Raw genomic sequence first — 52,402 nt, 5'->3', positions numbered from 1 at the left:
ACTCCCCCCCCCCCCCTCCCCCCCCCCCCTCCCCCCCCCCCCCCGCCCCCAGAAAAACCCCCCCCCCCCCCCCCCCCCCCCCCCCCCCTCCGGTGTGTGCGGTACCGGGAGCGGCTCAGTCCAGGTAGTCGCGCAGCACCTGCGAACGCGACGGGTGGCGCAGCTTCGACATGGTCTTCGACTCGATCTGGCGGATGCGCTCACGGGTGACCCCGTACACACGGCCGATCTCGTCCAGCGTCTTCGGCTGGCCGTCGTTGAGGCCGTAGCGCATGGAGACCACGCCGGCCTCACGCTCGGAGAGCGTGCCCAGGATCGACTGCAGCTGCTCCTGGAGGAAGGTGAAGGACACGGCGTCGGCCGGGACGACCGCCTCGGAGTCCTCGATGAGGTCACCGAACTCGCTGTCGCCCTCCTCGCCCAGCGGGGTGTGCAGGGAGATCGGCTCGCGGCCGTACTTCTGGACCTCGATGACCTTCTCGGGGGTCATGTCGAGTTCCTTGCCCAGCTCCTCCGGGGTGGGCTCGCGGCCCAGGTCCTGGAGCATCTGGCGCTGCACACGGGCGAGCTTGTTGATGATCTCGACCATGTGGACGGGGATGCGGATGGTGCGCGACTGGTCGGCCATGGCGCGCGTGATCGCCTGCCGGATCCACCAGGTCGCGTACGTGGAGAACTTGAAGCCCTTGGTGTAGTCGAACTTCTCCACCGCGCGGATCAGACCGACGTTGCCCTCCTGGATCAGGTCAAGGAAGAGCATGCCGCGGCCGGTGTAGCGCTTGGCCAGCGAGACCACGAGGCGGAGGTTGGCCTCCAGCAGGTGGTTCTTGGCACGGCGGCCGTCCTCGACGAGGATCTCCAGCTCGCGCTTGAAGGCGGGCTTGTGGTCCTCCTCCTCTTCGAGCTTGTACTCGGAGAACAGACCCGCCTCGATGCGCTTGGCGAGCTCGACCTCCTGCTCGGCGTTGAGGAGCGGCACCTTGCCGATCAGCTTCAGGTAGTCCTTGACCGGGTCGGCGGTGGCACCGGCCACCATGACCGTCTGCGCCGGGGCGTCGTCCTCGTCGTCGTCGGACAGCACGAAGCCCTGGCCGGCCGCCTTGGGCGCCTCCTCCTCGGTGTCGTCGGCGAGGTCCTCGACGGCCCAGTCCTCACCCTCGACGACCGGGGTCTCGGCGTCGTCGGCGTCCTTGGCGCCGGCCTTCTTCGAGGCGGCGGTCTTCTTGGTGGCCGTGGCCTTCTTGGCGGCGGTCTTCTTGACCGCGCGCTTCTTGGGCTCGGCGGCGGCCTCGGCCGACACCTCCTGCGAAGCGGCGGCCGACGGAGCGGATATCGCCGCGGCGGCGGCCGGGGCGGGAGCGGTGGCGGAGGCCTTGCGCGCGCCGATGGGACGCGGTGCGGCGACCGCCTTCTTCGTCACGGTGCGGGCCGGGGCGGCGGCTGCCTTGCGGGGCTTCTTGGCAGCAGCCTTGGTGGCGGGGGCGGCGCTGACGTGGAGGGCGACACCCTCCTCGTCCAGGACCTGGTTCAGGCTGCGCAGGACCCGCTTCCACTGGTCCACCGGGATGCGGCCGGCCTCGAAGGCCTGGCGGACATCGTCACCGTTGATGTGACCCTGCTCGCGGCCGCGCTCGACGAGCGCGACCAGGGCCTCGGATTCGGCGATCTCCGGAGGGAACGTACGGGACGGGCTGAGCGACACAAGGAGCCTCTCGTTGCGAACAGATAAGGAGTGGGCGGGACATCATCGCGCGGACTCGGGAAACAGACCGAAGCGGGTCTGTATTCCGGGGCCGCGCGAGGACACCTGTCGGTTCATCGCCTGCCCGAGTCGATTCGTTACGCGCTGAATTGAGTGACCTGCGCCACGCTGTGCCCGCGCAACCGATCCGGCGGGGATCCGTCGGCCCTCCCGGTCACCCCTTCTTGCGGGCTTCGATGAGGAAACGGGCGGTGTGCGCGACGAACGGACCTTCGCATTCGATCCGTTCGTGGAGCTCGCGCAGCCGCTCCCGGTACTGCCCGACCGTGAAGCCGGGCACCATCCAGATCACCTTCCGCAGGAAGTAGATCACGGCCCCGATGTCGTGGAACTCCGTCCGCAGCCGCTCGGAGCGCAGGTCGACCACTTCCAGACCCGCCCTCTCGGCGTCGGCGGCCGCGTCGTCGGGATGGCGGGCGCGGCGGACCTCCTCCGGCTGCGGGCCGAGGAAGTACTCGACGAGCTCGAAGACGCTGGCCGGACCCACCTGCTGCGAGAGGTAGGTACCACCCGGCACCAGCACCCGGGCGATCTCGTCCCACCAGACGGTCACCGGGTGCCGGCTGACGACCAGCTCGAAGGCCTCGTCACCGAAGGGCAGCGGCGGCTCGTCGGTGTCCGCCACCACCACCGCGCCCAGCGGGTGCAGCAGCCGGGTCGCCTTCCGGAGGTTCGGCGGCCAGGACTCCGTGGCCGCCGTCAGCGGGGGCAGCGGGCCCGCTCCGGCGAGGACCTCGCCCCCGCCGGTCTGGATGTCCAGGACGGAGCCGACCTGTCCCAGGCGCTCGCCCAGCAGGCGCTGGTAGCCCCAGGAGGGCCGCTGCTCGGTGGCCCGGCCGTCGAGCCAGGAGAAGTCCCAGCCGTCGACCGAGACGGACCCGGCCTCGGCGACGAGATGGTCGAACGTGCGCTTCATGTCCCGATCGTCCCAGGTCGGCCCCCGCTCTTCCACCGGATATGTCGACTACAGTGGGCACCGGGCCGTGACTGGCGTTCGGGTGGATCACCACCGGGGAGCGGCCCGGTGTGGGCCCTCGGGGCCGTACGCCGTCTGCCGCGCGCCTGGGCGAACCGCGATCCGCAGCGACGTTCAGGAGACCCCGTGACGACTGCCCCCACCTCCACCGCCCAGCTCATGGACGGCACCGCCCTCGCCCGCCGCGTCTCGGAGCGGACCGCCGCCCTCGCGGCGAAGATCACCGAGCGCACCGGTACCGCTCCCTGCCTGGCCACCGTCCTCGTCGGCGAGGACCCCGCGTCCGTCACCTACGTACGGATGAAGCAGAACCGTTGCGCCAAGGCCGGGATCACCTCCCGCCACGTGGAGCTGCCGGCCGCGACCACCACCGAGGAGCTCGTCGCCACGATCACCGCCCTCTCCGAGGACCCGGAGATCAGCGGCATCCTGCTCCAGCACCCCGTCCCGCACCACATCGACGAGCGCGCCGCCTTCGAGGCCATCGCCCCCGGCAAGGACGTCGACGGTGTGACGATGCACTCCTTCGCCGCCATGGGCTTCGGCCTGCCCGGCTTCGTCTCCTGCACCCCCGGCGGCATCATGCGCCTGCTGGAGGAGTACGGGGTGGACCTCACCGGGAAGCACGCCGTCGTCGTCGGCCGCAGCGCGATCCTGGGCAAGCCCGCCGGGATGCTGCTGCTGGAGAAGAACGCCACCGTCACCTACTGCCACTCCCGCACCCGCGACCTGTCCTCGATCGTGCGCCAGGCGGACGTCCTGGTCGCCGCGGTCGGCAAGGCCGAGTTCATCCGCGGCGAGGACATCAAGCCCGGCGCGGTCGTCCTCGACGCCGGGTACAACGAGGGCAACATCGGAGACGTCCACTTCGAGTCGGCCGCCGCCCGCGCCTCCCTGATCACCCCGGTGCCCGGCGGCGTCGGCCCGATGACCATCGCGGTGCTGCTGGAGCAGACCGTCCGGGCCGCCGCGGCCCAGGCCGGACTGGACCTCGCGGACCTCTGAGGCGATCATCTTGTGGCGCGGCCCCGCGTGACGGCCGCGCCACGAGCATGGGGGGACCCGGATGGACCTGTTCGCACCGCTGGACCTTCCCGGCGGCACCACCCTCCCCAACCGTCTCGCCAAGGCCGCCATGGAGGAGAGCTTCGCCGCCCAGCCCGGCCAGCTCCCCGACGCCCGCCTGGAGCGGCTGTACGCCCGCTGGGCGCGGGGCGGCGCCGGACTGGTCATCACCGGCAACGTGATGGTCGACCGGCGGGCCCTGACCTCGCCGGGCACCGTCGTCCTCGACGAGCGCTCCCCGCTGGAGCCCTTCCGCCGCTGGGCCGACGCCGCGACGTCCGGCGACGCCCGGGTCTGGATGCAGATCAACCACCCCGGCCGCCAGGTCGGCTCCGACATGCCCGGCACCGCATGGGCCCCCTCCGCCGTCCCCATCCGCCTCGGCAGGCACACCAAGCGCTTCGCCCACCCCACCGCCATGACCGAGGCCGACATCGGCGCGACGATCGCCCGCTTCGCCCTCACCGCCCGGCGGGCCGAGGAGGCGGGCTTCCACGGGGTGCAGATCCACGCCGCGCACGGCTACCTGCTCAGCCAGTTCCTCTCCCCGCTCGTCAACCGGCGCACCGACCGCTGGGGCGGCAGCCTCGACAACCGCGTACGGATGCTCACGGAGACCGTCGGCGCCGTCCGCGCCGGCGTCTCGACGGGCTTCGCGATCGGGGTGAAGCTGAACGCCGCCGACTTCCAGCGCGGGGGCTTCGACACCGAGGAGGCCGCCCACGTCATCGCGGCCCTCGACGGCCTCGGCGTCGACCTGGTCGAGCTCTCCGGCGGGACCGTCGAGAGCCCCGCCAGCATGGGCCACACCACGGACCAGCGGATCCTGGAACGGGAGGCCTACTTCCTCTCCCTCGCGGAACACCTGCTGGGGACGGCGGCCGTGCCGCTGATGCTGACCGGCGGCATCACCCGCCGCGCCACGGCCGAGATGGCCCTGGCCCGGGGCGTCGCCGTCGTCGGCATGGCCTCCGCCCTCGCCCTGTGCCCCGACCTGCCCCGGCGCTGGCGCGCGGGCGAGGACGCGCGGGTGGACGTGCCCCGGCTCGCATGGCGCGACCGGAGCCTGGCGGCCGCCGGCACGCTGGCCCTCGTACGCTTCCAGCTGGACCGGCTGGCCCACGGGCTCGAACCCCGCGCACGGGTCTCCCCCCGCTGGATCCTCACCGCGGACAACCTCCGGCACCGGCGCAGGGTCCGCGCGTACGGGGCTTGGCTCTCGCGCGAGCCGGCGTGCGGCACGCCGCGGGGGACGGCCTAGCCGAGCGTCCCCCGGCGGGCCGCCTCCACGATCGGGGAGCCGCGGAACTCCCGGGCCAGTGCGGCCAGGGGCTGGCCGTCGAGGCGGTACGGGGCGGGTTCCGCGGAGCCCGTACCGGGGTCGCCCGCCCGCTCGGCGGCGGCCCGTGCCCGGCAGGCGGCGGCGAGCATGGCCGCGTCCGCTACCACGGAGGCTTCCGCCTCCGTCAGGCCCCGGCGGCGCGCGGCCCCGTAGGCGGCCGACCGTACGGCGGGGTCGAACCAGCTCGCGAGGGCCAGCAGCCCGTCGTCGATCACCGACTCCCGGTGGATCAGCCGGATCCCGACCGGCGACCACCAGGTCAGCGGGACCGGCGTCACGCCGCGGTGCGCGAACCCGCGCAGGGCCCTCCACAGCGGGCGCAGCCGCCGGTACTGGCTGAAGTCCCGCCAGACGGCCGAACCGCCGGCCATCGGGACGATGAACCCGGTGCCCACCAGCAGCGCCGCCGCCGAGGCGAGCGGCGGGGCCACGTACGTGGACAGGCCGTCCCAGTCGTGGCCCGCCCAGCGGGCGCCCACCGCCGCCCACTTCGCGACGAGGTACCCGAGGTCCAGCACCCCGCCCAGCGTGAGCAGCGCCAGCCCGGTCCGCAGCGGCCGCAGCGCGCGATCGACCCGCAGCATCCACTTCAGGCACAGCACGCTCAGCGCGGCGCTGCCGGCGGTGTGCGCCAGCAGGTAGCAGACGATCATCTCGCGCAGCCACGGGGTGTTCGCGTAGTACGTGTCCAGGTCCCGCAGCCGCTCCACGGGCGCGTCCCCGATCACGAACAGGGCCGCGATCAGCACGGTGACCGCGCCGAACACCCCGACCGTCGCCCAGGTCGCGCGCCGCAGCTCCGCCGCCGGACCTCCCGCCCAGTGCAGGATCAGCACGATGGAGGCACCCGAGAAGGCGGTCAGTACGCCGTACACCAGCGGGGCGGCGAAGTTGACGACGCCGGTGATCCGGTTGACCGCCGCGAGGGACGGCGGGGCCGCCAGGAAGGTGAGCAGGCAGCCGGCCACCAGCAGCGCGCACACGGCCCGCATCAGCGGCTGGTCCCAGCCCCGGCGCAGGGCCGGGGCCTTGATCAGCAGGGCCAGCACCATCACCGTCCCCGCCAGGTAGAGGGGCAGGCCGTCCTTCACCGCGAGCGGCCGGGGGTCCCGGTACCGGCGGCCGGCACGCAAGCGGGGGCGGGGGCGGCGGCACGGCCGCGGGGGGAAGCGGGGGGCATGCGCGGTGCTTTCCTTCGGAGTGTGCGGCGAGGGCGGAGCCGGTGGGGCTCCGGGCGTCGACCGGACGCGGTCAACGGCCCCAGCCGAGGGAGGACTTGATGCGTTCGATCTCCTCGGAGGAGGGCTGCTGCCGGGGCGGGGGCAGGAAGGGCTTCAGGATCTTGCCGAGGTGCAGGCCGAAGGTCTCGGCCCGGATCTCGGCCGGGTCCTCCCGGTCGGCGCGGGCGGCCGCCTGACGGACCACCGAGTCCAGTGCGGAGTCCGGGCGCAGCAGGTCCGTGAGGCTGCCGCGGGGGCCCGTCAGGCGGGCGGCCACCGCCATGCCGGGGCCGTGGCCGTCGCAGGCGCCCTCCTCGATGTGCCACAGCTCGTGGCAGGCGATGACCAGCTGGTGCTCGGGCCGGGTGCGGGCCTCCACGACGACCAGGTCGCGTTCCTCCAGCTCCAGCCACAGCCCGCTGGCCGTTTCCGGCGGGAACGGGGCGAAGCGGAAGTCCACCGGCCGGCCGCCGCGACGGCGCCGCCCGAAGGCCGCGCACAGGCCCCCGATGATCTCGGCGACCCCGGCGGGGGCCGTGAGCCGGGCTTCCGCCAGCAGGTCGGCGCCGAGCTTCCGCATGCTCCGTGTGGTCCTCATGGCGCTTCCCCCTCGGCGGTACGGTCGGGCGCACGGCCCGCGGCTCCGGCCCGGGACCACCGGTCAGGCCTGCCGGCACCGCCGCGCGGCGGGCCCGGCACCGCCCGCCGGGTCGGTCGGCGGCTCGCACCGGGAGGTTCTCCGTTGGGCGGCGAGGCGTTCGGCCCGGTGGCTCGGTGCGGTGAAGCCTAACCGCCTGCCCCGCCCCCAACCACCGCGTCCCCCGCACTCGCCGCCGGCACGGCCCGCGTTCCGCGCGGGCGAGGCGCGGGCGAGGCGCGGGTGAGGCGCGGGTGAGGCGCGGACACTGCCATGACCCCGGAGGTAATCGACCCCGGCCGGGCCCGGCGGCACAGTGGGGTCATCGGGTTCCGGGGCCGCGCACTCGGCTCCGGGACCCGTCCCCACCAGCACGTCCGACCCCCGATGGAGGCTGATCCGCCATGTCCGCGACCCTGCTCGGCAGCATCGCCCGCACCACCGTCCCGCAGACCATGCTGCGCCGCTTCCTCGCCCTCGACGCGGTCGTCACCACCGGCAACGGCCTTGCCTACGCCGTCTTCCCGGCCCCGCTCGGCCGGCTCCTCGGCGTCGGCCAGAGCACCCTCCTCGGACTCGGCCTCTTCCTCACCGCCTTCGGCGCCGGAGTCGCCTGGCTGGCCTCGCGCCGCCGTCCGCCGGTCTTCCCGGTGAAGTTCGTCATCGAGGCCAACTACGTCTGGGCCGCGCTCAGTCTGGTCTCGCTCGCCGCCTGGTTCTCGCCGACCGCGGCCGGCGCGGTGTGGATCCCGGCGCAGGCGCTCACCGTCGCCTCCTTCGCGCTCCTCCAGCAGCTGGCGCTGCGCTCGGCCGGCTCAGGGGCCCAGTGAGCGCAGGTACTTCACCGTCGCCGGGTCGGCCGGGAGGAAGGTCTCGATCGCCAGCTCGGCGACGGTCACGTCCATCGGCGTGTTGAAGGTCGCGATCGAGGACACGAAGGACAGCAGGTGTCCGTCGTGCTCGATCACCATCGGGAGCGCGATGTACGGGACGTGCTCGTCCGGTTCACCGCCGCCCGGGCGTTCCGGCACGGGGTAGGCGGACACCTCCTCGTACAGCGCGCGCAGCGGCGCGGAGCGGGCCAGCGCGATCTGCCGCTCCATCTGCGCCAGCAGGTGCGCGCGCCACTGCCCGAGGTTGTGGATCCGCGGGGCGAGGCCCTCCGGGTGGAGGGTGATCCGCATGGCGTTCAGCGGCGGGGTCAGCAGGTGTTCCGGCAGCCCGTCCAGGAGCATTCCGATGCCCCGGTTGGCGGCCACCACGTCGTACACGGCGTCGACGACCAGCGCCGGGTAGGGCTCGTAACCGGTCAGCAGCCGCTGGACGCCCTCGCGCAGGGTGTCCATGGCGGGGTCGTCGAGCGCGGTGTGCGGGTAGTGCGGGGCGTAACCCGCGGCGAGCAGCAGCGCGTTGCGTTCCCGCACGGGTACGTCGAGCCGCTCGGCGAGCCGCAGCACCATCTCCTCGCTCGGCCGGGACCGCCCGGTCTCGATGAAGCTGATGTGACGGGACGAGGAGCCGGCGCGGCCCGCCAGCTCCAGCTGGCTGACCCCGCGCCGCTCCCGCCATGTCCGCAGCAGGGCGCCGAGCGTGGGCGTGGTGGAGGCGGTGATGCTCATGACCACGACGGTAACCCGGCCGGCGCCGCTCCGGTCAGCCCAGGTCGAAGACGTTCCGCAGGCCGAGACGGTAGCGCCACAGGTCGTGCCGTTTCGCGGACTCCAGCTCCGGGGGCCGGTAGCGGGGGATGACCGCGCACCGTGCGGCCGTCGAACCGTCCCGGTCCAGCAGGGCGTTGACGGCGGCACGGGCCGAGGCGTTCGCGCCCTCCATCGTCGCCAGGTCGATGTCGACGGCCACGTAGTCGCCGCTGAGGAAGAAGTTGGGGACGCGGGTGTCCGCGCTCGGCCGGTCGTGGAAGGTGCCGGTCGGGTGGATCAGCAGCTCGTCCTGGTTGGTGGGTCGCGGGGTGCCAAGGCCGTCCACGCCCGGGTCCAGGAACCACGAGTGCAGGGTGCGGTCGGCCAGCAGGGTCCGCCCGGTGTCGTTGAGGGAGGCCTTCAGCTGTGCCCACACCTCGCGGGCCACCTCCTCCCGGGTGCACTGCTTGGCCGTCTTCCCGTACAGGATCCCGGGCTTGTCCCACTCGGAGATGTCCACCGACAGGCAGTCCACGGCCGTGCCGTCGCCGTAGTCGGCCGGGAAGTCGCGGGCCGGCCAGTGCGCGGCCTGCTGGATCGCCGTCAACGACCAGGGCGAGTCGACGCAGTTGAAGTGTCCGTGGACCAGCGGGGCGCGCTCGGTCAGGTAGAACTGGATGCCGGTCATCCAGTCGGTCCGCAGCCGGTCGCAGCGCCCCAGCATCGGGTCGGCGGCCCGCAGCGCCGCGCTCCAGGTGCGGCGGGCGTGCTCCACGGGCAGGGCGCTGACGTAGTGGTCGGCGGTGACGGTCCGCCGGGCCCCGTCGGGGTCCAGGACCGCGACCCCGCTCACGCGGCCGTCCCCGTACCGGACCTCCTGGACGGTCCAGCCGATCCGGAACTCCACGCCGAGGGAGCGCAGGTGCCGCTCCCAGGGGTCGATCCACGCCTCGTTGGTGGGGAGGTTCAGGATCCGGTCCGGCGGGCCGTCCGCGCCGCGGCCGAGCGCGTTGCAGACGAAGGCCTCCCCGAGGGTGCCGACGGTTCGGGTCGAGGCCTCCTCGGCCTTGGTGGCGACGATGTTGCGGGTGATGCCGACGGCCAGGATGCGCTGGTACTCGGCCGACATCCGCGCGGCCCGGGTGAACTCCCACCACGGGGTGCGCTCCCACACCTCGTCGCGGCGCTCGTCACAGCTGGTGAGGAAGACCAGCACCCGGTTGACGAAGTACGCCGTCTCGTGCGCGGGCAGCCGTACCAGGGACTCCAGGATGCCGGTCAGGGCGCGCCGCAGCTCCTCCGGCGTCAGCTCGGCGGGGGAGTGGCCGGGCCAGGGGATGGGCGCGCGCAGGTCCTCGCGTCCGGCGGCCCGGGCGAACATCATCTCGGGCGGGGCCACCAGGTTGTCCCACACGCCGTTGGCGTTGCCGGGGAAGGGGATCCGCCGCATGGTGTCCGGGAGGTTGTGGTAGATCCCCGGGATGAAGCGGAAGCCGTGCTCGGCCGGCAGGGGCCTGCGGCCGCCCCGGGCGCTGCCGGGCACGTCCATGCTGCGGGCCTTGCCGCCCAGGGCCCGGCGCTCGTACACCGTGACGGCGTAGCCGCGTTCCGCCAGCTCGTGCGCGGCCGTCAGCCCGGCCACCCCGCCCCCGAGGACGGCGACCGCCCGCCGGTGCGCCGCCGGCGGGCCGGGGGCCGCGGCGGCCGGTGCCGCGAGGGCCCCCAGGGCCGGGAGGGTGCCCGCGGCGGCCGCCGCGCCCGCGATGAACGTGCGCCTGGAGCTCCCCGTGCCCTCCGCACCCTCCGTGCCGTCCGTGCCCTCCGTGTTGCTCACGCCGTCCGTACCGGCCATGCCCCGCCTCCTTGTTACCGGTGGTAATGCTTGGTCCGGCGCTGGAGCATAGGGCGGCCGGCCGGGGCGCGGAAGCGTGAGGAAGCACCCGGGCGCACTATGGCGGGAAAGGTTCACCACGGCGCGCGTCGTGGAAAACTGACCGCACATCACAGGAGAACGGCCAGGACGACCGGGAAGGGGACAGCGGATGCCGAGCGAGCCGCTTTCGCAGAAGGAGATCGAGGACCGGCTCCGGGAACTCCCCGGATGGACCTACGAGGACGACCGGATCGAGCGCACGTACCGCGTGGGCACGCACCGGGCCGCGACCGCCTTCGTCGTCCACATCGCCGTGGTCCAGGACGAGCTGAACCACCACTCCGAGCTCACCCTCGGCTACAACACCGTCCGCCTCTCCGTGAACAGTCACGACGCCGGAGGCGTGGTCACGGAGAAGGACTTCGGCCTCGCCGAACGGGTCGAGGCCCTCGCCCCGGCCCACGGCGCCGGCTGACGCCGCCCCACGCCCCGGCGCGCGTCAGACGGGTTCCAGCCGCCACCACTGGGAGGGCGAGTCGGTGTCCTCGCCCTGCCGGGTCCGGCCCTCGCCGTCGGCCTCCAGCGGCAGCCCGCTGATGCACGCGATCAGGGACACCACCCCCGGATCGTCCAGGTGCTCCTCCACGAGCCACTCCTGCGCGCCGAAGGCGTTGGCGCGCCACACCTGTACGCGGGCTCCGCTCTCGGTCGAGGCGTTCGCCACGTCCAGGCGCCGGCCGTTGTCCTCGCTCACCACGTGGAAGACCCCGCCGCCGCTGTGCACGGCGGAGATCCGCCACCGGCGGGCCGCCGCCGGGGCGGGCGGCCCGTCGGGGCCCACCCGTACCCGGGAGGCGCCCTCGAGCTGGAGCACCAGCCCGCTGTCCACGTTGCGGATCCGGTAGATCCCGTCCGGAAGGTTCACGCGCGCCTCAGTTGTCGAAGACGGCCGGATCCGGCCCGATCCGGTGCCCGTCCGCCGCCAGCGCGTCCAGCGCCGCCAGGTCGTCGGCGTCCAGCTCGAAGCCGAAGACGTCCAGGTTCTCGCGGATCCGGGACGGGGTCACCGACTTCGGGATCACGACGTTGCCCAGCTGGAGGTGCCAGCGCAGCACCACCTGCGCGGCGCTGCGGCCGTGCCGGGAGGCGACCGAGGCCACCGCCGGGAGACCGAGGAGCTCCTTGCCCTGGCCGAGCGGGGACCATGCCTCGGTGGCGATGCCCAGGGAGGCGTGCAGGGCGCGCAGGGCGGCCTGCGGGAACAGCGGGTGCAGCTCGATCTGGTTCACCGCCGGTACCAGCGGGCTCTCGGCGCGCAGCCGCTCCAGGTCCTCCGCACGGAAGTTCGACACGCCGACCGCCCGGGCCCGGCCGCTCGCCGCGATCTCCTCGAAGGTCTTCCAGATGGTCACGAAGTCGTCGCGCATCGGGCGCGGCCAGTGGATCAGGTACAGGTCGACGTGGTCCAGGCGCAGCTTGCCGAGCGAGTCGTCGAAGGCGCGCAGCGTCTCGTCCCGGCCCCACCGGTGCCGGGAGCTGTTCCACAGCTTGGTGGTGACGAACAGTTCCTCGCGCGGGATCCCCGAGGCGGCGAGGGCCTTGCCGGTGCCCCGCTCGTTGCCGTAAGCCGCCGCCGTGTCGACGCTGCGGTAGCCGGCCTCCAGCGCGGTGGCGACGGCCTTCTGGGCCTCGGAGTCCGGCACCTGCCAGACGCCGTAGCCGAGCTGGGGCATGGATGTGCCGTTGTTGAGCCGGACGGCGGGCACCTGGTTCACGTCGGTCGTTCCCTCGGGTCGGTGGAGCGGTGCGGTGCGGCCGCGCCGTGCCACGGCGTACGCCGGGCGGCAACAGGCCCCGCGCCCAGCCTATTCCCGCCGCCCGTCCGCCACGCCCGGGGCGCGGCGGACCCGAGGGAGCGGCGGGTGGCGTGCCGGTGCCGGGGAGGGGAGCGACGGCGGGATCCGGGCGCGCGCCCCTGTGCCGTCCCCGGGTGCGCCTGCCGCACTGTGCGTCAGATCCCTTTGCGGGACGGTTCCCGTGACGGGTACAGGGCGGCGACCTCCCGCGCGTACGCCTTCTCGATGGCCCTCCGCTTCAGCTTCAGCGAAGGCGTCAGCAGCCCGCGCTCCTCCGTGAACTGCTCGGCCAGCACCCGGAAGGCGCGGATCCCCTCCGCCTGCGAGACCAGGGTGTTCGCGGCCACCACCGCCCGCCGGACCTCCGCCGTCAGATCCGGGTCGTCCGCCACCTGCGCGGCCGTCCGCTGGGGGAGCTTGCGCAGGGACAGCCAGTGCGCGACCCCCTCCATGTCCAGGGTCACCAGAGCGGCGACGAACGGCCGGTCGTTGCCCACCAGCACGCACTGCGACACCAGCGGATGCGAACGCACCCGCTCCTCCAGGGCCGCCGGCGCCACGCTCTTGCCGTTGGAGGTCACCAGGATCTCCTTCTTGCGCCCCGTGATGATCAGGTACCCGTCCTCATCCAGCCGGCCCAGGTCCCCGGTCGCCAGCCAGCCGCCGCGCAGCACCTCCGCCGTGGACCGCGGATCGCCCAGGTACCCCGAGAAGACGTGACCGCCGCGCAGCCACACCTCCCCGTCGTCGGCGATGTGGACCGTACTGCCCGGGATCGGCGGGCCCACCGTCCCGTACTTGACGGCCCCCGGAGGATTGGCCGTCGCGGCCGCGCAGGACTCCGTCAGCCCGTACCCCTCGAACACCGTGATCCCGGCCCCGTCGAAGAACAGCCCCAGCCGCCGCGGCATCGCCGAACCGCCCGACATCGCGTACCGCATCCTGCCCCCGAGTGCCTCGCGGAGCTTTCCGTACACCAGCCTCTCGAAGACCTGGTGCTCCATCCGCAACGCCGCCGAAGGCCCCGGGCCGCTCCCGAACGCCTTCCGCTCCCGCGCCCGCGCGTACCGCACGGCCGTCTCCACCGCCCGGTCGAAGGGCCCCCCGCGGCCCTCCGCCTCCGCCGTACGCCGCGCCGCCGCGAAGATCTTCTCGAAGACGTACGGAACCCCCAGCACGAAGGTCGGCCGGAAGGCGGCGAGATCCGGCAGGAGTTCGGCGGCGGCCACCGCCGGCTGGTGCCCCAGCTTCACCCCGGCCCGTACGGCGGCCACCTCCACCATCCGCCCGAACACGTGCGCCAGCGGCAGGAAGAGCAGCGTCGACGGCTGCCGCCCGTCCGGCCCGGCCCGGAAGACCGGCTCCCACCGCTCCACCAGCGTGTCGGCCTCGTACATGAAGTTGCCGTGGGTGAGCACACAGCCCTTCGGCCGGCCCGTGGTCCCCGAGGTGTAGATGACCGTCGCGACGGCGTCCGGGGTCACCGCCCCGCGGTGCCGGTGCACCACGTCCTCGGCCACCCCCCGGCCGGCCGCCACCAGCTCGTCCACCGCCCCCGCGTCCAGCTGCCACAGCAGCCGCAGCCCCGGCAGCCGCTCGATCACCGACCCGACCGTCATCGCCTGGTCCTCGTTCTCCACCAGACAGGCCGTGCACGCGGAGTCGTACAGGATCCAGTGCACCTGCTCCGCCGACGACGTCGGGTACACGGGCACCGGCTGCGCCCCGATCGCCCACAGCGCGAAGTCGAACAGCGTCCACTCGTAGCGGGTACGGGACATCACGGCCACCCGGTCACCGAAGCGGACCCCCTGCGCCAGCAGCCCCTTGGCGAGCGCCAGGACCTCCCCGGCCAGCCGGCGGGCGGTCACGTCCCGCCAGACCCCGCCCGCCTTGCGCCCGAGCACCACATGGTCCGGGTCCCGCCCGGCACGCTGGAAGACGGTGTCGGCCAGACCTCCGGCCGGCGCGCCGGTGACCAGGGGTGGGACGGTGAACTCGCGCACGTTCCGCTCCTCTGCGTGCAGGGCGCCGAGACGCTACCGCACCCGCCCCCGTGCCCGGCACCCCCGAGGAAACCTCCACGAGATCCCCCCGCCGCCGCATCCCCCGCCACCTGCGGCGCGGTCACCGGTACGTCCCCCGGACGGGTGATCCGGGCCGGCCCGCCCGTCCCGCACCCCCCCGGGGGGAGAGGGCCCCCGCCCCGCGGGAGGAGGGCGCCCCCGTCCGCGCGGCCGCCCCGCATCCGGAGCCCGGCCCGGACGGCCGTTACGCCGGCCGGCTCAGGCGGTCACCGCCCGCGAGCACCGCCGCCGCGAGCGCATCCGCCGCCGGCGACGGGCGCCGCCCCTGGAGCAGGGCGAACTCCACCGGTCCCAGCTCCGGCAGCCCGCCCACCCGCACCAGCCCCGGCGGGATCAGCCCCCGGGTGTGCGCCATCACCCCCAGACCGGCACGGGCCGCCGCGATCAGGCCGCTGAGGCTGCCGCTCGTACAGGCGATCCGCCAGGCCCGCCCGTCCCGCTCCAGCACCTCCAGGGCCCGCGCCCGGGTGATCCCGGGCGGCGGGAACACGATCAGCGGCACCGGGCGCTCCGGGTCCACCCGCAGCCCCTCGGCCCCGATCCACACCATCCGGTCCCGCCACACCAGCCGCCCCCGCTCGTCCCCCGGCCCGCGCCGCTTCGCCAGCACCAGGTCCAGGCGCCCCGCGTCCAGCCGCTCGTGCAGCGTCCCCGACAGCTCGACCGACAGCTCCAGGTCCACCTCCGGATGCTCGTGCCGGAAGCCCTCGAGGATCTCCGGCAGCCGGGTCAGCACGAAGTCCTCCGACGCCCCGAACCGCAGCCGTCCGCGCAGCCGGGTCCCCGTGAAGAAGGCCGCCGCCCGCTCGTGCGCCTCCAGGATGGTCCGCGCGAAGCCCAGCAGCGCCTCGCCGTCCTCCGTCAGGCCGACGCTGTGCGTGTCCCGCACGAAGAGCGGGCGCCCCGTGGCCTCCTCCAGCCGCCGCACGTGCTGGCTGACCGTGGACTGGCGCACCCCCAGCCGGGCCGCCGCCTGCGTGAAGCTCAGCGTCTGGGCCACCGTGAGGAAGGTGCGCAGCTGGACCGGGTCGTACATGGGCCCCAGCCTATTGCGTTCCGTGATGACAGTCAGAGCGGTGTGCGTGTTTCCCGATGACCGCCGAGCCGCCACGATGGGGCGTAGCCCCCGTTCCGCCCCCGCACGACAGCGAGTGAGCACCCCATGCGACGCCCCCGCCTCCCCGCCTGGCTGCCCCTGGACCCGTACGTACTGGCCCTGCTCGCCACCGTGGGCCTCGCCGCGCTGCTCCCCGCCCGGGGCACCGGCGCCGCCCTCGCCGGCGGCGCCTCCACCGCCGCCGTGGCCCTGCTGTTCTTCCTCTACGGAGCCCGCCTCTCCACCCGCGAGGCCCTCGACGGCCTGCGCCACTGGCGGCTCCACCTCACCGTCCTGGCCTGCACCTTCGTCCTCTTCCCGCTGCTCGGCCTGGCCGCCCGCCTCCTCGTGCCCGGCCTGCTCACCCAGCCGCTCCACAACGGCCTGCTCTTCCTCTGCCTGGTCCCCTCGACCATCCAGTCCTCCATCGCCTTCACCTCGATCGCCCGGGGCAACGTCCCCGCCGCGATCTGCGCCGGCTCCTTCTCCTCCCTCGCCGGCATCCTCCTCACCCCGCTGCTCGCCGCCGCCCTCCTCGGCAAGGACGCGGGCGGCTTCTCCCCCGACTCCCTCCTGCGGATCGCCCTCCAGCTGCTGCTGCCCTTCCTCCTCGGCCAGGGCCTGCGCCGCTGGGTCGGCGGCTTCCTGGTCCGCAACAAGAAGGTGCTCGGCTACGTCGACCGGGGCTCCATCCTGCTCGTCGTCTACGCGGCCTTCAGCGCGGGCGTGACCGCCGGGGTCTGGCAGCGGGTCGGCCTCCCGCGCCTCGGTGCGCTGATCGCCGTGGAGGCCGTACTCCTCGCCGTCATGCTCCTCGCCACCTGGTACGGGGCTCCCCGCCTCGGCTTCGGCCGCGCCGACCGCGTCGCCATCCAGTTCGCCGGGTCGAACAAGAGCCTCGCCGCCGGACTCCCCATGGCCAGCGTCCTGTTCGGTGCGCAGGCCTCCCTCGCGGTGCTGCCGCTGATGCTGTTCCACCAGATGCAGCTGATGGTCTGCGCCGTCCTGGCCCGCCGCCGCGCCCGGGACCCCGAGGCGGTCCACCAGGACCAACCCGGCGCTCGACGTGTGGTGGAGGTCTCGCCCGAGGTCCAACCCCCCGCCGGGCAGGGCCGGTAACGTGCGTCGGTGACCTGGATACGCCCGCTCGCCGCCACCGCCCCGCGCCCGTGCACCCTCGTGGTCTGCCGCGGCTGCTGCTGCGGCGACCCCCGCAAGAACCCCGGCTCCGACCACGCCGGACAGCTCGCCCGGCTGCGGGAGGCCGCCGCCGCGTCCGGCGGGCGCCTCGCGGTCCGTACGAGCGACTGCCTCGGGCCCTGCGCCCAGGCCAACGTGATCGTGGTCCAGCCCACGACGGAGGCCCGCCGCCGCGGCGCGCGGGCCGTGTGGTTCGGCTGGGCCCTGGACGACACCGCGACGGACGAGATCATCGCCTGGGCCGCGTCCGGCGGCCCAGGCAGCACCCCGCTCCCGGCCACCCTCGACCTGCACCGCATCGACCCTCCGGAGCCGAAGCCGGCCGCCGCCCCGCGCAGGGGCCGGCGCCGCGGGGCGGCGCCGCCCCCGGACGGTGCTCCTCAGCCGAGACGCACGTCGTCGACGGTCCAGTACCAGTTGTTGCTGCCGCTGTAGCGGAAACGGACCTGGACGTCGGTGGCGCCCGCCGGGACCTGGAGGGCGAGGGACTCCGCCCTGGCGACGGCGTCGGCGGTGTACGTCTTCACCACCGCCGGGGCGCCGCCGTCGTACGAGACGAGGACCTGGGCGGTCTGGCCGGCCTCGTGGCGGTAGTGCGTCCGGAAGTTCAGAGTGCGCGTGGTGCCGCCGGCGACCGCCCACTTGGGGGTGATGAGGGTGGAGTCGAAGGTGCCGGTGTGGGCCTTGTCGTCCCACTCGTCGGAGTCGGCGACGGCGAACACGTCGCGGGAGCGGACGTTCAGCTCGCGCCACTGGTCGCGCTGCGCCTGGCTCCAGAACTCGTCGGTGGCGAAGGCCCACCCGGCCCACTCGGTGACTCCGCCCGTGCCCATCCTCGAGTTGTCGACGGACCAGCCGGCGGGCGGGGTGTGGGTGAAGCCCTTGGTGGCGGCGGGGATCCCGGTCTCGTCGACGCGGGCCTGGAGGTTCGGGCGCAGCGTGTCGAAGGGGTCGCTGTCGGGGCTGTCCAGCGGTACGCCGTCGAGGGCGGCCGTGGCGACGCCGACCTGGGCGAGTGCGATCGCGGCGACGTCGGTGAGGCGCACGTCCTCGCGTACCGAGCCGGCCGGGATGCCCGGGCCCTTGGCGATGACGAAGGTGCCGCGCTCCTGGATGGTGGAGCCGCCGTGGCCGCCGCCGTCGGTGTGGCCGTGGTCGGTGGTGACCAGGATCTTCCAGTTCTCCTGGGCGTAGGAGGGGCGGGCCTTGACGGCGGTGAGGAGCCGGCCGACCAGCGCGTCGACGCGGCTGATGGCGTCGAGGTACTGCTGGCTCGCGGCACCGTAGGAGTGGCCGGCGGAGTCGACCTGGCCGAGGTAGACGAAGGCGGCGTCCGGGTTCTGGTCGCGGAGTTCGGCGGCGGCCGCGGCGGCGATCTTCGGGTCCTCGTTGCCGTAGCCGTCGCGGTCGCCCTTGAGGGAGAGCCGCTTGTCGACCTTGGCGGAGAAGATCGGGCCGTTCTGGTCGGTGGAGGTGATGGGCTCCCAGTCGGCGGCCGCGTAGGTGTTGAGGGAGGGCTTGGCGTTCTCGGCACGGGTCAGGAAGTCGGGGTACGCGCCGTAGTTCTTGCCGGTGAAGGAGTTGTCCCTCACCCCGTGCTTGTCGGGCCAGACGCCGGTGGCGATGGTGGACCAGCCGGGGCCGGAGGAGGTGGCGGCCATCGGGTTCGCGTACAGGGTGCTGCGGGCGGTGAGCCCTTCGGCCATCAGGCCGTTGAGGTGGGGGGCGTTGGCGGCCTTGACGCGGTCGAGGACCACGCCGTCGAGGCCGATGACGAGGACCTTGTCGGTGGTGGCCGACGCCGCCGCGGGGGCGGAGGCGGCCGCCTTGGCCGCGGCCTCGGCCGCCGCCCTGGCCGGGTCGGTGGGGCTGGGGGTGGCGGCGGCCGTGGTGCCGAGGCCGAGGGTGGTGGCGATCAGGGCCGTGGCGGTGGTGGCGGCCACGGCGAGGGTGCGTCCGGACAGGACAGTGGACACGTGCTCCTCCAGGAGCGTCGGGGAAGGCGCGGTGGACCGAGCGGGATGCGTGCGGACGTGCGGGACCTGCCTGACCTGGGGGACCTGTGAGATCTTCGGGGCCGGCGGGGACCTGCGGAGGGTCCGGACCGGAGGGAGTGCCCCTCGGTCCAGACCCGTTATGCGCAGGAGACTATTGCGGCCGTGGGTGGCCGCGGGGTTAAAGCTCAGCTTCCGGTCGCGGACTTCCACGCGTCGACGTGGGCGGTGAGGTTCTTGTCGATGTCGGCCCAGTCCGGCTGGAAGACCTCGACTCCGGTCATGAGCTTGGTGAGTTCGATGGCGTTGGCGTCGGTCGGCTTGATGTCGGAGCGCGCCGGGAAGCCGCCGCCGATCTCGCTGACCTGCTTCTGCGCCTCCTCGCCGAGCATGAAGTCGAGGAGCTTCCTGCCGTTGTCGGCGTGCGGGGCCTTGGCGAGCAGGCCGGCGGCGTAGGGCAGGGCGAAGGTGGTGGGCTTGCCGCCGTCCTTGGCGGGGAACCAGATGCCGAGGTTGGGCATGGACTTGGACTGGGCGAAGTTCATCTGGACGTCGCCGTTGGCGACGAGCAGTTCGCCCTTGTCGGTCTTCGGCGCGAGCTTGCTGGTGGAGGAGGAGGGGCCGACGTTGTTGGCCTGGAGCTTCTTGAGGTACTCCATCGCCGGTTCCCTGCCGCCGAAGTCGTGCATCGACTTGATGAGGACGGCCGTGCCGTCGCCCGCGACGCCGGGGGTGGAGTACTGGAGCTTGCCCTTGTACTTGGCGTCGAGCAGTTCCTCCCAGGTCCTGGGGGCCTGGCCGAGCTCCTTCTTGTTGTAGACGAAGCCGAAGTAGTTGTTGACGACGGAGGTCCACGTGCCGTCGGCGGCCTTGTCGGCCCCGTTGACCTTGTCGGAGCCCTGGGGGGCGTACGCCTGGAGCAGTCCCTTGCCGTCGGCCTGCTGGATGAAGGGGGGCAGCGTGATCAGCACGTCGGCCTGGGTGTTGGTCTTCTCGCGGACGGCGCGCTGCACCATCTCGCCGGAGCCGCCCTCGACGTACTTGACCTCGATGCCGGTCTTCCTGGTGAACTCGGCGAAGACCTTGTCGTACCAGCCGTCGCCCTTGTCGCCCTTGAGGCCGTCGGCGCTGTAGACGGTGACCACCTTCTCGCCGCCGCCCTCGCCGGCGCCGGGGCCGTCGGCCGTGGTGGAGGCGCCGCAGGCGGTGAGGGAGGAGGCGAGGGCGAGGCTGCCGGTGAGGGCGGTGGCGGCACGGAGGACGATCTTGCCGGTCATGGAACTTCCTTACGGGGAAAAGGGAGTCTGCGGGGACGGAAGGAGCCGGAGGGGGGTCAGCGGTACGAGGCGCGGGTGCGGACGCGGGAGACGGCCAGCAGCACCAGCAGGGTGGCGGCCATCAGGACCACGGCCACGGCGGAGCCGCCGAAGAGCGAACCGCGGTCGGTGGCGGTGAAGATCCGGACCGGGAGGGGCATCCAGTCCGGCGGGTAGAGCATCATCGTGGCGCTCAGCTCGCCCATGGACAGGGCGAAGCAGAGTCCCGCGGCCGCGGTGAGGGAAGGCAGCAGGAGCGGGAGGCGGACCCGCCACAGCACGTAGCCGGGACGGGCGCCGAGGGAGGCCGCCGCCTGCTCGTACGCGGGGTCGAGACGGACGATGGCGGCGGAAACCGACTGATAGGCGAACGCGGTGACCAGAACCGTGTGCGCCAGGACGACGATGGAGCCGGTGCCGTTGAGGAGGACGGGCGGCCGGCTGAAGGCGACGAGCACGGCGAGGCCGACGACCACGGACGGCACGGCGACCGGCAGTACGAACAGGGCGTCAAGGCACCGCTTCCCGCGCCTGCCGAGGGACGCGGCGGCGAGCGCGGCCCAGGTGCCGACGGTGAGCGCGAGCAGGCTCGCGGCCAGGGCGGTGACCAGGGAGGTGGTCAGGGCCTGGAGGGACTCCCCGCGGACGGCGGCGGCGTAGTTCTCGGTGGTCGGGCCCGAGGGGAAGGCGCCGGACCAGTGGGTGGCGAAGGAGGCGGCCACCACCACGAGGAGCGGCAGCGCGAAGAGGGGCAGGAACAGGACGCCGAACAGGCCCCAGGCGGCCCAGCGGCCGCCCTTGCTATGCACCAGCACGCTTGCCCACCACCCGGTAGAGGCCGAACAGGCCGACGGATATCGCGATGTTGACGACGGCGACCACGCAGGCGGCCGGGTAGTCGGATTCGAGGATCGCCTTGCCGTAGACGAGCATCGGCAGCGTCGTGACGTCCTTGGCGCCGGTGAACAGGACGATCCCGAACTCGTTGAGGCACATGACCAGGACCAGGCTGCCGCCGGCCGCCAGGGCGGGCAGCGCCTCGGGGAGGATCACCTGCCGGACGATCCGGGCGGGGCCGGCGCCGAGGCCCGCGGCGACCTCCAGCTGGGCGGTGTCCAGCTGGGAGAAGGCGGCGAGCAGCGGGCGCATCACGAACGGGGTGAAGTACGTGATCTCGGCGAGGAGGACGCCCCACGGGGTGGTGAGGAAGTGGAAGGGGCCGTCGGCGACGCCGAGGACGTCGGTCCAGACGCCGTTGGCCATGCCCACCGTGCCGTAGATGAAGAGCAGGGCGAGGGTGATGAGGAAGGAGGGGAAGGAGAGGAAGACGTCGATGAACTTCGCGACCGCCCTGGCCCCGGGGAACGGCACGAAGGCGATGACCAGGGCGAGGGTGAAGCCGAGGAGGAGGCAGCCGGCGGTGGCGCCGACCGCCAGCCACACGGTGGTGCCGAGGGCCTCGCGGAAGGCGTTCGAGGCGAAGACGGCGGAGTAGGCGTCCAGGGGGCCGCCGCCGTCGTCGGGGGTGAAGGACTGCTGGACGACCAGCGCCAGGGGGTAGAGGAACACCAGCGCGAGCACTGCCACCGGGGGCAGCGCCCACACCGCGCGCGGGGTAGCGGCGCGCCGGCCGGCGGCGGTCGGTGCCGGTGCCGGCGTCGGTACGGCCGCGCGCGCCGGGGCGGCCGGCAGCGGCGGGGCGGCCGGCAGCGGCGGAGCCGTCTCAGGCATCGGAAACCCCCGCGGCCAGCAGCACCGCGTCACGGGGCTCGAAGTGCAGGGTCACCTCGTCGCCCAGCGCCGGGGTCTCCCTCAGCTCGGGCAGGTCCGCCTTCAGCCGGTGCCCGCCCACGTCCACGTACAGCCGGTGCGTTGAGCCGCGCCACTGCACCTCGGTGATCGTGCCGCGCAGGGCGTTCGGCCCCTCGCCGAGCCGGAGCAGGTGCGGGCGTACGCACAGGGTGGCGGCGGAACCCGGTGCCGCGCGCCCGGCGTCGAGGGCCAGCGGGCGGCCCCCGAAGAGCGCGCCGCCGTCGTCCACCGTCACCGGCAGCAGGTTGGCGTTGCCGACGAAGGAGGCCGTGAACTCGGTGCGCGGCGCCCGGTACAGCTGCTGCGGCGTGCCGCAGTCCTGGAGGCGTGCCCGGTCCATGACGGCGATCCGGTCGGCCAGGGTCAGCGCCTCGACCTGGTCGTGGGTGACGTACAGGACGGAGACCCCGGGCAGTTCGCGGTGCAGCCGGGCCAGTTCCGCCAGCATCCCGGAGCGCAGCTGGGCGTCGAGGGCGGAGAGGGGCTCGTCCAGCAGGAGGACGCCGGGGCGGATGGCGAGGGCCCGGGCGATGGCCACGCGCTGCTGCTGTCCGCCGGACAGTTCGCGGGGGTAGCGGCGGGCGTAGGCGGCCATCCCCGTCATCTCCAGGGCCTCGGCGACGCGGGCGGGGATCTGGGCCTTGGGGGCTTTCCGCGCCCTGAGCCCGAAGGCGACGTTGTCCTCGACGCGCATGTGCGGGAAGAGGGCGTACTGCTGGACGACCATCCCGATCCCGCGCTTGTGCGGCGGGAGCGCGGTGACGTCCCGGCCGCCGATCAGCACCCGCCCGGAGGCGGGCCGGACGAAACCGGCGACCGCGCGCAGGGCCGTGGTCTTGCCGGAGCCGGAGGGGCCGAGGAGGGCCATGACCTCGCCGGGCTCGACGGTCAGGTCGAGGGAGTCCAGGACGGTGGTGCCGTGGTAGGCGACCGAGACGGAGTCGAAGCGGATGCCGCTCACGAGGACTCCGCGCGGGCGGGCAGGCCGAGGAGTGCGGGCAGGCCGAGGAGTGCGGGCAGGCCGAGGAGTGCGGGGAGCCCGGCGACGGAGCCGAGGACGTGGGTCGCGCCGTGCCCGGTCAGCGTGGCGCGGTCGTGGGCGCCGGTGAGGACTCCGGCGACGGTCCCGGCGCCGGAGCGGCGGCCGCTGAGCATGTCGTACGCCGTGTCGCCGGCGACGACGGTCTCGCGTACGTCGGCCACGGCGCCGGTGCGCAGGAACGCCGCCAGCACCATGTCCGGGTAGGGGCGGCCGCGGCCGCCCGCGTCGGCGGGGCACAGGGTGAGGTCGGCGAGGTCCTGCCAGCCGAGGGCGTCGAGGACGGCGTCCTGGGTGACGCGGGCGAAGCCGGTGGTCAGGGCGACGGTGTGGCCGGCGGCGCGGAGCTCCTCGATGGTGGCGCGGGCTCCGGGGAGCGGCGCGACGAGGCCGCCGTCGACGAGTTCCGCGTACGCCTCCTCGAAGGCGGAGTTGGCGAGCCGGGCGCGTTCCTCCGTGCCGAACAGGTGGCGGAAGACGGAGATCTTCGACTCGCCCATGGTGTCGCGCACGTACTGGAGCTTCTCGGCGTGGGCCGGGGTGCCCGGCTCGACGCCGAGACGGGCGGCGGCGTGCTCGAAGGCGCGCTCGACGAGGCCGCCGTCGGCGACGGTGGTGCCGGCCATGTCGAGGACGACCAGCCTGCGGCCCGTGCCGGCGGGGGGTCCGACGGGGGAGTTCGTGTCGATGGGGGAGTCGGTCATGCGGCTCACCAGCCCAGTTCGTTCGCGGTGGTCTCGGCTATGGCGGGCGAGCAGGTCATGCCGCGGCCGCCGGGCCCGGTCACCAGCCAGACGCCGTCGGCCACCTGCTGGCGGTGGACGACGCGGGTGGTGTCGGTGCACTGCGCGTACACGCCCGCCCAGCGGTGCCTGATCCTCGGCAGGGGGCGGCCCAGGAAGGACTCGACGACCTCGGCGAGGTGGTCGTAGGGGTCTTCGAGGGTGTCGAACGCGAAGGGGTGCTCGTACTCGTGGGTGTCGCCGATGGTCAGTCCGCCGTCCTGGCGCTGGACCATCAGCAGCTGCATCTTGTGCGCGGCGGCGACGGGCGTCTGCGCCTGGGCGGCGTTCAGCTCGTCCAGGGCGGCGCTCCTGTAGGCGGGGTAGTAGCGGAAGCTGTCGGCGTCGGCGACGGAGGTGGTGAGCGGCTCGCCGAGCGGGGCGGTCTGCATCATCTGGAGCCGGACGCGGCGGACGGGCAGATCGGGGGCGAGTTCCCGGACCAGGCCGGACAGCCAGGCGCCGGTGGCGAGGACGACGGCGTCGCCGCGGTGGACCTCGCCGTGGTCGTCGCGGACGGCTCCGGGACCGGCCAGGCCCCGGACCTCGCGGCCGGGGACGAAGGTGTAGCGGCCGGAGGCGCGGAGGGCCTCGCGGAGGTGGAGCTGGGCGGTGCGCGGTTCCACGGCCGCGTCGCGCTCGCACCACAGGGCGGCCTCGAAGGAGCCGCGCAGGGCCGGGTTGATCCGCCGGGCCCGGGCGGCGGTGACCAGTTCGTAGCCGCGGGCGGCGGCGTCGGGGCGGGTGGCGGCCGCCTCGGCGACCGCGTACTCGCGGGCGTTGCGCACGGGGGTGAGGGAGCCGATGGCGCGGAAGCCCAGGCCGGGCACCTCCGCACCGATCCGCTCCCACAGCTCGCGGGCGCGCAGGGCGGTGTCGAGCTCCTCGCCCCCGGCCCGGCCGCTGACCCATATCTGGCCGAAATTGCGCAGCGAGGCGCCGCGCGCCTCGGCCTCGCGCTCGATCTGGACCACCTCGTGGCCGCGTTGGACTGCTTGCCAGGCGTGCATGGTGCCGACCACGCCGCCTCCGACGACTATGACTCTCACGGCGTCCACGGTGGGCGCGGTCCGTGACCCGGGGGGATCACGGGGGCGACGGGGCAGTGAACAGCCCTCGACGCTTGGACTAGACCCGTTATCTTTCCGTGATGTGGATGGCTCCCGGTCGGGGCGTTGTGGGGTGGTTCGGCCGGCGGTGTCGGGGCTACTCGGGCCGCAGACGGGTCGTGAAGCTGAACCGGTCGCCACGGTAGAGCGAACGCACCCGTTCCAGCGGCCGGCCGTCCTGGTCCCGCGAGAAGCGGTGGATGAGCAGCATCGGGAGCGCGGGCGGAGTGCCGATCAGCAGGGCCTCGCGGGGGGTGGCGAGGACGGTCTCCAGCTTCTCGTCCGCGTCCCCGAAGGAGATGCCGAGGCTGTCGTGGAGGTAGCCGTAGAAGGAGGAGTCCGGCTGGAAATCGACGTCGAGGCGCGGGACCCGGGCCACCCGGATGTACGTGCTCTCCAGCCCGACGCGCTCGTCGTCGGCGAGCAGGACCCGCTCCAGGTGCCAGACCGGCTCGCCCGCCTCGGCGCCGATGCCGGACGCGAGGCCGGCCGGGCAGGGGAAGCGCTCCAGGCCGATGAGGTTGCGGCCGGGGCGGCGCCCCTGGCGGCGCACCCCCTCGGTGTAGCTGGCGAGGGAGAGGGGCTGCTCCAGCTTGGGGCCGGCGACCACGGTGCCGCGTCCGGAGCGGCGCAGCCGGCCTTCGAGCAGCAGCTCGCGCAGGGCCTGCCGTACGGTCTCGCGGGCCACCCCGTACCGCTCGGCGAGATCCCGCTCGGTGGGCAGCGGGCCGCCTTCGCCGAGCTCGTCGAGGAGGTCGGCGATACGGGCCTTGACGGCGTAGTACTTGGGGATGCGGCCGTGCTCGGGGATGCCGGAGCGGACGGGCGAGCCGGGGCGGTGGGGCGGCTGCGTGTTCTGGTCTTCCACGCTCGGACTGTACGCGGGGCCCCGCCGCGCCGTCGGCCCGGCGCCCTACCCGCGCCGCTCCGGCGACACGGCCCGGCCGGTGCCGGGCAGCAGGATCCGCTCCTCGCCCGCGTAGACGTTCATGTCCGGGCCCCGCAGGAAGCCGACCAGCGTCAGCCCCGACTCCAGGGCCAGGTCGACCGCCAGCGAGGACGGCGCCGACACCGCCGCCAGCACCGGGATCCCGGCCATCACCGCCTTCTGCGCCAGCTCGAAGGAGGCCCGCCCCGACACCAGCAGCACCGACCCCGCCAGCGGCAGCAGCCCCGCCCGGAGCGCCCGGCCGACGATCTTGTCCACGGCGTTGTGCCGCCCCACGTCCTCCCGTACGTCGAGCAGTTCCCCCTCCGCCGAGAACAGCCCGGCCGCGTGCAGCCCGCCCGTGCGGTCGAAGACCTTCTGCGCCGCGCGCAGCCGGCCCGGCAGCTCCGCGAGGAGCTCCGCGGGGACCCGTACCGGATCGGAAGCCAGTCCCGGGAAACGGGTCGCCGTACGGACCGCGTCCAGACTGGCCTTGCCGCACAGCCCGCAGGACGAGGTGGTGTACACGTTCCGCTCCAGCGTGATGTCCGGAACGGGCACCGAAGGGGCCAGCTGTACGTTGACCACGTTGTAGGTGTTGGAACCGTCCTCGGCGGCCCCCTCGCAGTACGTCACGGCCCGCACGTCCGAGGCGTCGGCCAGGACGCCCTCGCTGGCCAGGAAGCCCACCGCCAGCGCGAAATCGTCCCCCGGGGTGCGCATCGTGATGGCCAGCGGCTTGCCGTTGAGCCGTATCTCCAGCGGCTCCTCCGTGACCAGCGTGTCGGGCCGGACCCCGGCCGCCCCGCCCCGGATGCGTACGACACGGCGCCGCTCGGTGACCCGTCCCATCGCGATCAGCCCACCCGTTCCGTTCTCGCGCACACCTGACGAGGACATTGTCCCGGATCCGCCGTGCGGGACGCTCCGACAGGAAGTTGCTCGGAATGCTCCAAATTCCGGAGGCGTAATCCTGTTGGGTCACGCGCACCCGTACCCGCCAGTAGCAGGCCAAGCTGGTCAACCGACTGCCTGCCGTAAAGAGGGGGACCCCGCCCATGACCGGTTCACGCGTGGTGGCGCTAGGGCACTACCAGCCCGCGAAAGTGATCACCAACGAGGACCTCGCGGCCATGGTGGAGACGAACGACGAGTGGATCCGTTCCCGGGTGGGCATCCGCACCCGCCACATCGCGGGCGCCGACGAGCCCGTCGACGAGCTCGCCCAGCAGGCCGCCGGGAAGGCCCTCGCGCACGCCGGCCTGTGCCCCGACGACATAGACCTCGTCCTGGTGGCCACCTCGACCGCCATCGACCGTTCCCCCAACATGGCCGCCCGCGTCGCCGCCAAGCTCGGCATGCGCGGCGCGCCCGCCGTGATGGACCTCAACGTCGTCTGCTCCGGCTTCACCCACGCCCTGGCCACCGCCGACCACGCGATCCGGGCCGGCTCCGCCACCCGCGCGCTGGTCATCGGCTCCGACAAGATGACCGAGATCACCGACTGGACCGACCGCAGCACCTGCGTGCTGACCGGCGACGGCGCGGGCGCGGCCGTCGTCGAGGCCTGCGAAGAGCCCGGCATCGGCCCCGTCCTGTGGGGCTCCGTCCCGGAAATGGGACACGCCGTGCGGATCGAGGGCACGCCCCCCGTCTTCGCCCAGGAGGGCCAGGCCGTCTACCGCTGGACCACCAGCCGGCTCCCGGCGCTGGCCCGCAAGGTCTGCGAGAAGGCCGGGGTGACCCCCGAGGAACTCGCCGGGGTCGTACTGCACCAGGCCAACCTGCGGATCATCGAGCCGCTCGCCGCCAGGATCGGCGCCGTCAACGCCGTCGTCGCCCGCGACGTGATCGACTCCGGGAACACCTCCGCCGCGAGCATCCCCATGGCCCTCTCGAAGCTGGTGGAACGCGGCGAGATCCCCTCCGGCGCCCCGGTCCTCCTCTTCGGCTTCGGCGGCAACCTCTCCTACGCCGGCCAGGTCATCCGCTGCCCCTAGCGACGCCCACGGCGGCCGGGGCCGGACCCCGCCGCCGCCGGGCTCCCGGCATGCCCGCAGGTCAGCGCGGCGTGGCGGACCGGCGGCCGCTCGTAAACGTGGTCGGAAGCCCGTCGATCCTTTGCTATGGTTGTCCATGTCGCCACGGGAAACCGGGGCCGACCACCGGTCCGGGTGGCGGAATGGCAGACGCGCTAGCTTGAGGTGCTAGTGCCCTTTATCGGGCGTGGGGGTTCAAGTCCCCCCTCGGACACAGACGAAGAACCCCACTCCGGTGGGGTTCTTCCGCGTTTCCGGGCCGTACCCGGACCCCTTCCGGCAAGGAAGCCCGGGTGGGCCCCCGCGGAACGGGGTGGCCGGATCCACCCGGTGCGGCATCATGGGGCCTGACCGGGTCGAGGGGGGAACGTGTCGCAGGACGAACCGCGCAACCACGTCGTGATCGCCGGGCGGTACCGCCTGGGGAAGAGGCTGGGCCGGGGCGGCATGGGGACCGTCTGGCAGGCCTCGGACGAACTCCTCGGCCGCGCGGTCGCCGTGAAGGAACTCCACGTCGGCGACGGCAAGGAAGCCGTCGGAGCCCTGCGCGAGGCGCGCACCGTCGCACAGATCAAGCATCCGCACGTGGTGGTCGTGCACGACGTCGTCGAGGACGGCGGGCGGCCCTACATCGTCATGGAACTCGTCGAGGGCGGCTCGCTCGCCGACCGCCTCGGCTCCGCCGGGCCCCTCGGCGCCGGCGAGACCGCCCGCATCGGGCTCGCCCTGCTCGGCGCGCTGAGCGCGGCACACGACCGCGGGGTGCTCCACCGGGACGTCAAGCCCGCCAACGTCCTCATGGAGGCCGGTACCGGGCGGGTCGTGCTCACCGACTTCGGCATCGCCCGCCTCGCGGGCTCCACGACCATCAGCGAGACCGGCGCCTTCGTCGGCTCGCCCGAGTACACCTCCCCCGAGCGGATGCAAGGGGCCGCCGCCGGCCCCGCGTCCGACCTGTGGTCCCTCGGCGCCCTGCTGTGCGCCGCGCTGACCGGCGAGTCGCCCTTCCACCGGGATTCGCTCGGCGGGGTCCTGCACGCCGTCGTCTACGACGAGATCCGCCCGCCCGTGCAGGCGGGGCCGCTGACCCCGCTGATCCGGGGCCTGCTGGAACGCGACCCCGAACGCCGGCTGGGGGTGGCGGACGCGCAGCGGCTGCTGTCCGCGTACGTCACCACCGGCAGCCTCCCCCTCCTCGACCGCGCCCCCGGCCCGGGACGGCCGGCCGGGCCCGCGGTGCCCGCCGCCCCGCCCGGGTACTCGCCGACCGAACGGGCCACGGCGCGGACCGGCCCCGCGCCGGAGCCCGGACCCCGCGCGGCGGGACTGCGCGCCGGGCTGGTCGCCGCGCTCGTCGTGGTGGCCGTCATCGGCGCCGTGGCCGTGACCTCCCTGATCTCGGAGCGGACCGGGGACAAGGAACGGGTCGGCGCGCAGGGAGGTCCCGCCTCCCCGGCCCCCGGCGCCACCGCCTCCGTCCCGCAAGCCCCGACGGGTCAGGGCCCGGCCACGACGGCGACTGCGACGGCCACGGTGACCGCGCCCGCACCGGCGGCGCCCGCGCGGACGGCCTCCGGCAAGCCCGCGCCCGCCGGGTACCGCTTCGTCTCCGACCCGGAGGGCTTCGGCCTCGCCGTACCGCAGGGCTTCCAGCGCACCACCGACGACCAGCGGGTCTTCTACGTCTCCGGGGACGGCGCCATCCGGATCGGCATCAAGGTGAAGCCCGCGTCGGCGGGACCGCTCGCCGCGATGCGGCAGTCCGACGCGAACGGACCGTCCAACAACCCCGGCTACCGGGACAACTCCATCGTCCCCACCACGCACAACGGACTGCCCGCCGCCCTCTGGGAGTTCACCTGGAACGGCTTCACCGCCGCCGAGGGGCCCCGGCACACCTTCGACCTCTGCTGGGACGAGAACGGCCGGATGTACGACGTCTGGGTGTCGGCGCCCCTCGGCCGCCTCACGCAGGCCAGGGGCCATTTCGACGCGGCCCTGGATTCCTTCGTCCCGGTCGGCTAGGCACCTGTCAGGTGCCCAGGACCATCAGGCCGTCCGGGGGCGGGGGATTCCCCGGAGCGAGCGGGCCGAGGGTCTGCGGGAGCGCGAGGCGCGGCCCCTCCCCCTCCGGGAGGGCGTCGAACAGGTACGCCGCCCCCGACGCCGAGTCACGGACCAGGTGCGGGCCGCCGGCCGACGCCGCGAAGCGGGTCAGCGGGGTCCGGAAGAGCCGCCCCAGGTGGCGCAGCGTCTCCGGCGTCGCGGCGGGAGCCGGAGCCGGGGCGCCCGCGGGGGTGTCCGGCGGGATCGCCCCGGACAGCAGCAGCGCCAGCAGCACCGGGACCGCCTTGCGTCGCAGGGCCTCGGTGGCGGAGTGCAGCCGGTGCGCGCGCGCCGCCGGCAGGGACAGGGCGAGGCTTCCGGCGGCGTCGCCCGTCGCGATGGGCACCGCCGAGCAGACCACCCCGGGGGAGTACTCGCGCAGGTCGAAGACGGGGGCGCCCGGTGCCACCGCGTCCAGGGCGCTGAACAGCGCCCGGCTGTCCGTGATGGTCCGCGGGGTGAGCCGGGCCGGGCGGTGGCGGGCCACGTGGTCGGCCCGGCCGTCGTGGTCGAGCTGCGTCAGCAGGCACTTCCCGACCGCGCTGGCGTGCGCGGCGGCCCGGAAGTCCACCCACTCCCGCACCGGCGGAGCCCCCGGCCCGTCGGCCATCTGCGTGATCCGGACCTCGCCCTCCGCGTACCGGCTGAGGTACACGGCGGCCCCCGCGCTGTCGCGGGCCAGCGCCAGGGTGCGCTGGAGCTGCCCCGCGAGGCCGGTGCCGCCCGGGGCGGCGAGCCGCTCCAGGGCCGGGCCGGGCGCGTACACCCCGGCGGCGGGGCAGTACGCGTACTCCTCCTCGCGCAGCATCGCCAGGAGCGGGCGCAGCTCCGCCGCCGCCAGGCCCGAGTCCCGGACGATCCGGGCCGCCCGTACCCCGAGCGGGTGGCGCTCCAGGACCCGTACGACGGCCAGCGCGCGCCGCGCCTGCGCCAGGGCCTCGCCCGTGTCGGCCTGGACCACCGTCCCCCGCGCGGCCGACGTCAGCGCGGGGTGGCGCAGCGGGCCCGGTCCGGGGCGCGGCCGGGCGGCCGGCAGCGGGGCCGACGGCAGGAACGCGGCCAGCACGGCGGGCAGCCCCGGCCTGGGCAGCGGCACCGGGCCCAGATCGGGGTCGTCGCACTGGTCGACGTACCGCAGGACGGCCGCCTGGGCGCACAGCCGCACCTCGCGCAGTTCGCGGCGGCCGCCGGGCCGGAAGCCCCGGCGGCCCAGCTCCCGCGCCCAGAACAGGGCGTCGTGGTGCTCTCCGCGCCGGGAGTGGTCCAGGAACAGGCAGTAGGCGGCCGGGGCGGTGCGCGGGCTGCCGGAACCCGCGGCGAACTGCCACCAGAAGCGGGAGCCCTCGCGCAGCCCGGACAGGTGCAGCAGGCAGCCGAAGACCACCGCCCCCGGCAGGTCGCTGTGCCGGCTCTGTACGAAGCGCCCCAGGTCGGCACCGGCGCGCGGGTCCCCGACCACGGCCAGACAGGCGGCCTTCAGGTCCCGGCGGGCCCGCTCCGAGTCGAGCGGCAGATCCCGGGCGGGGTCGCTCCAGCCGAAGGGCCGCCGACGGCCGCGGGACGGGGGGGACGCGGGGGCGCCGGGTACGCCCGGGGCGCGGGGGACCCGCAGCAGGCGGGCCTCGGCCGCGCCCAGGTCGTAGTGCGGGTACCGGTCGCGCACGCCCGCGCGGGCCAGGAACTCCGCCAGGGAGCGCGGGGCCGCCGCCGCACGGCCGTCGCCGGATCCGGGATCCTCGCCGGGCCTCATGATTCGGCGGACGCGTCGAGCAGCCGTGCGAGGCGCCGGTGGGCCTGGCCGAGCTGCGAGCGGACGGTGGCCTCGTCGACGCCCATCACGGCGGCGGCCTCGCCGGGGCTGCACTGGAGCCCGTAGCGCAGGAGCACGGCGTCCCGCTGGCGCTCGGCGAGGCGGGAGACCGCCGAGTAGAAGCGGATGGTGTCGGCCAGCACCTCGTACTGGTCGGCGTGCGCCTCCTTGAGGGCCGCCTCGAAGGCGCTGGTGTCCATCGGCTCGGGGCCGCGCAGGCGGGGGTCGCGGCGCTGCTGCCAGTCGACGATCCGCTGCTTGAGCACGGTCCAGGCGTAGGCGTCGAGGCGGTCCATGTGGAGCATGCGCAGCCACTCGCTCATGATCGAGTCGAAGGTGGCGTCCACCGCGTCCTCGGCGGCCGCGTCGGAGCCCAGCTGGAGGTACGCGAAGCGCATGTAGGCGGGCCGCCGGTTCGCGTGGAACGCCCAGTACGACAGGCGCGCGGTCGACCCCCACTGACTCATGGGCGTGGGCTGCCGCCGTCGGCTGGGCAGTCCCACGGCCCCACCGGACTCCTCCGGTCCGCCATCGTTCACCGTTCCCCACCTCATCCCCTGTGCGGGGTCCATGAGAGCAGCGCTTACGGCCCTCGAGGGGGCGGAGGAGCAACATGAGGGGATTAGGTCCAGTGCTGATCGCTTCTTGACTGATGCCGATCATGCGAGGAGCCGGCGAGGCCGAACGCATATGCCCGGCCCGCGTCGGATCGCGCCGCGCCGCGCGCTCTCCGCGCCCCCGGCTCGCGCCGGGGCGTGCCGGGCCCCGCACCGGGGTGCGGAGGCCGACCGGGGTCCGGAGCGCGGACGCCGGTCGGGGCGGCGGCGGGCCCGCTGTAGCATGGGCCCGACGCGAGGGCCGTGACGGAGAGGTCACAGTCCTCGCTTTTGCGTTGCGTCCCGCCCCCGGAGCCCCGGGAAAAGCCGACGCGTGGCCTTTGGGCGGTTCGATACGATGAACCGCGCGTTGTCACGCGTAGATCCGTACAAATGAAACGAATGGAGCATCCGAGGATGGCTCGACACCTGATCACCAGCGCGCTTCCCTACATCAACGGGATCAAGCACCTGGGCAACATGGTCGGGTCGATGCTTCCGGCGGATGTGTACTCCCGGTACCTCCGCCAGCGCGGCCACGACGTCCTGTACATCTGCGCCACCGACGAGCACGGCACCCCCGCCGAGCTCGCCGCCAAGGAGGCCGGGATCTCGGTCGCCGAGTTCTGCGCGCAGGCGCACGACGCCCAGAAGGCGGTCTACGACGGCTTCGAGCTGTCCTTCGACTACTTCGGCCGCAGCTCCTCGCAGCAGAACGCCGAGATCACCCAGCACTTCGCGCGGCAGCTCCAGGCCAACGGCTTCATCGAGGAGCGCGCGATCCGGCAGGTGTACTCGCCCGCCGACGGCCGCTTCCTGCCGGACCGCTACGTCGAGGGCACCTGCCCGCACTGCGGGTACGACAAGGCCCGCGGCGACCAGTGCGAGAACTGCACCCGCGTGCTCGACCCCACCGACCTCATCGAGCCCCGCTCGGCCATCTCCGGCTCCACGGAGCTCGAGGTCCGCGAGACCAAGCACCTCTTCCTCCTCCAGTCCAAGCTCCAGCACGAGGTCGAGGCCTGGGTCGCGCGGCACGAGGACGAGTGGCCGCAGCTGGCCTCCTCCATCGCCCGCAAGTGGCTGACCGAGGGCCTGCACGACCGCGCCATCACCCGCGACCTCGACTGGGGCGTGCCGGTCCCGGCCGACACCTGGCCCGAGCTGGCCGCCGAGGGCAAGGTCTTCTACGTCTGGTTCGACGCGCCGATCGAGTACATCGCCTCCACCAAGGAGTGGGCCGACGCCGACCCGGCCGGCCGCGACCACACGTCCTGGTGGTACGAGGCCGAGGACGTCCGCTACACCCAGTTCATGGCCAAGGACAACGTCCCCTTCCACACGGTGATGTTCCCCGCCACCGAACTCGGCACCCGCGAGCCGTGGAAGATGGTCGACTACGTCAAGGCCTTCAACTGGCTGACGTACTACGGCGGCAAGTTCTCCACCTCGCAGAAGCGCGGCGTCTTCACCGACCAGGCGCTCGAGATCCTGCCCGCCGACTTCTGGCGCTACTTCCTCATCGCGAACGCCCCCGAGTCCGACGACTCGTCCTTCACGTGGGAGCACTTCGCCGCCACGGTCAACAAGGACCTCGGCGGCACCCTCGGCAACTTCGTCAACCGGGTCCTCACCTTCTCCCGGAAGAAGTTCGGCGACGAGGTCCCCGCGGGCAGCCCGGCCGGCGAGGCGGAGGCGAAGCTCGGCGAGCAGATCGCCGAGCTGCTGGCCGAGTACGAGGGCCACATGGAGACCCTCCAGTACCGCAAGGCCGCGGCCGCGCTGCGCGCCCTGTGGTCGGCCGGCAACGCGTACCTGGACGAGAAGGCGCCGTGGCTGGAGGTCAAGACCGACCTCGACGGCGCCGCGCTCACCCTGCGCACCGCGATGAACCTCATCCACCTCTACTCGGTGGTCTCCGAGCCGTTCATCCCGGCGTCGGCCCGTGCCATGCGCTCCTCCTTCGAGCTGGCCGGCGACACCGCGACGTGGGTGACCCCGGAGCAGGCCAGGGCGCTGGACGCGGTCCCGGCCGGGACGCCGTTCACCGTGCCGCCGGTGCTCTTCGCGCGGATCACCGAGGAGGACCTGGAGTCCTACCGCGAGCGCTTCGGCGGCAACCCGGAGGCCTGAGCGCCCCCGTGACCGCCCGAAGGGGCGCGGCCCGCCCGGGCCGCGCCCCTTCGGCGCACCCGGCGGGCACCGCCGGCAGGGGTAGGCAAAACCCCACCACGATGACTCCGCCTGGGCGTGCGGACCCGGAGGGGGCCGCGCGGCTGGAATGGGTCCATGACCCCTTCCCCTACCGCCCGGTGGACCGCCGGCTGGCTGCTCGCGGCCGCCTGGGCGCTGTCCTTCCCGCTGTTCTCCGCGCTGGCCCCGCACCGGCTGTGGGGCTGGTGCGCGGCCGCCGGATACCTCGCGGCCGCGGCCGCCACCGTCCTGGGCCGGCGCCGCGCGGCGCTCGCCGTCGCGCTGCTGGGCGCGGTGGCCGTGCCGCTGCTGTACCTGGTGCTCACCGGACAGGGGCAGTCCGAGGTCGGCGTCATCGAACGGTCCGGGCGGCGCCTCCTCGAGACCGGAAGGCTTTACGCGGACCGGCCCGCCGGGGTCGAGGAGTACACCCCGTACCTCCCCGGGACGGCACTCCTCGGCATCCCGCGCGCCCTGCTCGGCGGCGGCTCCGGCGAGGGCGGGAGCTGGGCGGTACGGCTGCTGGGCGACGCCCGACTCTGGTGCGCCGCCGCGCTCTTCGGCGGGATGCGGGCCGGCCGCCGCCTCCTGGGCACCGCCCCCTCCCCGCTGCTCCCGCTGCTGGTGGCCTCGCCGGTCGTGGCACTCCCGCTGGCGGTGAGCGGGGTGGACCTGCCGCTGGCGGGGCTGTGCTGCCTGGCCCTCGCGGCGGCCGCGTCGGGCCGCCCGGCGGCCGCCGGGGCGGCCCTGGCCGCGGCGTGCGCCCTCAAGTGGACGGCGCTGCCCGCCGTGGGGGTGGTCCTGGCACTCCTCGCGGCCTGCCGCGGCGGGCGGGCGGCGGGGCGCTGCGCGCTGGTGACGCTGCTGGGCACGGCCGCCCTGGTGGTGCCCGGCCTGCTGCTCCAGCCGGCGGAGCTGTGGCGGCAGGTGTTCGCCTTCCCGACCGGCCGGGCCGAGGTGGCGACCCCCGCGAGCAGCCCCCTGCCGGGCCACCTGCTGGCGGAACTCGGGCCGTGGGGCTGGTACCTGGCGGCAGGTCTGCTGGTGCTGGGCGGGCTGGGGGTGGGGCTGTCGCTGCTGGTGCGCCCGCCGCGCACCGTGGTGGCCGCGGCCGACCGGCTCGCGCTCGGGCTGACCCTGGCGTTCCTGCTGGCTCCGGCGAGCCGCTTCGGCTACCTGGCGCTGCCGCTGCTGCTGGTGGCCTGGGCGCGGTCGGCGGCCCCCGCGGGCCCGGCCGTCTCCCGTGTCGTGGCGCGCTCCCGGGCCCGGCGGACGGCCCCGGCCCGCTGACGGGGAAGGGCGCCGGGAGGGCGGGACCACCTCCCGGCGGGACCGCCGGCCGGGCGGCCCGGGTACCGGTGTGCCCCCCGGGGGAGTCGTCGAACGAGAACGCGGGGAAGGCGGGGACGCGGTCAGCCGGCGGCGCCGCCCGGGGCGCGCAGGTGGGCCAGGACGGCCAGGACGCGGCGGTTGCCCTCCGTCGGGTCCAGGTCCAGCTTCGTGAAGATGTTGCCCGCGTGCTTGACGACGGAGGCCTCGGTGATGAACAGGCGGGCCGCCAGGGCCTGGTTGTTGAGCCCCTCCGCCATCAGCGCCAGCACTTCCCGCTCGCGCGGGGTGAGGCGGGCCAGCGGCTCGTTCGCCGGCCTCGGCGCGAGCAGGACGCGGACCACCTCGGGGTCGATGACCGTCTGGCCCTCGTGGACCCGCCGGAGCGCGTCGAGGAACTCGGTGACCTCCCCGACCCGGTCCTTGAGCAGGTAGCCCAGCCCGGCCGCCGAGCCGCCGGTGAAGAGCTGGGTCGCGTAGGCCGTGGCCACGTACTGCGAAAGCACCAGGACCGGCAGGGACGGGTCGGCGGAGCGCAGTTCCAGCGCGGCGCGCAGCCCCTCGTCGCGCAGCCCGGGCGGCATCCGCACGTCCGTGACGACCACGTCGGGCCGCTCGGCCGCCACCGCCCGCAGCAGGGCGGGGGCGTCGCCGACCGAGGCGAGGACCCGGTGGCCGCCGAGCGTCAGCAGCTCCGCCAGCCCCGCCCGCAGCAGGACGGAGTCCTCGGCCAGGATCACCCGGAGCACGGGACCTCCATCCTCAGTTCGGTCGGCCCGCCCACCGGACTGGACACCGTCAGCCTGCCCCGCAACATCGCCACCCTGTCCGCCAGACCCGCCAGGCCCGCCCCCGCGCCGGGATCGGCCCCGCCGCGGCCGTCGTCGGTGACGGTGAGGGTGAGCCGGCCGCCCTCGACCCTACCGGCGACGCCGATCCGCGAGGCACCGCTGTGCTTGGCCGCGTTGGCGAGGGCCTCCGCGACGGTGAAGTACGCCGTCACCTCCACCGGTTCGGGCAGCCGGGGCAGCTCCAGGTCCACCCTGACCGGCACGGGATGGCGCAGCGCCACCTCCGCGACCGCCGCCGCCAGCCCGTGGTCGGTGAGCACCTGCGGATGGATCCCCCGTACCAGGTCCCGCAGTTGCGCCAGGGCGCGCTTGGCCTCCTCGCGGCCCCGGCCCACGAGCGCCGCCGCCTCCGCGGCCTCCGGGTGCTCGCGCAGCCGCAGTTCGGCGAGGCCGAGCGTCATGCTGAGGGCCACCAGCTGCTGCTGGGCCCCGTCGTGCAGGTCCCGCTCGATGCGCCGCCGTTCGGCTTCGAAGGCCTCGACCAGCCGCACCCGCGAGCGGGTCAGCTCCAGTACCCGGTCGTCCTCCTCGCGCGGCCCGAGCAGCAGTCGGGCGCACTTGACCTGCGCCCCGGCGATCAGCGCGCCCGCGTACGCGGCCAGCACCAGCCCGGCCAGCCCCACGGCCGTCCCGCCCAGCGCCTCCAGCGGGCCCGCCACCGCCTCGCCGGGTATCAGCATCACCGGCTCCGGGGCGAGGGCCCACACGATGACGGGGGACGCCACCAGCAGCAGCGAGAACGCCACCAGCGAGAGTACCCCGAAGCCGGCCGCCCCGAAGACCGGCCCGAGCAGGGCGGCGTACCCGAACTCCCGCCAGGTGGCGCGCTCGCGCAGCCGCGTCCGCAGCCAGGCGGCGGGACCCGCCCCGGCGAGCGAGGTGTGCGGGTCCGCCACCGGCTCCGGCTCCACCCACCGCAGCCGGTGCCGCTCCAGCTCCCCGAGCGGCACCGCACCCGCCAGGGCGGCGACCAGCAGCACCAGCCCGACCCCGGCCACCGCCAGCAGCACCCCGAGCCCGACGAGCAGCACCAGGGCGAGCAGCACCCCGTACCCGAGCGGAGCCCCGCTGCCCAGGTACGCCCAGCACCGCCAGGGCCACCCCGAGCCGAGGAACCGCCCGGGCCGCCGCATGACGCGCCACGCGGTGACGGGCGGGACGGGGCGGGAGGGCGGGGCGGTGGACATACGGCAAGCCTAGGCCCCCGGCCCTCACGGGCCGTCACATGCGGGACGAAATGGGGTCCCGGGCGGGGATCTTGACCTGTCCGGCGCGTGTCCGAAGCCCGGCCTTGATCGTTTCTTCAGCCGTAACCCTCATATCGGCTGCCGAATCGGGAGGACCGCGGTGACGGCTTGGCAGTACTTCGCCGGGGCGGGGCTGGTGGCCGCGCTCTGCCCGCTGCACGGCCATGTGGCGGTCGCGGGCGACGGCCACGGCCACGGGGCGCGGGTCGACGTGTGCGTGCCGGGCGGGCCGCCCAAGCCGCCCAAGCCGCCCAAGGTGCGGCCGCCCGCCGTGCCGCCGCCGCCGGTGGCGCGGCCCGGGAGCCCGTCGCCGGTTCCGCCGGCCGTACGGGTGACGGGGCCCGACGCCGTCCGGCCCACGGTGCGCCACCCCGGCCACGCGCAGGGGCTGCCGGGGGCGCCCGTGCCCGGGGCACCGGCGCCGGGCGGGCCGGCGCAGCCGCCGGGGGCCGCGCCGGCCGCGGACGGGGAGCCGGAGCCGGCTCCGGCCGATGCCTCCGCCCCGCCCGCGGCCAGGGCCGCCGCCGGGCAGACGCGGAGGTTCCACGTGCGCCCGTACCACTCTGTCGCCCTGGAGCGGCGGGGCCCGGACGGACTGAGCACCATGATGCTGATGGTCGTCGTGACCACCCCGGCCGTGCTGGCCGCCGCCGCGCTGCGCCCCCGCTCCAAGGGCCGGAGCTGATGCCCGCGCCCCCCAGCACCCGCGTCCCGCCCACGGACGCCTCCGCGCCACCGCGGCCCTGCGCCCGCGCATCCGCGCACCACGCATCCACCGACCCACGAACGGGAGATCCCTCGTGTCCGAATGGCTGGTCCTGGCCATCGCCATGGCGCTCGTCTGCGCCCTCGTCCTCGCCATCACCGTGGTCCGGCACCGCCGGGTCGCGGAAGACGAGGACACCAGCGAAACCCCCGACGTCATCGAGTACATGACGATGATGGTCGGCGTGGTCTACGCGATCGTCCTGGGCCTGGCCATCGCCGGTGTCTGGGAGGCGCGCGGCGCGGCCGAGGACAGCGTGCGCCGCGAGGCCCAGTCGCTGTACGAGGTCACCCAGCGGGCCGACGTCTACCCGGCGCCCGTCCGCGACCGGATCCGCGGCGAGGTGGGCGCGTACGTCTCCCACACCGTCAGCGTGGACTGGCCGCGCCTGGTCTCCGGCCAGGACGCCTCCGCCGAGGGCGCGCAGCTGCTCGGCAAGCTGCGTACCGACGTCACCCACCAGAGCCCCGCCAATGAACTCCAGGCCCAGGCCTACCAGCCGCTCCTCGACCACATCGCCGCCGCCGACGACGCCCGGCACTCGCGGACCCAGAGCGACGAGTCCACCCTGCCGGGGGTGGTCTGGTTCGGGCTGGTGGTCGGCGGCATCGTCACCATCGGGCTGATCTTCACCCTGCAGATCCGGCGTTCGGGGCGCGAGCTGCTGCTGGCCGGACTGTTCAGTGCGCTGATCGTGTTCCTGCTGTTCATGGTGTGGAGCTTCGACGCCCCGTACGGGCGCGACGGGACCGATTCCGCCGAGCCCTTCCAGGAACTGTTCCCCGCCCTGTCGGTGACGGCCTCCCGCTGAACCCCGCGACGGCGTCGGGGGGGGGCTGGTCCGGGCCGGTTCAGCCCCCCCCCGGGGCCGCCTGCCGCCGCACGGCGGCCACCAGCGGCGAGTGCCGCAGGGCGTGGGAGATCCGTACGAGGTCGCGCGGCCCGTCGGCCAGGAGCGGCACCCGCTCCTCGTCACCGTTCCCGCCCCCCTCCGGGTCGGCGGCGCTGGCCCGTACGGCCGCGACCACCATCGCCGCGTCCGCGACGGCGCGGGCCGTCTCCTCGTCCGCCCCGGCCGACCGGGCCCGCTCGTAGGCGGTGTCGCGGTGGCGCCGGTCGAAGGAGGGGCCGAGCCGCAGGAAGCCGTCGTGGATGTCGGACTCCCGCTGGATCACCCGGATCGCGGCCGGGGACCACCAGGACATCCGTACGCAGGGCGCGCCGCTGGGCGCGGTGCTGTGCACCTCGTGCCACAGTGCGCCGAGGTGCCGGTAGGTGCTCCAGGTGCGCCAGCTGTCCGACACGCGCTGGTACACCAGCGGCAGGACGAAGCCCACCGAGCTGACGAGGGCGGCGAAGGCGGCCAGCGGCGGGGCGAGGTAGGTGCTCAGGTCGTCCAGGTCGTGGCCCAGCCAGCGGGCGGCGACGGCGGACATCTTGGCCGCGTCGTAGGCGAGGCTGATGGTGTACCCCGCGACGATGATCACCAGGCCGGCCCGGAGCCAGCCGCTGACCCGCAGGGACCAGCGCCAGCACATCGACACCATCATCAGCACGGCGGCGTTGTGCGCCAGCAGGTAGGCGGCGATCATCAGCCGGATGTACGGGGTGTTCGCGTAGTAGGTGTCGAAGTCGCGCAGCCGCTCGACCGGGGCCTCACCGAGGGCGAACAGGACGATGATGGCCACCACGACCACGGCGTAGCCGGCGATCCAGCGCTGGGAGGTGCGCCGGATCTCCTGCCTCGCGCCGCCGCGCCAGTTGAAGACCAGGACGAGGCAGGAGGCGCTGAAGGCGGTCATCAGGCAGTAGACGAGGGGGGCGGAGAAGTTGGGGACACCGGTCCAGCGGTTGACGGCCGCGATGGTGGGCGGGGCGGCGAAGGTGAACACCGCGCCGCCGAGGAGGAGCAGGACGAAGACGGACCGCAGCAGCGGATCGCGGCCGTTGGCGCGCAGGGCCGGCAGCTTGCACACGAGGGCCACCGCCATCGCGGCCGCCGGGATGTAGTAGTCCGGTCCGCTCAACGGTCGTTCCTGTGCCCCCGGTAGCCGAGAGAGGTCTCGATCCGGCCCGCCAGCTCGTCGCGGTGGGCCGGTGGCCGGTGGCCCGCCGACCCGGCCAGCCAGGTGCGGCACCGGCTGCCCAGCAGGAGCCCGAAGCTCTCGGCCTCGGTCTCCTCCCGGACGTCGGCCCGGGTGCGGGCGGCGACGCTGCGGACCGTCTCGCCGAGGTCGGCGCCGTCGGTCAGCAGCCGGGCGGCGACGGCGGCCCCGTCGACGTGGTGGCTGCAGTGGCCGGCCTTCATGTGCCACAGCTCGTGGCCCAGGATCACCAGCTGGTGATCGGGTGCCGTGCGCTCCTCGATGACCACGAGGTCGCGGTCCGCCATGTCGAGCCACAGGCCGCTGGCGGTCCCCTGCGGGAACGCGGCCATCCGGAACTCCACCGGGCGGCCCCGGTGCCTGCTCATGCCCTCGCAGAGGGCGGCGTAGAGGTCCACCGGCTCCACGGGGGCGGCCAGCTTGATGCCGGACACCAGCTCCGCGCACAACCGCCGCTGCGCTCTGCCTATGCTCACCGTTCTCCCCGTCGGCGCGGATCCGGATCAGGACTCAAGGATCAGATCCAGACTTTCGACTGGGTCATGATTCGTTCGGTTTGACGCTTTCGAGAAGCATGTCCAGCCATTCGGTCACCTTGTCCCGGTGCTTGTCGCTGGGCAGTTGTGCGGCGCGCCAGGCGATGCCCCGCACGCCGTGGTTCTGCAGGAGTCTTGCCAGCGGATCGCCGGTCGAAGCCGCCTCGGCCGGTACGGTCTGCCGCTCGCGCCCCGCGAAGTCCTGGAGCAGTTGCTGCTCGGTGCGCTGGAGGGCGTCCGTGAGGGCGTCGGCGTCATGGGCGGTGAGGAAACCCGCGTGTACGCCGAAGAACCGCTGGATGGCGTCGCAGTGCTCCATCGTGGGCCGCCGGTCGCCGTTGATCAGGGCGCCCGCCTGCTGCCGGGACATCCCGGCGCCGTCGGCGATCTCCTGCTGCGTGTAGCGGCGGCCGTTGGGTTTCACCCGGGTCCGCCGGAGCAGGTCCAGGCGCTGGAGGAAACGCGCCTGCAGGTCGGGTTCGCCGGCCCGCCGGCCGTCGAGCAGGGTCCTGATCACATCAGCGGGAACCCCCGACGCCTCCGAGAGCCTGCGGAGGTCGAAGACCTGGTTCGGGTCGCGGCCCATTTTGTTCGCCAGTTCAGCGACCCGCGTGACGGTCGCTGCCAGGGGCGCGTTGGCCACCGCGACGGGAGCCGGGAAGCCGTCTGTCACCAGTGGTTCTCCTAGATCGCGCGAGGTCAGTGGGCACGTGTCGGCCTCAGGGAATCTATCCGGTTTGTTTTGGGAGAGCCAGAACTTGCCACAGCTGTGGCGGGAATGAGCTGTCGCTCGGCTGGAATTGCCACAATAGTTGACACTCGAATGAAGTCGGTAGCAGGATCGCCACACGGAAATGAAGATCCAGACCGTTGAGGAGGGGGAGCTCTCGGTGCCACATCTCGCAGCGGTGGGCCCGTCTGATGGCCTCGTCCGAGCCGGTGAGGAGCGCCTGGCGGGCGAGGAATCCGCCCGCGGCGCAGTGCGGTCGGAGCGGCGCAAGGAGATTTTGCGCCAGCGCCGCGAAGAACTGGGCCTGAGCCAGGAGGACGTCGCGTCGCGGCTGCACATCAGCGTGCGCGCGTACGGAAACTGGGAACGCGGGCTCGTCAAAGAGTGGACGGACCGCAAACTCCTCGCCCTGGCCGAGGCCTTGGAGATGAGCGAGCGGCAGTGCTTCTGGCTGTTCAGGGTCATGGTCGACCGCGATCCGCCGCCCACCTGGCGTGCGGCCGAGGAGAACCGGCTGCCCCAGGACCCGGCCCAGCGCGACTACCTCGTGGACTACGCGGCCCTCATGGAGGCCGTGCCCTACCCGAGCTTCCTGGTGGACCACCGGTGGGACGTCGCCCTCACCAATTCGGCCTTCGACCGGCTGTTCCAGTCGGTCCGCCCCCATCCGACGGCCCTGCCGGACGACAACTTCCTGCGCTTCGTGCTCTTCCACCCGGATGCCGCGGCCGTGCTGGAGGACCACGAACCGGCCTGGTGCGTACCGCTCCTGGCCCAGTTCGCGACCGCCCTGGCCGGGGCTCCGGACGACGAGGGACTGCGGAGCATCCGTCAGGAGGTGGCCCGTGACCCGTTCATGGAGGCCGCCTACCGGTACGGGGTCCCGCACTGGCTGACCACCCACGGGGAGGGCGCCGCCGAACAGGACGGCGCGGTGCGGACGGTGCGCCATCCGGACCCGGGCTGGGGCCTGGTGCGGTGCCGGATGGTGGCGGAAACCAGCCGAATGCTGGGGGGGATGGGCCTGACCCGGATCACCCTGGTGCTCTCGGCCCCGCAGGGCCTGCCGGCCGGTCCGGTGCGCGGCGGAGCCGGCTCCCCGCAGCAGCAGGGCGCGCGTCTGCGGGCCGTGCCGCCGCTGGGGGAATGACACCGCGGGGCAGACTGGCCCCCTGAAGCGCGCGCCACGGCCCGTCCAGGGCGGGGTCGGCGGCACCGGGCCGTACCGACCGCCTGGTTCGGTCCGGGCGGTGCCACGATCCGCGGCATCGCGCGGATGTCACGGATCGTGGCATTCCGGCGGCGCCGCCGGAATCGTGGCTCCCGCCCGTTCCGGGAAGCCCCGGGCCGTGGCCGCGGCCACGACGGCGGAAGGGCGGAACAGGGCATGCGGTTGACCATCCTCGGCGGGGGCGGATTCCGCGTCCCGCTCGTCTACGGGGCACTGCTGGGCGACCACGCCGAGGGTCGGGTGTCCCGTGTGACCCTCTACGACGAGGACCCCGCCCGGCTCGCCGCCATGGCCCGGGTCCTCGCGGACCAGGCCGCGGCCGCCGGGGTGGCGGGCGCCCCGGCCGTCACCGCCACCGGCGACCTGGACGAGGCCCTGCGCGGAGCCGACTTCGTCTTCTCCGCCATCCGCGTCGGCGGCCTGGAGGGGCGCGCGGCGGACGAGCGGATCGCGCTGGCCGAGGGAGTGCTGGGCCAGGAGACGGTCGGCGCGGGCGGTATCGCGTACGGCCTGCGGACGGTGCCCGTGGCCCGCGAGATCGCGCGCAGGATCGCCCGTACCGCCCCCGGCGCCTGGGTCATCAACTTCACCAACCCGGCCGGAGTGGTCACCGAGGCCATGGCCGAGGCACTGGGCGACCGGGTCATCGGCATCTGCGACTCGCCCGTCGGCCTCGGCCGCCGGATCGCCCGGCTGCTCGGCGCCCGGCCCGGCGAGGCCTGGATCGACTACGTGGGCCTCAACCACCTGGGCTGGGTGCGCGGCCTGCGGATCGGCGGGCGCGACGAGCTGCCCCGGCTGCTGGCCGACACGGAGGCGCTGGAGTCCTTCGAGGAGGGGCGGCTCTTCGGCGCCGACTGGCTGCGCTCGCTCGGCGCGATCCCGAACGAGTACCTGCACTACTACTACTTCAACCGTGACACGGTACGGGCCTACCAGGAGGCGAAGCAGACGCGCGGCGCCTTCTTGCGCGACCAGCAGCGCGGTTTCTACGCCGAGGCCGGCCGGCCGGGACAGCCCGCCGGAGCGGCGCTGGCCGCCTGGGACCGCACCCGGGCCGAGCGCGAGGCCACGTACATGTCGGAGAACCGCGAGGTGGCGGGCGTCGGGGAGCGCGAGGAGAGCGACCTGGAGTCCGGCGGCTACGAGAAGGTCGCCCTCGCGCTGATGCGGGCCATCGCCCGGGACGAGCGGGCCACCCTGATCCTCAACGTCCGCAACGGCGCCACCCTCTCCGTGCTCGACGCGGACGCGGTCATCGAGGTGCCGTGCCTGGTCGACGCGAACGGCGCCCACCCGGTCTCCGTGGCACCGCTGCCGCTGCACGCGGTGGGGCTGGTCACCTCGGTGAAGGCGGCGGAGCGGGCGGTGCTGGCCGCCGCTTCGAGCGGCTCGCGGGCGGACGCCGTGAAGGCCTTCGCGCTGCACCCCCTGGTGGACTCGGTGGCGGTGGCCCGGCGGCTGCTGGACGCGTACGCGGCGGAGCACCCGGGCCTGGCCCACCTGCGCTGACCCCTTCCCGGGGCGCGGCCTCGGGGTCCTCACCCGTGCGGCGGCTTGCGGCATGCGGTGGGGTGGGGGTGCTGTGAGAGTGCGAGATGTGACCAGTGCCCCCGCCGTGGCCGCGCCGCCGCCCGTGCTCGACCGGCGGCGGCGCAACGTCGTCTTCGGCACGATCATGCTGGGCGTGCTGCTGGCCGCGCTCGACCAGACGATCGTGGGCACGGCCCTGCCCACCATCGTGGCGGATCTCGGCGGCGCGGCCCACATGGCCTGGGTGGTGACCGCGTACCTGCTCGCGGAAACCGTCGCGACGGTCCTGGTGGGCAAGTTCGGCGACCTCTTCGGCCGGAAGCTCATCTTCCAGATCTCCGCCGTCATCTTCATCACCGGCTCCTTCCTGTGCGGCCTCGCCGGCAACATGACCCTGCTCATCCTGTGGCGGGGCCTCCAGGGCATCGGCGCCGGCGGCCTCATGGTCACCTCCATGGCCCTGATCGCCGACGTGGTTCCCCTGCGCGAACGGGGCAAGTACCAGGGCGCCATCGGCGCCGTCTTCGGCATCGCCACCGTCATCGGACCACTGCTGGGCGGCCTGTTCACCGACCACCTCAGCTGGCGCTGGGCCTTCTACGTCAACGTCCCGATCGCCGTGCTCGTCGTCGTGGCGGCCGCCCGCACCATCCCGTCGGTACGCGCCGCCGGCCGGCCCGCCATCGACTACCCGGGCATCACCCTGATCGCCGCCGGTTCGAGCGCGCTGATCCTGGCCACCAGCTGGGGCGGCAACGAGTACGCCTGGAGCTCACCGGTGATCACCGGGCTCTTCGCGGGCGGCGCGCTGGCCCTCGCCCTGTTCTGCGTGGCCGAGACCCGGGCGGCCGAACCGATGCTGCCCATGCGGCTCTTCCGCAACCCCGTCTTCACGGTGTGCTCGGTCCTCAGCTTCGTCGTCGGCTTCGCCATGCTCGGCGCGATGACCTTCCTGCCGACCTACCTCCAGTACGTGGACGGCGACTCGGCCACCCTGTCCGGCGTACGGACCCTGCCGCTGGTCATCGGCCTGCTGATCGCGTCGGTCTTCAGCGGCAACGCCACCAGCCGGACCGGCCGTTACCGGGTCTACCCGATCGCCGGCTGCGCGGTGATGGGCGCCGGCCTGTACCTGCTGTCGCTGATGGGACCCGGCACCGGTGGGTGGCTGGAGTCGGCGTACATGTTCGTCCTCGGCACCGGCATCGGGCTGTGCATGCAGGTGCTGACCATCGCGGTGCAGAACACCGTGGACTACGCCGACCTCGGCACGGCCACCTCCGGCGTCACCTTCTTCCGTACGCTCGGCAGCTCCTTCGGCACCGCCGTCTTCGGGACGATCTACGCCAACCGCCTGGAGCCCGAACTGAAGGCCGGGGTCGCCGAGGCCGCCCGGGCCACCGGCGCCGATCCGGCCGGCCTCGCCGCCGCCGCGCAGAGCCCGCAGGGCGTCCACGGACTCCCCCCGGCCGGGGCGGGCCCGGTCGTCGACGCGTACGCCGACGCCCTGCACACCGTGTTCCTGTGGACGGTTCCGGTGGCGGCCGTCGGCTTCGTCGTCGCGCTCTTCCTCAAGCAGGTCCGGCTGCGCGACAGCGCCCGGGCGGGCTCCACGGACATCGGCGACGGCTTCGCGTCCCCCGCCACGGCCTCGGGGGACTCGGCCAAGCTGCTGGAACTGGCGGTGGGCAAGCTCGTACGGAACATGGGGCCCGACACGGCGCGGGCGATCGTCCACGCCTCCGACACGCGGCTGGACATGGCGGGAGCCTGGGCGGTGATGCAGGTGGACCTGATGACCCGGACCGTGGGGCACGCGAGCCTGGGGCTGATCGCGTCGCGGCTCTCACTGCCGCCGGAGGTGCTGCTGCCGGTCTTCGACCGGATGGTGGAGGAGGGCTTCCTGACCCGGCAGAACGGCTTCTTCGCCCATACCCGGGCGGGCGAACGGGAGGCGGCGGTGATCTCGAGGGCCTGGGCGGACTGGCTGGGCGACCGGCTGGAGCAGGACCGCGGCCGGCCGCGCAGCGAGGAACTGCGGGCGGCGGCGGACGCCATCGCCAAGCGACTGCTGGCGGAGGACCTGCGCGAGGGCGGCTTCGCACCCCGGCTGGGGGCGCGGGGAGCCTAGGGTCCCCTGGGTGCCTGGTCGTGCTTCCCGGGCATGATGCTCCCCATCTCGGTCAGGGATGCCAGGGCGTACGTGACCGGCGCGGAAGGGCCGGCTCATTCGCCCGAGCGCGCCCGCTGCATGTCCGGGCCGCCGGCCGGGGCGGCGGCACGCAGCGCCGCTTCGACCCGGCGGTTGCTGGTCATGGATGCCGTGACGGCCGTCATCGCCAGAAGGAGGCCGGCGGCGGCGTAGAGCGGGGTGCGGACGTCGTAGGCCGTGGCCAGCCAGCCGCCGAGGAAGGCCCCCGTCGGGGCGGCGCACATGGCCAGCATGCGGGAGGTGGAGGCGACCCGGCCCATGAGGTGGGCCGGGACGACCGCCTGTCGGAGGGAGGGCCCGAGCACCATCGTGGCGCCCATGCCCGCCCCGCAGACGGCGAGCGCCAGCCCGGCCGCGTACGGGTTCGGGGCGGCGGCGAGGCCCAGGATGGCAAGCCCCTCGACGACGGCCGTGCAGGTCAGTGCGGTGCCGGTGCCGAGTCGTCGGCCGAGGCGGGAGGCGATGCCCGCACCGATCAGGCCGCCGGTGGCCTCCGCCGTCAGGAGCAGGCCGAAACCGTAGGTGTCGATGCCGAGGCGGTCGTGCGCGAAGAGCGCGAGGACGGTCTCCACCGCCAGGAAGGCGACGTTCCCGACCGCCGGGCGGAGCGCGAGCCCGAGCAGCAACCGGTCCCGGAAGACGTACGAGGCCCCGGCCCGCGCCTGCCGGAGCAGCGACTCGCGGACCTCCGGCACGGGCCGCGGCACGGCGGGCAGCGTACGGACGAGCACGGCGGAGAGCAGGAACGACACCGCGTCGGCGAGCAGCGGAACCGCCCGCCCCAGCGCGAGCAGCGCACTGCCCGCAGGCGGCCCCGCGAAGCCGGACATGGCGGTCTGGGCCCCGCGCAAGCGGGAGTTGGCCCGCTCCAGGAGTGCGGGGTCACGGCCGAGCAGATCCGGCAGATAGGCCGTGGCGGCCGTGTCGAAGAAGAGTCCGCCGAGACCGAGCAGGAAGGCGACGGCCGCGAGCAGCGGAATGCTCAGTACGTCGAGCACGGCCGCTGCCGCCGGTATCACGAGCAGCGCCGCACGGGCCGCGTCCACGACCCACATCGTGCGCCGGCGGTCCCAGCGGTCCACCAGCGCACCGCCGAGCACCCCGAACAGCAGCCACGGCAGTGTCCCGGCGGCCGTGACGACGGCGAGCGTCATCGGATCCCGCGTCAACGTCAGCGCGAGCAGCGGCAGCGCGGCATGCGACACCCCGTCACCGAGCGAGGACACCGTCTGTGCGGTCCACAGCCGTCCGAATCCGGTCGGCAACTTCCGTTCGCCGGAGGTCACTTGGAGTCCCCCTCGGCCTGCTGGCGCGGCGCCGGGCGGAACAGCGCGAAGACGAGTGACGCGTCCGGCAGCGACGGATCGGACAGCTCCCGGTACTCGTCCGCCAGTGCTTCCAGCCGGGCCCCCAGCTGCGCGAACTGCTCCTCGGTGAGCCGCAGATGAGCCATCCGTACGTGCCGCCCGCCATCCAGCGGCGCCGCCTCCAGGTCCGCCACCGCATGGCGCATCAGCACGTCCGGTCCTCCCTCGCCCGGATCCGGCAGCACGATCGACCGCGCGGCCATCGCGTAGTACCGCTCGGTGACGCCCCGCACCTTCCGCGTCCGTACCACCTTCACCAGGCCGGCCCGCTCCAGCAGCCGCACGTGATAGCTGGAACTCCCCTTGGCGAGGCCCACCCGTTCGGCGATCTGCGTGATCGTCGCCGGCTCGAAGCGGAGCACGGCCATGATCCGGTGGCGGGTGAGGTTGGAGACGGCGCGCAGTTGCTCGTCCGTGGTGACGTGGAACGTCTCGGGAAGATCGTCGGTAGGCATGCGAGCAATGGTCAACGTTTCTTGACCATTGCGCAAGGGGAATTTCGCGCGGCCCCGCAGCGCCGGACCGCTCCGTGCGCGACACGGTCGACGAGAACCGGCCGCCGCCCCGGGACGCCGTCACCCGCCGGGGCTTCCTCGGCCGCCGAGGGCGGCTCGGTGAACTGGCCGTCCCGTCCCGGTGCTCACCGCCCGCCGTGCTGCCTAGCGCCGGTGGGTGGGGTAGTCGTGCGAGGGCACGCGGGGGAGGGCCGCGAGGTCGGGGCGCCAGGCGCGCAGGACCGCCGCCGAGGGCGGGTAGAGGCTGCCGGGGATCTCCTCCGGGGCGAACCACCGCCAGCGGGCGATCTTGTGCGGTTCGGTGACGGCGGGGCTGCCCTGCGCCGAGCGGGTGAGTGCGGCCACCGTCACCCGGGTCGGCGGCGTGGGGTGCGCGTAGATCTGGACGGCCAGCAGCTCGATGTCCGCGGGGTCGGCCCGAAGGGAGGTCTCCTCGGCGAGCTCCCGGGCGGCGGTCCGCTCGAAGTCCTCCCCGGGATCGACCTTGCCGCCGGGCAGTTCCCAGTTGCCGTCGTGGGCCTGGCCGAGCAGTACGCGGCCGTCGGGCCCGAGCACGATCAGGCCGACGCCGACGATCGCGTTGGGCTGCGGGACGGCCCGCTGGGGCGGGGGGCCGGCTTCGGTACGGGATGCGGTGCCGGGTGCGTGCTCGTGTGGGCTGGCCATGCGGTCATTTTCGCCGGTCGGGTGGCGGGGCTGCCCGGCGGGACGGCCCCCTCCGGCCGGCCCCGGACGCGTGTGCGAGTTTCGGCCGGGGTGCGCTCGTGCAAGCTCTGGACGGTCAGATCGTCGTACGGGACGCCGGTTCGGGGGACGCCGTGGCACATGTGCTGGTCATCGGCGGGGGCATCGCGGGACTCGCGACCGCCCTCCTCTCCGCCCGCCGGGGACACACCGCCGAGGTCTTCGAACGCGACACCCGCGCCCCCGGCACCGCCCTCGACCGTGACTTCTTCGGCTGGCGGCGCCCCTCCGTACCCCAGGCGGCCCAGCCGCACGTCCTGCTCGGCGCCGCCCGCAAGCTGCTGCGCGCCGAACTGCCCGACGTACACGCCGAGATGCTCCGGCTCGGCGCCCGCGAGCGGCACGAGCTCGACTGGTTCGACGTACGGCCTCCGGCGCGGCCGGGCGACGAGGACCTGGTCATGGTCCAGGCCCGCCGCATCGTGCTGGAGAGCGCGCTGGCCGGGGCCCTGCGCGCGGAGCCCGGCGTGGTGGTGCGGTACGGGGAGCCGGTCGCCGGCCTGACCAGAGACCGGGGGACGGGCGCTGAGCCGTGGGTCAGCATCACCGGCGTCACCACCCCGGGCGGCGCCTACGCGGGTGACCTCGTGGTGGACGCGGGCGGCCGGCGCGGAGGCTCCGGCGGCCTGCTGGCCGGGGCCGGCTGCCGCCCGGCCCCCGTCGAGCGGCACCGCACGGGCCTCGCGTACTTCTGCCGCTGGTACCGGCTGCCCGAGGGGACGGAGGAGGGGCCGCGCCGGCCGTGGACGGTGACCGGCGGCGCCTTCGCGGGCTGCGCGGTCTTCCCGTCCGACAACCGGGTCTTCGCCGTCACCGTGTTCGCGCACACCGGGGACCCCACCCGAGCCGCCCTGCGCGACCCGGCCGTCTTCGAGGCCGCCGCCCGGACCTTCCCGCCCGGCGCGGCCTGGCTGGAGCTGGGCGCAGAGCCGCTGTCGGGGGTACTGGCCACCGCGGGCCTGGACAACCGGTGGAGCCCCCTGGCCGACGGGCGCGGCCCGGTGGTGACCGGGATGGTGCCCGTCGGGGACGCGCTCACCCACACCAACCCGACCCTGGGGCAGGGGACCTCACTCGCGCTGTGGGCGGCCGACCGGGTGGCCCGGACGGCGCACCGGGACCCGGGGTCCGCCGAGTTCGCCGCCGGGTACCACGGCTGGGCGCTGCGCACGCTGAAGCCCTGGTTCGACCTCCAGGTCGGGGCCGACGCGGCGGTCGGGGAGCGGCTCGCGGGCGGGGCGGGGGGAACGGGGGCCGGGGGAGCGGGCCCCGCGTCCGGGGCGGCGGCCAGGGCGCGGGAGGCGGCCGCGCTGTTCGAGTGCGCCCTGGAGGACCCGGAGGTGATGCGGGCGCGGGCCAGGGTGCGGCACCTGGCCGAGGCGCCCGGGCGGGCCTACGCGGACCCCGCGGTCCGGGCGCGGGTGGCGCGCTGGCTCGCGGCCCGGCCCGGCTGGGTGCCGAACGCGGTGGGGCCGGGCCGGGCGGAGTGGGAGGAGCTGACCGCGACGCCGCGCGGCGGGCGGGCGGTTCACCCGGGGCCAGGCCCTCGGCCGGGAGTGCCCAGCACCTCGGCGAGGTCGTAGCCGACGACCTCCTCCAGCTGGGCGTACGTACAGCTCTCGGGCGTGCGGTCGGGGCGCCAGCGGGCGAACTGCGCGGTGTGCCGGAAGCGGTCGCCCTCCATGTGGTCGTACCGCACCTCGCAGACCCGCTCGGGGCGCAGCGGCACCCAGGACAGGTCCTTCTTCCCGGTCCAGCGGCTCTGCGCGCCGGGCAGCCGGGCGCTCTCGTGCGCGGACTCCTCGGTCCAGGAGGCCCACGGGTGGCCCTCGACGTCCGGCATCCGCAGGGGTTCGAGCTCCGTGACCAGCTCGGCCCGGCGCTTCATCGGGAAGGCGGCGCAGACGCCCACGTGCTGGAGGGCGCCGTGGTCGTCGTACAGGCCGAGCAGCAGCGATCCGACAATCGGACCGCTCGTGTGGAAACGGAAACCGGCGAGGACGACATCGGCCGTACGCTCGTGCTTGATCTTGAACATCAGTCGGGCGTCGGGCCGGTAGGGGAGATCGAGGGGTTTCGCGACGACCCCGTCGAGCCCGGCGCCTTCGAACCGCTCGAACCACTCCCGCGCGAGCGCGGGATCCGTGGTCGCGGGCGCGACGTGCACGGGGGGCCGAGCTGTGGAGAGTACGCGGACCAGGGCGCTGCGGCGTTCGCCGAGCGGGGTGCCGAGCATGGAGTCGTCGCCGAGCGCGAGCAGATCGAAGGCGACGAAGCTGGCCGGAGTGGTCTCGGCGAGCAGTTTCACCCGGGAGGCCGCGGGGTGGATCCGCTCGCTGAGCCGGTCGAAGTCGAGCCGTCCGCCGTGGACGATCACGATCTCCCCGTCGACGACGCAGCGGGGCGGCAGACTCTCCTTCAGCGCCGCCACCAGCTCGGGGAAGTACCGGACCAGGCTCTTGCCGGTACGGCTCCCGATCTCCACCTCCGGCCCGTCGCGGTACACGATCGCCCGGAAGCCGTCCCACTTGGCCTCGTACTGCATGCCCGGCGGGATCGTGCTCACCGACTTGGCGAGCATCGGCTTCACGGGCGGCATCACCGGCAGATCCATACACAGGATTCTGCGGCGGTACGTCCGGGCCCGCCCGGTGTGGGGGGGGGGGGGGGGGGGGGGGGGGGGGGGGGGGGGGGGGGGGGGGGGGGGGGGGGGGGGGGAGGGGGGGGGGGGGGGGGGGGGGGGGTGGGCAGAGCAGAA

44 protein-coding genes, 1 tRNA gene, 2 pseudogenes and 1 riboswitch are annotated in these 52,402 nt (G+C 74.1%); of the genes and pseudogenes, 17 read left to right on the top strand and 30 right to left on the bottom strand.

Going from position 1 to position 52,402, the window contains the following annotated elements; translation table 11 throughout:
- Positions 1-115: 115 nt before the first annotated feature.
- Positions 116-1,702 carry an RNA polymerase sigma factor gene (locus ACZ4WZ_RS08760; RefSeq protein ID WP_467886956.1) on the bottom strand — a complete coding sequence of 529 codons (1,587 nt, stop codon included), beginning with the start codon at positions 1,700-1,702 and terminating at the stop codon, positions 116-118.
- Between the two features lie 214 nt (positions 1,703-1,916).
- Positions 1,917-2,678: a methyltransferase domain-containing protein gene (locus ACZ4WZ_RS08755; protein ID WP_467886954.1), complete on the bottom strand. Its 762-nt coding sequence runs from the start codon at positions 2,676-2,678 to the stop codon at positions 1,917-1,919.
- A gap of 57 nt (positions 2,679-2,735) precedes the next feature.
- Positions 2,736-2,837, top strand: a riboswitch (ZMP/ZTP riboswitch).
- A 60-nt stretch (positions 2,838-2,897) separates the two neighbouring features.
- On the opposite strand from ACZ4WZ_RS08755, the gene ACZ4WZ_RS08750 reads away from it, so the two are divergent.
- On the top strand, positions 2,898-3,743 hold the full coding sequence (locus ACZ4WZ_RS08750; protein WP_467887387.1) for a bifunctional 5,10-methylenetetrahydrofolate dehydrogenase/5,10-methenyltetrahydrofolate cyclohydrolase: 846 nt from the start codon (positions 2,898-2,900) through the stop codon (positions 3,741-3,743).
- Between the two features lie 61 nt (positions 3,744-3,804).
- Positions 3,805-5,064: an NADH:flavin oxidoreductase/NADH oxidase family protein gene (locus tag ACZ4WZ_RS08745; RefSeq protein WP_467886951.1), complete on the top strand. Its 1,260-nt coding sequence runs from the start codon at positions 3,805-3,807 to the stop codon at positions 5,062-5,064.
- Here the strand turns inward: ACZ4WZ_RS08745 and ACZ4WZ_RS08740 are convergent.
- Both ACZ4WZ_RS08740 and ACZ4WZ_RS08735 read right to left on the bottom strand, forming a co-directional pair.
- Positions 5,061-6,278, bottom strand: coding sequence for an MAB_1171c family putative transporter (locus ACZ4WZ_RS08740; RefSeq protein ID WP_467886949.1), 1,218 nt, complete (start codon positions 6,276-6,278; stop codon positions 5,061-5,063). The two genes, ACZ4WZ_RS08745 and ACZ4WZ_RS08740, sit on opposite strands and share 4 nt — an antisense overlap.
- Before the next feature lie 118 nt (positions 6,279-6,396).
- Positions 6,397-6,963, bottom strand: coding sequence for a toxin-antitoxin system, toxin component (locus ACZ4WZ_RS08735; RefSeq protein WP_467886946.1), 567 nt, complete (start codon positions 6,961-6,963; stop codon positions 6,397-6,399).
- 443 nt (positions 6,964-7,406) lie between these two features.
- Here ACZ4WZ_RS08735 and ACZ4WZ_RS08730 point away from each other — a divergent pair, with 443 nt between their 5' ends.
- On the top strand, positions 7,407-7,832 hold the full coding sequence (locus ACZ4WZ_RS08730; RefSeq protein WP_467886943.1) for a hypothetical protein: 426 nt from the start codon (positions 7,407-7,409) through the stop codon (positions 7,830-7,832).
- On the opposite strand, the gene ACZ4WZ_RS08725 is transcribed toward ACZ4WZ_RS08730, so the two are convergent.
- Positions 7,818-8,621, bottom strand: a complete 804-nt coding sequence (locus tag ACZ4WZ_RS08725) for a helix-turn-helix domain-containing protein (RefSeq protein WP_467886941.1) — start codon at positions 8,619-8,621, stop codon at positions 7,818-7,820. The two genes, ACZ4WZ_RS08730 and ACZ4WZ_RS08725, sit on opposite strands and share 15 nt — an antisense overlap.
- Before the next feature lie 34 nt (positions 8,622-8,655).
- Positions 8,656-10,494: a hydroxysqualene dehydroxylase gene (locus tag ACZ4WZ_RS08720; RefSeq protein WP_467886938.1), complete on the bottom strand. Its 1,839-nt coding sequence runs from the start codon at positions 10,492-10,494 to the stop codon at positions 8,656-8,658.
- Between the two features lie 190 nt (positions 10,495-10,684).
- On the opposite strand from ACZ4WZ_RS08720, the gene ACZ4WZ_RS08715 reads away from it, so the two are divergent.
- On the top strand, positions 10,685-10,990 hold the full coding sequence (locus ACZ4WZ_RS08715) for a 4a-hydroxytetrahydrobiopterin dehydratase (protein WP_467886935.1): 306 nt from the start codon (positions 10,685-10,687) through the stop codon (positions 10,988-10,990).
- Between the two features lie 24 nt (positions 10,991-11,014).
- Here ACZ4WZ_RS08715 and ACZ4WZ_RS08710 read toward each other — a convergent pair whose 3' ends face one another.
- From ACZ4WZ_RS08710 to ACZ4WZ_RS08695, 4 genes are all read right to left on the bottom strand, one after another.
- The gene (locus ACZ4WZ_RS08710) at positions 11,015-11,440 is read right to left on the bottom strand and encodes an RICIN domain-containing protein (RefSeq protein WP_467886932.1); all 426 of its coding nucleotides are present in this window, start codon (positions 11,438-11,440) and stop codon (positions 11,015-11,017) included.
- A 7-nt stretch (positions 11,441-11,447) separates the two neighbouring features.
- Complete coding sequence (locus tag ACZ4WZ_RS08705; RefSeq protein WP_467886929.1) at positions 11,448-12,290, bottom strand: aldo/keto reductase; 843 nt, start codon at positions 12,288-12,290, stop codon at positions 11,448-11,450.
- A 236-nt stretch (positions 12,291-12,526) separates the two neighbouring features.
- A complete protein-coding gene (locus ACZ4WZ_RS08700) occupies positions 12,527-14,377 on the bottom strand; it encodes an AMP-dependent synthetase/ligase (RefSeq protein ID WP_467886926.1) in 1,851 nt (616 codons plus the stop codon).
- 265 nt (positions 14,378-14,642) lie between these two features.
- Entirely contained in the window at positions 14,643-15,494 is an 852-nt protein-coding gene (locus tag ACZ4WZ_RS08695; protein ID WP_467886923.1) for a LysR substrate-binding domain-containing protein, read from the bottom strand.
- Positions 15,495-15,620: 126 nt separating this feature from the next.
- On the opposite strand from ACZ4WZ_RS08695, the gene ACZ4WZ_RS08690 reads away from it, so the two are divergent.
- Both ACZ4WZ_RS08690 and ACZ4WZ_RS08685 read left to right on the top strand, forming a co-directional pair.
- Positions 15,621-16,673, top strand: coding sequence for a bile acid:sodium symporter family protein (locus ACZ4WZ_RS08690; protein ID WP_467886922.1), 1,053 nt, complete (start codon positions 15,621-15,623; stop codon positions 16,671-16,673).
- A 9-nt stretch (positions 16,674-16,682) separates the two neighbouring features.
- Positions 16,683-17,066 (top strand): annotated as a pseudogene (locus ACZ4WZ_RS08685) ((2Fe-2S) ferredoxin domain-containing protein); the annotation flags it as partial.
- Positions 17,067-17,134: 68 nt separating this feature from the next.
- On the opposite strand, the gene ACZ4WZ_RS08680 reads toward ACZ4WZ_RS08685, so the two are convergent.
- From ACZ4WZ_RS08680 to fdhD, 9 genes are all read right to left on the bottom strand, one after another.
- Positions 17,135-18,730 (bottom strand): alkaline phosphatase family protein, encoded by a 1,596-nt coding sequence (locus ACZ4WZ_RS08680; protein ID WP_467886919.1) that lies wholly within the window; start codon positions 18,728-18,730, stop codon positions 17,135-17,137.
- 206 nt (positions 18,731-18,936) lie between these two features.
- Positions 18,937-20,025, bottom strand: coding sequence for a 2-aminoethylphosphonate ABC transporter substrate-binding protein (locus tag ACZ4WZ_RS08675; protein WP_467886917.1), 1,089 nt, complete (start codon positions 20,023-20,025; stop codon positions 18,937-18,939).
- A 56-nt stretch (positions 20,026-20,081) separates the two neighbouring features.
- On the bottom strand, positions 20,082-20,879 hold the full coding sequence (locus ACZ4WZ_RS08670) for an ABC transporter permease (protein ID WP_467886914.1): 798 nt from the start codon (positions 20,877-20,879) through the stop codon (positions 20,082-20,084).
- Positions 20,866-21,795, bottom strand: a complete 930-nt coding sequence (locus tag ACZ4WZ_RS08665) for a 2-aminoethylphosphonate ABC transporter permease subunit (protein ID WP_467886912.1) — start codon at positions 21,793-21,795, stop codon at positions 20,866-20,868. Before ACZ4WZ_RS08665 ends, ACZ4WZ_RS08670 begins: the two co-directional genes overlap by 14 nt.
- Positions 21,788-22,837, bottom strand: a complete 1,050-nt coding sequence (locus tag ACZ4WZ_RS08660) for an ABC transporter ATP-binding protein (RefSeq protein ID WP_467886909.1) — start codon at positions 22,835-22,837, stop codon at positions 21,788-21,790. The genes ACZ4WZ_RS08665 and ACZ4WZ_RS08660 overlap by 8 nt, the downstream gene beginning before the upstream one ends.
- Positions 22,834-23,619 carry a phosphonatase-like hydrolase gene (locus ACZ4WZ_RS08655; protein ID WP_467886906.1) on the bottom strand — a complete coding sequence of 262 codons (786 nt, stop codon included), beginning with the start codon at positions 23,617-23,619 and terminating at the stop codon, positions 22,834-22,836. The genes ACZ4WZ_RS08660 and ACZ4WZ_RS08655 overlap by 4 nt, the downstream gene beginning before the upstream one ends.
- A gap of 5 nt (positions 23,620-23,624) precedes the next feature.
- Entirely contained in the window at positions 23,625-24,746 is a 1,122-nt protein-coding gene (locus ACZ4WZ_RS08650; RefSeq protein ID WP_467886903.1) for a TIGR03364 family FAD-dependent oxidoreductase, read from the bottom strand.
- A gap of 157 nt (positions 24,747-24,903) precedes the next feature.
- Positions 24,904-25,674, bottom strand: a complete 771-nt coding sequence (locus ACZ4WZ_RS08645) for a GntR family transcriptional regulator (protein WP_467886900.1) — start codon at positions 25,672-25,674, stop codon at positions 24,904-24,906.
- 45 nt (positions 25,675-25,719) lie between these two features.
- Positions 25,720-26,586: a formate dehydrogenase accessory sulfurtransferase FdhD gene (gene fdhD, locus ACZ4WZ_RS08640; protein WP_467887384.1), complete on the bottom strand. Its 867-nt coding sequence runs from the start codon at positions 26,584-26,586 to the stop codon at positions 25,720-25,722.
- A gap of 206 nt (positions 26,587-26,792) precedes the next feature.
- On the opposite strand from fdhD, the gene ACZ4WZ_RS08635 reads away from it, so the two are divergent.
- From ACZ4WZ_RS08635 to ACZ4WZ_RS08625, 3 genes are all read left to right on the top strand, one after another.
- Complete coding sequence (locus ACZ4WZ_RS08635) at positions 26,793-27,734, top strand: beta-ketoacyl-ACP synthase III (protein ID WP_467886898.1); 942 nt, start codon at positions 26,793-26,795, stop codon at positions 27,732-27,734.
- A 168-nt stretch (positions 27,735-27,902) separates the two neighbouring features.
- Positions 27,903-27,987, top strand: a tRNA-Leu gene (locus tag ACZ4WZ_RS08630).
- 233 nt (positions 27,988-28,220) lie between these two features.
- Positions 28,221-29,798, top strand: a complete 1,578-nt coding sequence (locus tag ACZ4WZ_RS08625) for a serine/threonine-protein kinase (RefSeq protein WP_467887381.1) — start codon at positions 28,221-28,223, stop codon at positions 29,796-29,798.
- Positions 29,799-30,093: 295 nt separating this feature from the next.
- On the opposite strand, the pseudogene ACZ4WZ_RS08620 reads toward ACZ4WZ_RS08625, so the two are convergent.
- Both ACZ4WZ_RS08620 and ACZ4WZ_RS08615 read right to left on the bottom strand, forming a co-directional pair.
- A pseudogene (locus tag ACZ4WZ_RS08620) lies at positions 30,094-30,840 on the bottom strand (IclR family transcriptional regulator domain-containing protein); the annotation flags it as partial.
- 785 nt (positions 30,841-31,625) lie between these two features.
- Positions 31,626-32,156 carry a sigma-70 family RNA polymerase sigma factor gene (locus ACZ4WZ_RS08615; RefSeq protein ID WP_467886895.1) on the bottom strand — a complete coding sequence of 177 codons (531 nt, stop codon included), beginning with the start codon at positions 32,154-32,156 and terminating at the stop codon, positions 31,626-31,628.
- Between the two features lie 546 nt (positions 32,157-32,702).
- Here ACZ4WZ_RS08615 and metG point away from each other — a divergent pair.
- Both metG and ACZ4WZ_RS08605 read left to right on the top strand, forming a co-directional pair.
- Positions 32,703-34,418 (top strand): methionine--tRNA ligase, encoded by a 1,716-nt coding sequence (gene metG, locus ACZ4WZ_RS08610; protein ID WP_467886892.1) that lies wholly within the window; start codon positions 32,703-32,705, stop codon positions 34,416-34,418.
- 156 nt (positions 34,419-34,574) lie between these two features.
- Positions 34,575-35,768: a glycosyltransferase 87 family protein gene (locus tag ACZ4WZ_RS08605; RefSeq protein ID WP_467886890.1), complete on the top strand. Its 1,194-nt coding sequence runs from the start codon at positions 34,575-34,577 to the stop codon at positions 35,766-35,768.
- A gap of 122 nt (positions 35,769-35,890) precedes the next feature.
- Here the strand turns inward: ACZ4WZ_RS08605 and ACZ4WZ_RS08600 are convergent, their stop codons facing one another.
- Together ACZ4WZ_RS08600 and ACZ4WZ_RS08595 are read right to left on the bottom strand one after the other, a co-directional pair.
- Positions 35,891-36,556, bottom strand: a complete 666-nt coding sequence (locus ACZ4WZ_RS08600; RefSeq protein WP_467886887.1) for a response regulator transcription factor — start codon at positions 36,554-36,556, stop codon at positions 35,891-35,893.
- Positions 36,544-37,845 carry a sensor histidine kinase gene (locus ACZ4WZ_RS08595; protein ID WP_467886884.1) on the bottom strand — a complete coding sequence of 434 codons (1,302 nt, stop codon included), beginning with the start codon at positions 37,843-37,845 and terminating at the stop codon, positions 36,544-36,546. The genes ACZ4WZ_RS08600 and ACZ4WZ_RS08595 overlap by 13 nt, the downstream gene beginning before the upstream one ends.
- A gap of 160 nt (positions 37,846-38,005) precedes the next feature.
- On the opposite strand from ACZ4WZ_RS08595, the gene ACZ4WZ_RS08590 reads away from it, so the two are divergent.
- Together ACZ4WZ_RS08590 and ACZ4WZ_RS08585 are read left to right on the top strand one after the other, a co-directional pair.
- Positions 38,006-38,590 carry a hypothetical protein gene (locus ACZ4WZ_RS08590; protein ID WP_467886882.1) on the top strand — a complete coding sequence of 195 codons (585 nt, stop codon included), beginning with the start codon at positions 38,006-38,008 and terminating at the stop codon, positions 38,588-38,590.
- Between the two features lie 115 nt (positions 38,591-38,705).
- On the top strand, positions 38,706-39,482 hold the full coding sequence (locus ACZ4WZ_RS08585) for a bestrophin-like domain (protein WP_467886879.1): 777 nt from the start codon (positions 38,706-38,708) through the stop codon (positions 39,480-39,482).
- A gap of 40 nt (positions 39,483-39,522) precedes the next feature.
- Here the strand turns inward: ACZ4WZ_RS08585 and ACZ4WZ_RS08580 are convergent, their stop codons facing one another.
- The 3 genes from ACZ4WZ_RS08580 to ACZ4WZ_RS08570 all read right to left on the bottom strand — a co-directional run bounded on the left by ACZ4WZ_RS08580 (position 39,523) and on the right by ACZ4WZ_RS08570 (position 41,985).
- Positions 39,523-40,698: an MAB_1171c family putative transporter gene (locus ACZ4WZ_RS08580; protein WP_467886876.1), complete on the bottom strand. Its 1,176-nt coding sequence runs from the start codon at positions 40,696-40,698 to the stop codon at positions 39,523-39,525.
- The gene (locus ACZ4WZ_RS08575) at positions 40,695-41,252 is read right to left on the bottom strand and encodes a toxin-antitoxin system, toxin component (RefSeq protein ID WP_388930820.1); all 558 of its coding nucleotides are present in this window, start codon (positions 41,250-41,252) and stop codon (positions 40,695-40,697) included. The genes ACZ4WZ_RS08580 and ACZ4WZ_RS08575 overlap by 4 nt, the downstream gene beginning before the upstream one ends.
- A gap of 64 nt (positions 41,253-41,316) precedes the next feature.
- Positions 41,317-41,985 (bottom strand): helix-turn-helix domain-containing protein, encoded by a 669-nt coding sequence (locus tag ACZ4WZ_RS08570; protein ID WP_467886871.1) that lies wholly within the window; start codon positions 41,983-41,985, stop codon positions 41,317-41,319.
- Between the two features lie 334 nt (positions 41,986-42,319).
- On the opposite strand from ACZ4WZ_RS08570, the gene ACZ4WZ_RS08565 reads away from it, so the two are divergent.
- From ACZ4WZ_RS08565 to ACZ4WZ_RS08555, 3 genes are all read left to right on the top strand, one after another.
- Positions 42,320-43,192, top strand: coding sequence for an MmyB family transcriptional regulator (locus tag ACZ4WZ_RS08565; protein ID WP_467886868.1), 873 nt, complete (start codon positions 42,320-42,322; stop codon positions 43,190-43,192).
- Between the two features lie 237 nt (positions 43,193-43,429).
- Positions 43,430-44,785, top strand: a complete 1,356-nt coding sequence (locus tag ACZ4WZ_RS08560; RefSeq protein WP_467886865.1) for a 6-phospho-beta-glucosidase — start codon at positions 43,430-43,432, stop codon at positions 44,783-44,785.
- Positions 44,786-44,837: 52 nt separating this feature from the next.
- The gene (locus ACZ4WZ_RS08555) at positions 44,838-46,937 is read left to right on the top strand and encodes an MDR family MFS transporter (protein ID WP_467886862.1); all 2,100 of its coding nucleotides are present in this window, start codon (positions 44,838-44,840) and stop codon (positions 46,935-46,937) included.
- A 95-nt stretch (positions 46,938-47,032) separates the two neighbouring features.
- On the opposite strand, the gene ACZ4WZ_RS08550 is transcribed toward ACZ4WZ_RS08555, so the two are convergent.
- The 3 genes from ACZ4WZ_RS08550 to ACZ4WZ_RS08540 all read right to left on the bottom strand — a co-directional run bounded on the left by ACZ4WZ_RS08550 (position 47,033) and on the right by ACZ4WZ_RS08540 (position 49,566).
- Entirely contained in the window at positions 47,033-48,304 is a 1,272-nt protein-coding gene (locus tag ACZ4WZ_RS08550; protein WP_467886859.1) for an MFS transporter, read from the bottom strand.
- Positions 48,301-48,840, bottom strand: coding sequence for an ArsR/SmtB family transcription factor (locus ACZ4WZ_RS08545; RefSeq protein WP_467886856.1), 540 nt, complete (start codon positions 48,838-48,840; stop codon positions 48,301-48,303). Before ACZ4WZ_RS08545 ends, ACZ4WZ_RS08550 begins: the two co-directional genes overlap by 4 nt.
- A gap of 204 nt (positions 48,841-49,044) precedes the next feature.
- Positions 49,045-49,566 carry a nucleotide triphosphate diphosphatase NUDT15 gene (locus ACZ4WZ_RS08540; protein ID WP_467886854.1) on the bottom strand — a complete coding sequence of 174 codons (522 nt, stop codon included), beginning with the start codon at positions 49,564-49,566 and terminating at the stop codon, positions 49,045-49,047.
- A 98-nt stretch (positions 49,567-49,664) separates the two neighbouring features.
- On the opposite strand from ACZ4WZ_RS08540, the gene ACZ4WZ_RS08535 reads away from it, so the two are divergent.
- Positions 49,665-51,227 (top strand): FAD-dependent oxidoreductase, encoded by a 1,563-nt coding sequence (locus ACZ4WZ_RS08535; RefSeq protein WP_467886851.1) that lies wholly within the window; start codon positions 49,665-49,667, stop codon positions 51,225-51,227.
- On the opposite strand, the gene ACZ4WZ_RS08530 is transcribed toward ACZ4WZ_RS08535, so the two are convergent.
- Complete coding sequence (locus ACZ4WZ_RS08530; protein WP_467886848.1) at positions 51,173-52,258, bottom strand: ATP-dependent DNA ligase; 1,086 nt, start codon at positions 52,256-52,258, stop codon at positions 51,173-51,175. The genes ACZ4WZ_RS08535 and ACZ4WZ_RS08530 overlap by 55 nt on opposite strands.
- Positions 52,259-52,402: the final 144 nt, after the last annotated feature.

It is taken from the genome of Streptomyces sp. NPDC029122 (assembly GCF_055569445.1).
This window is presented reverse-complemented; position numbering and strand designations above follow the sequence as displayed.

Bases quoted from the DNA above. Each gene is read 5' to 3' on its own strand.
- ACZ4WZ_RS08560 (WP_467886865.1), top strand. From the start codon at position 43,430: ATGCGGTTGACCATCCTCGGCGGGGGCGGATTCCGCGTCCCGCTCGTC.
- ACZ4WZ_RS08665 (WP_467886912.1), bottom strand. From the start codon at position 21,795: ATGCCTGAGACGGCTCCGCCGCTGCCGGCCGCCCCGCCGCTGCCGGCC.
- ACZ4WZ_RS08595 (WP_467886884.1), bottom strand. From the start codon at position 37,845: ATGTCCACCGCCCCGCCCTCCCGCCCCGTCCCGCCCGTCACCGCGTGG.
- ACZ4WZ_RS08690 (WP_467886922.1), top strand. From the start codon at position 15,621: ATGCGACGCCCCCGCCTCCCCGCCTGGCTGCCCCTGGACCCGTACGTA.
- ACZ4WZ_RS08730 (WP_467886943.1), top strand. From the start codon at position 7,407: ATGTCCGCGACCCTGCTCGGCAGCATCGCCCGCACCACCGTCCCGCAG.
- ACZ4WZ_RS08755 (WP_467886954.1), bottom strand. From the start codon at position 2,678: ATGAAGCGCACGTTCGACCATCTCGTCGCCGAGGCCGGGTCCGTCTCG.
- ACZ4WZ_RS08695 (WP_467886923.1), bottom strand. From the start codon at position 15,494: ATGTACGACCCGGTCCAGCTGCGCACCTTCCTCACGGTGGCCCAGACG.
- ACZ4WZ_RS08735 (WP_467886946.1), bottom strand. From the start codon at position 6,963: ATGAGGACCACACGGAGCATGCGGAAGCTCGGCGCCGACCTGCTGGCG.
- ACZ4WZ_RS08715 (WP_467886935.1), top strand. From the start codon at position 10,685: ATGCCGAGCGAGCCGCTTTCGCAGAAGGAGATCGAGGACCGGCTCCGG.
- ACZ4WZ_RS08720 (WP_467886938.1), bottom strand. From the start codon at position 10,494: ATGGCCGGTACGGACGGCGTGAGCAACACGGAGGGCACGGACGGCACG.
- fdhD (WP_467887384.1), bottom strand. From the start codon at position 26,586: ATGGGACGGGTCACCGAGCGGCGCCGTGTCGTACGCATCCGGGGCGGG.
- ACZ4WZ_RS08540 (WP_467886854.1), bottom strand. From the start codon at position 49,566: ATGGCCAGCCCACACGAGCACGCACCCGGCACCGCATCCCGTACCGAA.
- ACZ4WZ_RS08530 (WP_467886848.1), bottom strand. From the start codon at position 52,258: ATGGATCTGCCGGTGATGCCGCCCGTGAAGCCGATGCTCGCCAAGTCG.
- ACZ4WZ_RS08750 (WP_467887387.1), top strand. From the start codon at position 2,898: ATGGACGGCACCGCCCTCGCCCGCCGCGTCTCGGAGCGGACCGCCGCC.
- ACZ4WZ_RS08555 (WP_467886862.1), top strand. From the start codon at position 44,838: ATGCGGTGGGGTGGGGGTGCTGTGAGAGTGCGAGATGTGACCAGTGCC.
- ACZ4WZ_RS08745 (WP_467886951.1), top strand. From the start codon at position 3,805: ATGGACCTGTTCGCACCGCTGGACCTTCCCGGCGGCACCACCCTCCCC.
- ACZ4WZ_RS08625 (WP_467887381.1), top strand. From the start codon at position 28,221: ATGGGGACCGTCTGGCAGGCCTCGGACGAACTCCTCGGCCGCGCGGTC.
- ACZ4WZ_RS08545 (WP_467886856.1), bottom strand. From the start codon at position 48,840: ATGCCTACCGACGATCTTCCCGAGACGTTCCACGTCACCACGGACGAG.
- ACZ4WZ_RS08725 (WP_467886941.1), bottom strand. From the start codon at position 8,621: ATGAGCATCACCGCCTCCACCACGCCCACGCTCGGCGCCCTGCTGCGG.
- ACZ4WZ_RS08615 (WP_467886895.1), bottom strand. From the start codon at position 32,156: ATGAGTCAGTGGGGGTCGACCGCGCGCCTGTCGTACTGGGCGTTCCAC.
- ACZ4WZ_RS08675 (WP_467886917.1), bottom strand. From the start codon at position 20,025: ATGACCGGCAAGATCGTCCTCCGTGCCGCCACCGCCCTCACCGGCAGC.
- ACZ4WZ_RS08635 (WP_467886898.1), top strand. From the start codon at position 26,793: ATGACCGGTTCACGCGTGGTGGCGCTAGGGCACTACCAGCCCGCGAAA.
- ACZ4WZ_RS08655 (WP_467886906.1), bottom strand. From the start codon at position 23,619: ATGACCGACTCCCCCATCGACACGAACTCCCCCGTCGGACCCCCCGCC.
- metG (WP_467886892.1), top strand. From the start codon at position 32,703: ATGGCTCGACACCTGATCACCAGCGCGCTTCCCTACATCAACGGGATC.
- ACZ4WZ_RS08605 (WP_467886890.1), top strand. From the start codon at position 34,575: ATGACCCCTTCCCCTACCGCCCGGTGGACCGCCGGCTGGCTGCTCGCG.